Source organism: Devosia sp. (assembly GCF_035944845.1).
Lineage (GTDB): Bacteria > Pseudomonadota > Alphaproteobacteria > Rhizobiales > Devosiaceae > Devosia_A.
In genome coordinates, this window is record NZ_DASZAW010000092.1 from 1 (window position 1) to 56,372 (window position 56,372).

Consider the following 56,372-nt stretch of genomic DNA (forward strand, 5'->3'; position numbering starts at 1 on the left):
TCTTTCGACCGCAGTCACCGGGCTACGCGCCCAATCCTTCGCGCTCGAGAACATCTCGGGCAACATCGCCAACAGCCAGACCACCGGCTTCAAGCGCATCGACACCGACTTCGTCGACATGATCCCCGATGCCGCCCAGAAACGGCAGACGGCCGGTTCGGTGCTCGGCTACTCGCGCTCGACCAACAACATCCAGGGCGACATCAAGGGCACCTCGACCGAAACCAACATGGCCATCAACGGCAACGGTTTCTTCGTCGTCGAGCCGCCGATCGGCATGTCGGACGGCGACACGCTGTTCGCCGGCGCCAACTACTACACCCGCCGCGGCGACTTCGAACTCGACAAGAACGGCTACCTGGTCAACGGCTCGGGCTACTACCTCAAGGGCCTGCCGATCGATCCGGCGACTCAGAACATCTCGAGTTCGGTCCCGCAGGTGCTGCAGGTCTCGAGCGCGTTCCTCCCGGCGCAGCAGACCACCTCGGTCAACTACGAGCTGAACCTGCCGCAACTGCCCAAGACCGCGGCCTACCAGGCCTCGAAGACTCCCGGCAGCGAGCTGCTGCGGGCGCAGGACTTCCTGAGCATCACGCCGGACACGGCTGCAACGACGTCGGGCGCGACCAGCACGGGAACGGCGCTGCCGTCTACCATCGTGTCGGACGGCAATACCTTGAGTATCGCGGTCAATGGCGGTGTTCCCGTAGTCGTCAACTTCAGCAATGGTGGCGGCGGCAACACCGCCGCTGACTTCGACTACACCGCATTTGCCGATGTCGATGCCATGCTGGCCGCGATTGAGGCGCTGGTGCCGGGAACCGATATCGGGCGGAACTCCAGTGGGGCGATCACTGTCTCCGCCACCAACGCAACTGACACCATCACCATAGCCGACAATACCACCGGCAGCTCGTCGCTCGGCCTCGGCCTGGCCGACGGCACTTACGACCCGACCGTTTCGTCGGCGCTCGCCCTGCAGCAGCGGGTTGACAACATCAGCGCCGACGACGCAGACGAGTTCATCTCGCAGTCGATCTCGGGCGGTGCCGTGACGGTCTATGCCGGCAACGGCGCACCGGCAAACGTGCAGATGCGCTGGGCCAAGGTGAACTCGACGGCAAATGGCGGCGCCGAACGCTGGAACCTGTTCATCCTCACCAACTCGCAGGCCACCGGCACCGGTACGGCCTGGACCAGAATGGGTGGCGACTACACCTTCGGGCCGGACGGCTCGCCCAACCCGCCGGTCGAGGCCACCGAGTTGCCCGGCCTCATGGTCAACGGCGTCACCATCGGCGATATCCGCCTCCAGCACGGCGCCTCTGGCCTGACCCAGTTCGCCGATCCGAACGGCAACGCCGAAGTGACGACGCTCAACCAGAATGGTTATGCCGCGGGCGAGTTCGTCTCCGTCGCGGTCAATGACAATGGCCGCGTCGTGGTCTCCTACACCAACGGCCAGCAGCTTGAAGTGGCCCAGGTGGTCACTGCGAACTTCAACGCCGTCAATGCGCTGAAACGCATGGATGGCGGCGTGTTCGCGGCGACCTCGGAATCCGGTGAGCCGCTGCTCGACACCGACGGGGTGATCGGCTCGGCCGTCGAGGCTTCGAATACCGACATCTCGGAAGAGTTCACCAAGCTCATCGTCACGCAGCAGGCCTACGCGGCCGGCACCCGCATCGTTTCGGCGGCCGACCAGATGCTGCAGGAATCGCTGAACATGATCCGCTGACGCGGACCTGAACCCCTCCGGCGCGGGTCCGTCCTGCGCCGGAGCTTTCTCAACTGGAGCAGGGTGGTATGGGGCTCTCGGTTACCCTCAGCAATGCGCTCTCGGGCATGCGTGTCGGCCAGAACGCGCTCGATACGCTGTCCAACAACGTCGCCAATGCCGGCACCCCCGGCTATCACCGGCGTTCGGTCAGCGTCATCGACTCGCTGGGCGTCAACTCGACCTATGCCCGCGAAGGCCAGCTCAGCCGCGCCTTCAACCAATCCCTGCAGGCGCACTACACGCGGTCGACCGCCGAATCCGGCTTCACCAGCGTACAGGCGAGCTTTCTCGATCGCGTGCAGACCCTGTTCGGCAAACCCGGCACCGTCGGCTCGATCGACAGCGCCTATAATGCCTTTGAGAGTTCGCTCGCCGCCGTGGCCACCAGCCCCGACAGCTACGCCAACCGGGCCGATCTGGTGCAGAAGGCGCAGACGGTGGCTTCGACGCTCAACCGGTTGAGCTCCGACATCCAGTCGCTGCGCCAGGAGATCGAAGCCAAGCTCTCCAACAGCGTCGACTCGATCAACAACCAGCTGCAATCGCTGGAAAAAGTGAACCTGAGGCTCGCCGACCAGGGCATTGACACCACCTCGCGGGCTACCCTGATGGACCAGCGCGACCGGCTGGTCGAGGACCTGTCGCAGCAGATGGACCTGCGCGTCAGCTATCGCGGCGACGGCACGGTTTCGCTGATGACCCGCTCGGGCGTCGGCATTCTCGACGTCAAGGCGTCGGTATTCAGCTACGAGAGCGCTGGCGCGCTGTCGGCCGCGTCGCGCTTCAGCCCGAACGATGCGGTGAGCGGCGTCGGTAAGCTCTCGATCATGACTCCGGCCGGGCTGGAGATCGACCTGGTCAAGCAGAACGTGCTGCAATCGGGAGAACTCGCCGGCCTCATCCAGCTGCGCGACCAGCAACTGGTGCAGGCACAGGATCAGCTCGACGAGATCGCCGCCTCGGTGGCACAGGCCATGTCGACCAACGTTACCCAGGGCGCGCAGGTCACCTCGGGCCCATCCAACGGCTACGAGGTCGACCTCGCCGACGTCCGCAACGGCAACGAGTTCACCTTCAAGTACACCCAGGGCGGCGCTGAAAAGACCGTCCGCGTGCTGCGCGTCGACGACACCACCAAGCTCCCGGTCGACTATGTCGACGCCAATGGCGCGCGGGTGATCGGGCTCGATTTCTCCGGCGGAGCGGCAGGGGTCGCCTCGCAGTTGCAGAATAGGCTGGGTGGGGGGCTGACTGTCTCGAAGCCGACGGGCAGCACGCTCAGGATCATGGATGATGGCGTCTCCGGCACCACCGATATGCTGTCGCTTTCGACCCGCACCACCTCGTCGGGGCTGCAGAACGGCACGCTCGGCTTTTCGCTGTTCGTCGATACCAATAATGCCGACTTCACCAACAGCCTCGACGGCGTCGGCCAGAAGCTCGGCTTTGCCAGCCGCATCAGCGTCAATGCCTCGATCGTCGCCGACAACAAGCTGCTGGTGCAGTACACCGGCACCACGCCGTTGGGCGATCAGGACCGGCTCAACCAGGTGATCTCCAACCTCGACGATATGCGCTTTTCGGGCGGGCAGGGGAGCGGATTGAGCGACGCCAGCTCACGCCTCGGTGGCACGGTCGCCGACCTGATCTCGCAGACCCTCAACTACCAGGGCAACGTGGCCGAGGCCGCGATCTCGAACAACGAGACGCAGCAGCAGACGCTGGCTGCCCTGACACAGCGGCTCGACAGCGAATACGGCGTCGACGTCGACGAAGAAATGGCGCGCCTGATGGAACTGCAGAACGCCTTCGCCGCCAATGCGCGGGTGATGAGCGTGGTGCAGGAACTGATGGACTCCCTGATGCAGTTGTAAGGAGCGATCACCATGACCTCTGTCGGCAAGACGATGTTCCCGCTCGCCAACGGCATCAAGAACATCACCGCCATGAAGGCCCGCTACGACCAGCTGCAGACCCAGCTGGCCAGCGGCGAAAAGGCCTCGACCCTCGCCGAAATGGGCTCCGACCGCTATTTCGACCTGGCGCTGCGGCAGCGCATGGCGCGGATGGACGGCTATCAGCAGTCGATCTCGACGGTGAACCTGCGCCTCGAGGTGCTGGATACGGTGATGAGCCGACTCGACACCATCGAGTCCGACGCCCGCGCGGCCGCCATCTCGGGAGGTGGCGGCACCTCCGGAATCAACTTCCAGACCACCCCGACTCTAGCCGGCTCCCGCTTCGATGAGGTGTTGACGCTGCTCAACACCGATGCCGCCGGTCGTTACATGTTCGGCGGCAACCGCACCGACAGCCGGCCGGTGGCAAACTCCTCGGAGGTGATGAACGGCGTCGGCGCACGCGCCGGCTTCAAGCAGGTGGCCGGCGAACGCAAGCTCGCCGATCTCGGGGCCGACCACTTGGGCCGGCTCGACATCACCCGAGCCACCGACACGGTGACTTTGGGCGAAGAAAACACCGTCTTCGGCATGAAGCTCTCCGGCATCACCACCACTTCGGCCAATATCGCCGTCACCGCCCCGGGCGGCGGTCCGCCGCCGGCGTTGACCGTCCAGTTCGGCACGCCGCTGCCCACCGCCGGGGACAAGGTGCAGGTGAGCTTCACGCTGCCCGACGGCACCGAGGAGCAGATCGTTCTCGTCGCCACGTCAGGCACTCCGGGCGATGGTGAGTTCCAGATCGGCGCCGACGCCGATGCAACTGCCGCGAGCTTCGAGACCGCCCTTTCCGGTTCAGTGCAGGAACTTGCCGAAACGACGCTGGTTTCCGCTTCCGCCTATGCCGCGGCCGAGAACTTCTTCAATGGCCAGGGCGCACAGGTGATGCGCGTCGATGGCCCGCCCTTCGACAGCGCCACCGGCTTGATCGCCGGCACCTCGGCCAACACCATGCTCTGGTACACCGGCGAGGACAGCGCAGACCCGCGCAGCACCGTGACGGCACGGGTGGGGGAGGGCACTACGGTTGGCTACGGCGTCCAGGCTAACGAGGCCGGTTTCATCAACCTCATCCAGACGCTCGCCGCCGTCGCTGTACAGGATTTCCCCGACAGCGACCCGACCTCCGAGAAGCGCTATTCCTCGATGATGTCGCGCAACGCCGCCCGCCTTGCCGACACCAAGGACAACCAGCCCGGCTCGCTCGCCGCCATCACTGTGGAACTCGGCCTCGCGCAGAGCACCACCGGGGCGATCGCCGAGCGGCATACCGCGCACTCTGCCCAGCTCGGAAACATGCTAGAGCAGATCGAGGCGGCGCCGACCGAGACGATCGCCATGGAGATCCTGGCGCTGAAGACGCGCCTCGAAGCGAGCTATCAGACCACCGCACTGCTCAGTCAGCTGTCGCTGGTGAACTACATGAGGTAACCGATGTCCCGCGCAATCGTCGTCCACGAAGTTGGTGGCCCGGAAAAGCTGACGCTGGAGCAGGTCGACGTTCCGGCGCCCGGCGCCAGCCAGATCAAGATCCGGAGCCACGCCATCGGGCTCAACTTCATCGACACCTACCAGCGTACCGGACTCTACAAGGTGGCGCTGCCGTTCGTCGCCGGCAATGAAGGCGCCGGCGAGGTGATCGCGGTCGGGCCCGATGTCACCCAGTGGCGGGTTGGCGATCGCGTCGCCTACCAGGGCTCTGTCGGCGCTTACGCCGAGGAGCGCCTGCTGCCGGCCGACCGGGTGGTGCGCATCCCCGATGGCATCAGCTACGAGGTGGCGGCCGCCGCGATCCTCAAGGGCCTGACGGCCTTCTACCTGCTGCACTGGACCCATCCGCTCAAGGCCGGCGAGACCATCCTCATTCACGCTGCCGCCGGCGGCACCGGCCAGATCCTCACGCAATGGGCCAAGGCGATCGGCGCGACGGTCATCGCCACCGCCGGCTCCGACGACAAGTGCGCCATTGCCGAAAAGAACGGCGCGGACCTGACGGTCAACTACCGGACCGAGAACTTTGTCGAAGCGGTGAAGCAGTTCACCGGCGGCAAAGGCGTCGATGTCGTCTATGACGGCGTCGGTGCTGCAACCTTCGAGCCCTCGCTCGATTGCCTCCGGCCACGCGGCCTGATGGTGAGCTTCGGCAATGCCTCGGGTCCGGTATCCATTCCCAAGCTGACGATCCTTGCGGAGAAGGGCTCGCTGTTCCTCACCCGCCCGACCACTGGGGGCTACCTGCGGACGGCGGATGACCTGCGGCTCGGGGCCGAAGCGCTGTTCAACGTGATCTCGCTGGGCAAGGTTAAGATCGCCATCGACCAGACCTTCCCGCTGGCCGAGGCAGCCAAAGCCCACATGGCGCTCGAGGCGCGCGAGACCACCGGCTCGACGCTGCTCTTGCCGTAGGGGAGGGCGGTGTGATTTCGACGGCTGAGTCCTTCGCCCTCATGCTGGAGACCGCATGTCGCGACTTCGAAGTGCTAGTCGCACTCGTTTCGGGGAGAACACAGATTGTCGCCGCAGACGGTCCAGCCTACCAAGCGCAAGCTGCAGTTACGATGGCACTGGCCAAGTCGTTCGTATTTCATGCCGTTCGCGCAGTTCGAATCTGCGAGCACGGCGCGAGCCAGCTCGCCATTGATCGCCAGCAGCGACGCACGTTCCTCTCGTCGATGAGACGATTGGTTGAGGTCCGAGATGTGAACGAGCATGGCTTTGACGCCGTCCGCGTGAAGTCGCGCCCGAAGCAACATTTGCACGAAGATCACAACGGCTCGCTCGATGAGACTTCAATGGTCATCTTAGGCCCTGAGCAGATCCTAATGGGACCGCTGAATCTTTGGGGATTCTATCGGGCGGTTGGCGAAATGCGGGATGTCGCCGGATTTCGGTCGCTGCCGCTTCCCGGGCCAGCCATCTCTCTCACATGACTTGCCCTGCACCCGATGTGCCGCTAAACGCGTCATCGTCGGGTAGGTGGCAGAGCGGTTGATTGCTCCGGTCTTGAAAACCGGCGAACGTGAAAGCGTTCCGGGGGTTCGAATCCCTCCCTACCCGCCACCCTGCGCCCTGCGGGCTTCGGGTGGCAGGCCACCCGGAGACTACAGGGCGCAGGGTGATCTCCCGAAGCTGCGCAGCAGCGTAGGGAGACGACTGCGGACCTCGCCTCTCGACGAGGCCCGAACTCTTGACCCTTCTCAGGTGATCGAACCCACGACTCCCTCGATCAGATAGTCGGTGCCCCACAGGGCGCCATCGTAAAGACCCAGCGTGCCGTCGATGACGAGCTTGCCGGTATTGTTCTTGAGCGGACCGACGAAGATCGGGGCGCCGGACCTGGTCTCTTCGATGGCCTTGGTGGCGGCGGCGATCGCGGCCTCGGTTGCCCCGGCGCCAAACGCCGTCGAAGCCACCATATCCTTATCGTAGCCGCCCTCGTTGACGTTGGGCAGCTTTTCGCCGGCGGCGATCAGTTTGGCATATTCGGTATAGACCGTGCCCCACTTGAGCTCGGCGCCGGTGATAAAGCCCTTGGGGGCCAGCGACGCCTGGTCGGCATTATGGCCGCAGCTCTTGACCCCGCGCCCCTCAGCCGTCTCGACGATCACCTTGGGGCTGTCGACGTGGCAGGCGATGACGTCGCAGCCGGCATCGACCAGCGCATTGGTGGCCTCGGCCTCGCGCACCGGCAGGCTCCACTCGCCAGTGATGATGAGGCGCACCTCGGCGTTGGGGTTGACCTTCTTCACCCCCAGCGTGAAGGCGTTGACGTTGCGCAGCACCAGGGCGATCGGCTTGGCGGCGATGAAGCCGATCTTGTTGGACTTGGTGGAGAGACCGGCGGCCACGCCATTCACATAGTGGCCCTGGTCGAGATAGCAGAAGTAGCCACCCAGATTGACCGGGTCGGTGTCCTTGTTCCACAGCGAGGTCGGGTGGCGGAACTCGACGTCCGCGTGCTTCTTGGCCGCTTCCTTCATGAACGGGTCGAAATAGCCGAACGAGGTCGGAAACAGCAGTTTCGCGCCGTCGAGGTTGATCATCGATTCCATCGACTGGGCGACCGCGTCCGTCTCGGGGACATTCTCCTCCTCGACCACGGTGACATCAGGCAGCGCCTTCAGCGCAGCGGCGCCCACGGCATGGGCCTGGTTCCAGCCGAAATCGGTGACCGGACCGACATAGATCATGCCGATGGTCAGCGGCGTTGCGGCCTTGGCCTGCATGCCGCTTGCCAGCAGCAGCGATCCGGCAGCGGCGCTGCCGAGGAAGTGTCGGCGGTTCATTGAGAAATTGGACAAGGTTGCACCCCCATGAGTCCAGGTTTCATCGTTCGGCGAGCGCTGCATGCGCCCGCCGTCTCTGCCGCGCGGTGGCGCGGCGATGGCTTAGTCGGTTAGTTCCGGAGCGCGGTCAGGCGGCGCCGGTTTCAGTCACCAGGCCGTCGGCCTTGCGCTGTTCGTATTCGCCCACGCTGAGCGTCTTGATGTCGAACTGGTCGCGGGTGCGAGCATAGCCATGGCCGCCGAGGCGGCCGATCGCGTCCATCTTGATCTGGTCAACGTGGAGGCGCGCCGGATCGACGATGTCGGCGCGGATGTGGATACCCAGCACCTGACCCAGGACGATCTCGCGCGCCTTGCCGACTTCGATCGTCATATGGCGCCGGCACTCGAGCGCCGCGGGCGCCGATACGATGCGCGGGCTGCGCACCGCCACGCCCGGCACGGTCTCGAGCCCTGCCTCGGCCAACTCGTCGATAGCGGGCCCGAACTTGATGGCGCAGATCTCCATCTGCGCGGCGAGCGCGTCGTCGACGATGTGGACGGTGAACTCCTCGGTCTCGCGAATATTCCGCGCCGTGTCCTTCAGCCGCATGTCATCGTAGTTTTCGATGCCGATGGCGACGATCGCCGGGTCGTGGGTGAGGACGTTGAAGAAGCTGAATGGCCCGGCATTGCGCTGGCCGGTACGGCTCAGCGTGGTGATGAACGCGATGGGGCGGGGGATCACCGTGCCGATCAGCAGCTTGTAGCGCTCGCGCGCACTCAGTTCGGCAAAGTCGAAATGGACGTGCCCGCTCGTTGGGCCGCTCATTTGGCGCGCTTCTGCTTGAGCGGAATCGCGCTGTCGCGCCCCGCGATGGCGACGGCATAGCGGGCCAGCACATCGCCAAGCGCCGCGCCCGCTGGGTCGGTATCGTGCATGGCCCGACGCTCCACGGTGGACATGTGCGCGTCCATGAGGGCGATGGCCCTGGCGGCGTCGCCGGCACGCAGCGCGGCGATGATCTCGATATGCTCGTTGGGGCCGCTGTGATCGTGGCTGTGCGGCGAGCCGTAAACAGCGAGGATCAGTGAACAGCGGGTCACCAGTTCCGACATGTAGCGCTCGAGCAGGACATTGCCGCTCAGCTTCGCCAGCCGGATGTGAAACTCACCGCCCAGGCGTCCTGCCACGTGTTCTTCATGCCGCTCGCGGGCCGCATCCTCCTCGCGCACCAGTCCTTCGAGCTCGGCCCCGAAACTTGGTTTCCAGCGCTTGATGACGAGGTCGACGGCCTGGGCCTCCAGGCCGCGCCGCACCTCGAAGACGTCGCGGGCCTCCGCCAGGGTCGGCTGGGCGACGATGGCCGTGCGCTTGGGCCGGGCATCGACCAGCCCCTCGGACTGCAGCTTGGCCAGCACCGCCCGTACCAGCGTCCGGCTCATGCCGAAATGCGCGCCGATCTCATCCTCGGGCAGTTTGGTGCCCGGTTGCAGCGCCCGCTCGAGGATCGCCTGCTTCAGCGCCTCGTGAGCGATATCGGTGCGGGGAGATGGCCTGGTCATTCAAACCTCGTGTTGCCCATCCATTCATGCATACGAGATGGCACGTTGCAAGTATGCCAGATTTCGCCGCTGGACGGCAAAAACCCCAGCGATTTGCTGCCACTTGCCTTCAACATGCGCGAACTGCATGGCTGATCTGCGCAGAACAGGATCGTCGATCCGTCAATCATGTATACAGTTTTGGTATTCGTAACGGGAGGGGCGCATGCCGGCCAGGACCATTATCCTCAAGCTCAACCAGCAGCAGCTCGAGCTGATCGACCGCACCATCGCAAAAGGCGTTGCACCCGACCGCGTGGCATTGGTGAAGCTGGCCATTCGGGAACACGCCGAACGGAGCGCCAAATGAGGGCCGTGCTCGAGACCCTGATGCTGCAGCCGGGCACCGGCAAGGCGATCGAGTTGCTCGCCGGGCAGATCCTGCGCATCGAGCAGGTGGAGGGCGGGCAATGCGTCGATTTCAACGCCTTCAACCTGCACGACTACAAGGAGTTCATGCATTGCGGGCGCACGCGTACGGTGCATGGGTTCAATCCGACCGAGGGCGCGTTCCTGTGGAGCCAGCCGCCGCGCGAGCGGGCGTTGCTCTATATCCTCAAGGATACCGTCAAGCGGAACGACGTGCTGTTCCCGCGCTGCTCGGCCTATCTCTATGAAAGCGCCTACGGCTTTCACGATCACACCAACTGCCACGACATCCAGTCCGAGGCACAGCGCGAATACGGCCTGACCCCGGACGACGTGCATGACAGCTTCAACTTCTTCATGAACACCGAAGTCGGCGCCGACGGTCGGGCTACCATCACCCGGCAGTCGAGCCGGGCAGGGGACCATGTCGACCTGCTGGCGCTGACCGATGTGCTCGCCGTGCCCAATGTCTGCGGCGCCGATATCATGCGCACCTCGAACTTCTCGCTGAAGCCGATCCGCCTCACCGTGTTCGAGGCGACTGCGTCGGACCTCGCCAGTGTCCCGCCGACGCCGGTTCTGCGCAGCCAGCGCACGCCGCGGGACTTCCGCCAGCCCGTCATCAAGGCCGATCGCGAGCTCTACCGCGATCCGAGCTACGCTCCGGCCTTCACCAACGTGCCGATCCGCATCGAAGAACTTGCCGTCACGCTGACCGAGGAAGAGGCCCTGCTGTTCGACGCCGCTCGTCAGCCGCTCTACGGCAATGATGACGGCGCAGCGCTGCGCGACATGCTCTTCACCTGGTGGGAAGAGCGGTACCTGGGGGCCAGTGCGGGAGCTCCCGCCATCACCAGGTAAGAAGCGCTGCCCAGAACACGTGCAGTGCCTATCTTGTGTGCAGGTTGCTGTTGCATTCGACAGAACGCTGGCTGAGCGATGACGGCTGCATCATCTAATATGCTGAAATATAACCGTATTCGTGTCTGGCACGGCCCTTGCTCCATTGTATCCAGAGTTAGGAGCTAGGGTTCCGGCGCCGGTATCCGGCGCGTCAGGTCCGAGAGCATCCACCGGAGCGGGAGACATCCCTCCGGGACACGGCGGGACAAAAGCCCGGGAGACCTCGTAGCCAAGGGATTGGCAGCGCGGGTCTTTACGCGCCATCGCCGATCCCCAAGTCGAAACAGGGGATTGCGCATGAAGATCACCAAACTGGTTTCAGCCCTCGCGCTCACGGCGCTCATTGCCACTGGCGCGACCACCGCCGAGGCGCAGCAGAAGAGCGACTTCAAGGTCGCCTGGTCGATCTATGTCGGCTGGATGCCCTGGGGCTATGCGGCCGACAACGGCATCGTCAAGAAATGGGCCGACAAATACGGCATCACCATCGAGGTCACGCAGTTCAACGACTACGTCGAATCGATGAACCAATACACCGCCGGCGCCTATGACGCGGTGACCCTTACCAACATGGATGGCCTCTCCATCCCCGCTGCCGGTGGCGTCGATACCACCGCCGTCATCATCGGCGACTTTTCGGCCGGCAATGATGCGGTGATCCTCAAGGACAAGACTGCCCTCGCCGACATCAAGGGGCTGCCGGTCAACCTCGTCGAGTTCTCGGTGTCGCACTACCTGCTGGCGCGCGCCCTCGAAAGCGTCGGCATGACCGAGCGCGACGTCAACGTCGTCAACACCTCGGACCCCGACATGGTCGGCGCCTTCCAGACTGCCGATGTCAGCGCCATGGTGACCTGGAACCCGATGGTCTCCGAGATCGCTGCTCTGCCCGGCGCCCACAAGGTGTTCGACAGCGCGCAGATCCCCGGCGAGATCATCGACATGATGGTCGCCAACACCCAGGTGCTCGCCGACAACCCCGATTTCGGCAAGGCGTTGGCCGGCATCTGGTACGACACCATGGCGGTGATGACTGCCCAAACCCCCGAAGGGGCGGCGGCCCGCGCCGCGATGGGCGCCGCCTCGGGCACCGACCAGGCCGGCTTCGAGTCCCAGCTCGCGGCAACCAAACTGTTCCCGACCGCGGCGGAAGCCGTGAGCTTCACCACCTCACCCGATCTCAAGGTGACGATGGAAAAGGTCCGCACCTTCCTCTTCGACAAGGGCCTGCTCGGGTCTGGCGCCGCCTCTGCCGACGTCATCGGCATCGAGTTGCCGGGTGGTGAGGTGCTCGGCGACGCCAACAACATCAAGCTGCGGTTCTCGGACGTCTACATGAAGGCCGCGGCGGAAGGCTCGCTGTAGCCACGACACGTCTCACCGCAGCTTCGGTTCGCCTTCTCCCCGCCGGGAGAAGGCACCCGAGCGGCGGCTGAGGGGTCGGTCTCCACCACCACCGAGCACCCCATGCGTCTTATCAACCTCAAGCCATCGCGAACCAACCAGTTGCTCCTGGCGTTGCTGCCGTTCCTGGCGCTGCTGCTGGCCTATGCACTCGGTTCTACCGCTCGCCTGGCCGAGAACCCGTCGGACAAGCTGCTGCCGGCGCTGAGCAGTATCGCCGATGCTGTCAACCGCCTGGCCTTCGTGCCCGACCCGCGCACCGGCGAATACCTGCTCTGGTCGGACACGCTGGCGAGCCTCGGCCGTCTGTTCACCGCGCTCGGCATCTCGACGCTCATCGCGCTCGTCTTCGGCATGATCGTCGGCATGTTCCCCTATGCCCGGGCACTCCTGGCCCCGTTCTTTGCCGCCGTCTCGATGGTGCCGCCGCTCGCCTTGCTGCCCATCCTGTTCATCGTCATGGGGCTGGGTGAAACATCCAAGATCACCCTCATCGTCATCGGCGTTGCCCCGATCATGATCCGCGACCTGGCGCTCAAGGTCATGGAACTGCCACGCGAGCAGACGGTGAAGGCCGAAACGCTGGGCGGCAACTCCTGGCAGATCGCCTTGCGGGTCGTCCTCCCGCAGATCCTGCCGCGCCTTCTGACCTGCCTTCGCCTGCAACTCGGCCCGGCCTGGCTGTTCCTCATTGCGGCCGAGGCGATATCCGCGGATTCCGGGCTCGGCTACCGCATTTTCCTCGTCCGCCGCTACCTGTCGATGGACGTGATCTTTCCCTACGTCATCTGGATCACGCTGCTCGCCGTCCTCACCAACGTCCTGATCGATCTCGTCCGCATCCGGGCCTTTCCGTGGTCTGAACTGGATAAGGCGTCATGATTGTCGTCGACAACGTCTGGAAGGAGTACGGCGACCAGATCGTCCTCGAGCGCGTGTCGCTGACCATCGAGGACCGCGCCTTCGTCGCCCTGGTTGGCCCATCCGGCTGTGGCAAGACCACGTTCCTCAAGCTGCTGCTCGGCGAAGAGCAGGCAACCCAAGGCACCATAGCCCTCGATGGTAAGCCATTGGCACCCGAACCCGGCCCCGACCGAGGTGTCGTGTTCCAGCGCTACTCGGTGTTCCCGCACCTGAGCGTGCTCGGCAACGTGCTGCTCGGCAAGGAGTTTGAAGCCTCCCGCTTCCGCGCCCGGCTCGTCGGCCCGGCCCGTCGCGACGCCATCGAAGAGGCGCGTGGGCTGATTGCCGAAGTCGGCCTCGCCGGCAGCGAAGACAAGTATCCGGCCCAGCTTTCCGGCGGCATGCAGCAACGCCTCGCTCTGGCGCAGGCGCTCATCATGCAGCCGCGGGTGCTGCTGCTCGACGAGCCGTTCGGCGCGCTCGATCCCGGCATCCGCGCCGATATCCACGTTCTGATGAAGCGGCTCTGGAACGAAACCAATCTCACCGTCGTGATGGTTACCCACGACATGCGCGAGGCCTTCACCCTTGGCACCCGCGTCATCGCCTTCGAGCGACCGCGCAACCGGCCCGACGAGCGCGAGCGATACGGCGCCTCGCTCAGCCGCGACATCGACATCTGGCCGCCGCGTCGCGCCGGTGTTCTCGACCCAGACAGCCCCGATCGGGACGGCCCGATCCACGAGGCGGGCGCCAGCCGGGACGACCCGGCGCCATCCCCTCAAGGAGATCCGGCATGAGCCGAACCCCAGAGCAGATCGCTGCCGATCGCGCCCGCTACGAAGAACACCAGAGAAAGGGCCTCACCTTCGCCGCCAGGGCGCTGCCCGAAGCCAGTGCAATGCCGGCCGCGCCGATAGCGGGCGATGTCATCGCCACCGAAACCCTGGCCGGTGGCTGGTATTGGTCGACCCTGCTGCGCCAGGGGGAGGCCCTGCGCATCGCCCAGGCGCACGGTTTCGCCTCGGTCGCGCTCGTCTGCTGGAGCGCCCGCGACACCAGCGAGCGGCTCAACCTGCCGGACACCGTCAAGGTACAGTGGGATACCCGCGCCCAGCGGGGCAGGGTGCTGTTTTCCGATATGGGCCGGGTGATGTTGTCGATCACCGAGGACTCCTCGGGCGGCGCACATGACGTGCTGCTCGGCGGTTCCACCGCCGCTGCCAACGCTGCAAAATATCCTGATGTCGCCACCCGGAACACCCGGGACAATCTGGTCCTCGCTGCCGGCAAGCTCGGCCTGTCGCGACGCGATCTGCCGATGGCGCTCACCCTGTTCGCGCCGGTCCGCGTTACCGATGACGAAGGCCACTTCGCCTGGCAGTCCGACCTGCTCGACGGCAACCACTATGTCGACCTGCGCGCCGAAATGGACCTGCTCGTCGCGCTGTCCAACTGTCCGCACCCGCTCGATCCCGGGCCGGTTTACGCTCCGAACCCCGTCGAAATCACCCGCTACGTCGCCGAGGTGCCGGTCGATGACCTCTGTCGCACCGCCACCGCCGAGGCCGTTCGCGGCTTTGCGAACAACGCGCGGGCGGGGGCCTGAAATGCGTCAGCCAGCCACCGCCATCCAGTCCCATTCCATCCCCGCCGAAGCGCCGTGGTCGGGCATCGTCAGGAAGGGCCAGACCATCCGTATCGTCGACACCGAGGGGCAGCAGGCCGTCGACACGATCTTTTACCGCGCCGACGACTTTGCCGAACGCTACAGCGCGCAGGACACCCTGCGGACCCAGGGTTCAGCCTATGTCGGGGTCGGCACGAAGATCGTCTCCAGCGAGGGCAACACCATGCTCACGGTGGTTGCCGACAGCTGCGGCCGGCATGACACCATGGCCGGCGCCTGCTCATGCGAGAGCAACACCGTCCGCTTCGGCCACGACACCCGCTATCTGCACGCCTGCCGCGACAACTTCCTCCTGGAAGTGAGCAAACACGGCATGAGCAAGCGGGACATCGTCCCCAACATCAATTTCTTCATGAACGTACCGATCTCGCCCTCGGGCGAGATGACCATCGTCGATGGGCTCAGCAAGCCCGGTGACTATGTCGAACTCGTCGCCGAAATGGACGTGCTCTGCGTCATCTCCAACTGCCCGCAGATCAATAACCCCTGTAACGGCTTCAACCCGACCCCGATCCAGGTCCTGGTCTGGGACGCCGAGTGATGTTCACCAAGGTGCTTATCGCCAACCGCGGCGAGATCGCGGTGCGCATCATCCATACGCTCAAGCGCATGGGCATCGGCTCGGTCGCGGTCTACTCCGACGCCGACCGCTTCACCAAGGCCGTCCAACTCGCTGACGAAGCCGTCCGCCTCGGCCCCGCGCCGGCCGCCGAGAGCTATCTCGACGTCGACGCAGTCATCGGTGCCTGCAAGGCGACCGGAGCACAAGCGGTCCACCCCGGCTACGGCTTCCTGTCGGAGAACACGGCCTTCGCCCGGCGGCTCGAAGCCGAAGGCATCACCTTCATCGGGCCGACGCCCGAGAACATCGAGGCCTTTGGCCTCAAGCACACGGCTCGCGAGCTGGCCAGAACCAACGGTGTGCCACTGCTCCCCGGCACCGATCTTCTCGCCACCGCCGAGCAAGCGCTCGAAGCAGCCGAGACGGTCGGCTACCCGGTGATGCTCAAGTCGACCGCTGGCGGCGGCGGCATCGGCATGTCGCTCTGTCATGACGCAGCGGCGCTGAGTGCTGCGTTTGAAGGCGTGCAGCGCACGGCCCGGGCCAGCTTTGGCGATGCGCGGGTCTATCTGGAGCGCTTCGTGTCCGACGCCCGCCACGTTGAGGTGCAGCTCTTCGGCGACGGCAAGGGCAGGGTGATTGCCCTGGGCGAGCGCGACTGCTCGCTACAGCGGCGCAACCAGAAGGTCCTCGAGGAAACCCCGGCGCCCAACCTTTCAGCTGCCACCCGGCTTCGCCTGCACGAGGCTGCCGTCAATCTCGGTCAGGCTGTGCGCTATCGATCCGCCGGTACGGTCGAGTTCATCTACGACCCGGTCCGCGAGGAGTTCTACTTCCTCGAGGTCAATACGCGGTTGCAGGTCGAACACCCGGTCACCGAAGCGGTTTTCGGCATCGATCTGGTCGAATGGATGATCCGCCAGGCCGCCGGCGAGACCATCATCCCGGCCGCGCCGCTGACGCCGAAGGGCGCGGCGATGGAGGTCCGGCTCTACGCCGAGATCCCGCATGCGAACTTCCAGCCCAGCGCCGGGCTGCTCACCGAGGTGAAGTTCGGTGAGGCCCGCGTCGATACCTGGGTCGAGACCGGCACCGAGGTCACCAGCTTCTACGATCCGATGCTGGCCAAGATCATCGTCGCTGCCGATGATCGTCCGGCCGCGATCGCGAAGCTGCGCACCACGCTGGATGAGACCGGCATTTCGGGCGTCGAAACCAACCTCGACTACCTCCGCGCCATCGCGTCGTCCGACCTCCTCGCCTCCGGTTTGGTGGCGACGACGGCATTGCGCAGTTTCGCTTTCACCCCGGACGTGGTGGAAGTCATCACGCCTGGCGCGCAGTCCTCGCTGCAGGAACTGCCGGGTCGGCTTGGACTGTGGCACGTCGGCGTGCCGCCATCGGGACCGATGGACGAGCGCAGCTTTCGCCACGCCAATCGCCTGGTGGGCAATGCCGATGAAACGGCGGCCCTCGAACTCACCGTTTCCGGACCAACGCTGCGGTTTCATGCGCCGGCGACGATTGCGCTGGCGGGTGCATATATGCCCATGAAGCTCGACGGCGCCCCGCTGCCGCACAACCAGCGCATCGAGGTCGGGGCAGGCCAGATCCTGAGCATCGGTGCGATCGAGGGGCCCGGCCAACGGTCATACCTCGCCTTTTCCGGCGGCATTGCGGCGCCCGAAGTGCTTGGGTCCCGGGCCACCTTCGCGCTCGGCAAATTCGGTGGCCATGCCACCGGCACCTTGCGTGCCGGCGAGGTCCTCCATCTCGCTCGCGCCGGCCAGATTGCACGGCCCGCTGACGATCCTGCGCCACTCACCCATGCCTGGCAGGTCGGGGTGCTCTACGGCCCGCATGGTGCGCCGGACTTCTTCCTCGAGCAGGACATCGAGACCCTGTTCTCGACGGCCTACGAGGTGCATTTCAATTCGGCGCGCACCGGCGTCCGGCTGGTCGGGCCGGCGCCGAAATGGGCCCGTGCCGATGGCGGCGAGGCGGGGCTCCACCCGTCCAACCTGCATGATAACGCCTATGCCATCGGCGCCATCGACTTTACCGGCGACATGCCGATCATCCTCGGGCCGGACGGGCCGAGCCTTGGCGGCTTCGTCTGCCCCGCCGTCATGGCGCGCGACGAGCTCTGGAAACTCGGCCAGTTCAAGCCAGGCGACAGCATCCGCTTTGTCCCCGTCGCCCGGCCCGATGACATCGTGGCCGGCCCGGCGATCCACCGGCCGAGCGAAGCCGGCTCGGCCATCGTCGGCCACTCCGATGACGGTCCCGTGCCGGTGGTCTACCGGCGGCAGGGTGATGACAGCCTGCTGGTCGAGTACGGCCCGATGGCCCTCGACCTCGCCTTGCGCCTGCGCGTCCACCTGTTGATGCAATCCGTGCGTCGGGAAGCGAGGCTCGGCGCCAGCAACGGCATCATCGACCTCACCCCCGGCATCCGTTCGCTCCAGATCCATTACGATTCGACCCGCATCAGCCGCGGCCATCTGCTCGGCCTGCTGCGGGAAATGGAGCAATCCCTCCCGGTCCCGGAAGAGGTCACGGTCCCCTCCCGCATCGTCCATCTGCCGCTGAGCTGGAACGACCCGGAGGCGCAACTGGCGATGCGGAAGTACCAGGAACTGGTGCGGCCGAACGCGCCCTGGTGTCCCGACAACATCGAGTTCATTCGCCGCATCAATGGCTTGCCGGATACCGAGGCGGTAAAGCGCACCATCTTTGACGCCAGCTACCTCGTCCTCGGTCTGGGCGATGTGTACCTCGGTGCGCCGGTCGCGACCCCGATGGATCCCCGGCATCGCCTCGTCACCACCAAGTACAACCCGGCCCGCACCTGGACCCCGGAGAACGCGGTGGGCATCGGCGGCGCCTATATGTGCATCTACGGCATGGAAGGTCCGGGCGGCTATCAGCTGTTCGGCCGCACCATCCAGGTCTGGAACACCTGGCGCCGGACGGCCGCCTTCGCCAGGTCGCCATGGCTGCTCGATTTCTTCGACCAGATCCGCTTCTTCCCGGTCAGCCATGAAGAGCTGACCGAAGCGCGCGCTGCTTTCCTCCATGGCGGCTATCCAGTGCGGATCGAGGGGACGCAGCTCTCCTATGCCGATTACGCGACCGAGCTCGCGCGCAATGCCGACAGCATCGGGGCCTTCAAGCGCACCCAGCAGTCGGCTTTTGAAACCGAGCGTCAGCGCTGGAAGGACGAGGGGCTCGACAGCTTCGTTGCCGACGACGGCGCAAGTGCTGCCGACAGCGGCGAGATCCCCACCGGCCACTTCGGCGTGGCCAGTTCGGTGCCCGGCAATATCTGGAAGATCCTGGTCGAGGATGGCGCCCATGTCGAAGCGGGTCAGCCGGTCGCCATCATTGAATCGATGAAAATGGAAATCACCGTCACTGCGCACGCCGCCGGCGCCGTCCGCGACGTCCGGGCCGGGCCGGGGAGAAACGTCAAGACCGGCGACGTCATCATCGTACTGGAGGAGATCTGAACATGGCCGAGAACCAAGCTGACGGCGTGCTTCCCATCGTGGTCGTCGGGGCGCATCTCTCCGGCCTGCCGCTAAACCCGCAGCTGACCTCATCGGGCGGCCAGCTCGTCAGGCGCTGCCGCACGGCCCCCGACTACCGGCTGTTCGCGCTGCCCAACACGTCGCCGCCCAAGCCCGGCATGGTGCGCGAGCCAGGTTTTGCCGGCCCCGGCCTCGAAGTCGAAGTCTGGTCGCTACCGTCCGATGCTTTCGGCCGTTTCGTTGCCGCCATCCCCGCACCGCTCGGCATCGGCAAGATCTCGCTGGAGGATGGGACCGCCGTGTCAGGCTTCCTCTGCGAGTCCCATGCGGTAGCCGAGGCGGAGGAAATTACGCGCTTTGGCGGCTGGCGGGCATTTCTGGCGGAGCGCGCAGGATGAATGCCGTCATGCGCACCGCGCAGTGGCTGCTGCACCGCCTGCGGGACGGCCTCGCCGCCCGCAAGGGCATCGTATGGCCAAGGGAAGGTTCACCACCGAACTAGCTTCCCACGTCCCACGAGTTTTAGGCCGCGCTAGAAGTGCCCGTCCGCTGCCGTTGCGCCACGAGCACTCCGGCGACGATCAGGATGATGCCGCAGAGGGCCGCAAGCGACACCGGCTTGCCGGTCAGCACCCAATCCAGCGCCACCCCGCCGAGCACCTGGCCGGCGATGATCAGCATGGTGGAGCGGGTGGCGCCGATCTGGGCGATGATCCAGCTGCTCAGCGCCACGAACACCACGCCCACCGGCCCGCCGAAATAGATATGCCAGGGCCCCGAGAACGCAGCGTCGCTGAGCAGCCCGCCGATCGCCAGTCCGATGACGGTCAGCAGCCCGAAGCCGACCAGGTGGTTGCAGAACGAGGCGAACAGCGCCGAGGTCGATACCGCGAGGCGGCCGTTCAGCTGGCGGCTGACGCCGACCAGTCCGCCGGCGACAAAGGCAAGAACCACTGCTTCGATCATAGGCTGCCCCAGATCACCAGGGCGCTGCCGGCAACGATCAGTGCCAGCGCGATGGCATCGCCCAATCGCAGGCGCCGTTTTGCGATGCCGAACAGCCCCCAGCGATCGGCGGCGAGGCTGAAGACGATCTGCCCCGCCAGACCCAGCGCCAGCGTACCGCTGAGCGCCAGCGCCGAGTTTACCGCCGTCGAGGTCATGATCACCGTCACAGCGCCGGCAAAGCCGCCGAGATAGGCCCAGAGCGGTATCGACGCGCGCGCGGTATCGCTGCGCTGGATGGCTTTCCACCACAGCGGGATCACCAGCAAGGCCGCCAGTGTTCCGGTGCCGTGCGCCATCCACGAGGAGAACAGCGCACCGCCCTGGCGAGCCAGTTCACCGTTGAGGTGGACCATGAGCGAGAGCAGGGCTCCTGCCGCCAGCGCGGCAAGGTTGGCGGCGAGATCAATCCGGCGAGGTGACATCTGGGACTACGTTGGGGAGGAGGGCCCGAGCAAGTGAGGGATGGCGGGCCGCATCGTCAAGGTGTTCGAGCGATCTGGAGCTATGCGCGGCCTGGCGGGCCACCCGATCGAGGAAGTGGCGTATGATCTCCGAGACTTCGTCGAGATGGGTTTCCAGCCTTCGGCATGCGGGCCCCCAGACGATCAGCGAATCAGGTGGTCATGAAGGTCGGCTTCCGGATCGAGGATCCGAGCTGATCAGGGCCGAACCCACTGGGTCTGGACCACGCCACGATCGATCAGGTCCATGTCTCGGGCCTCGAGCCCGGCGCCCGGCAGCACCAGGCGTGGGTGGCCCTTGCTGAAGCAGGGGATGCCGTCGGGCAATGCGAGGTCACGAACCTCCGAGAGCACGAAGCGGTCGAGCAGCGGCAGGAACACGTCGAACGTTCCGGTGCCGCCGGTGATGGCGATGGTGCCCGAGGCGATCTCGAGCTGCTTCAGCACATCGCAGATCTCCATGCCGCCTGGGTTCCAGAACTGCGTCAGGGAATCGGCCGGGTCGGGTTCGAGCGTTGCGACTGAGCGGGTCAGCACCAGCCGCCTGCGTCCCGGGTTCGGATGCCGCTCGTGACCCAGCCGGCCAAGCACGACCAGCGCCGCGGCATCGAGCGCCGCCTGGAAGATGCGCCAGTCGGCTTCGTTCCGGAGTGCCGGCGGCATGCTGCCATCGGCAGCGGCAATCATGCCGTCGACCGAGATGATGGCATGGCCTTCGACGATGACGCTGGAGTCTGGAATGGACATGATCCGGCTCTAGCGCGCGGCACCGGACGCGGCAATTGGAGATTGGGGCTTTCGGCGGGCTGTTGGCGTTGCTAGGTCAGGGCATGCCCGACGCGCGTCACTCACCGCTGATCCTGCCGCTGGGCGACCAGGGACTGCTGATGCGGTTCGGCGAGACGCTGTCCGACGACGCCAACCGGGCCGCCATTGCCCTGGCGCAACGGATCGAGGCAGCAGCGATCCCCGATGTGGTCGAAGTGGTGCCCAACCTCATCTCGGTGTTGGTGCGGTACGACCCGGCGAAGCTGACGTTCGATCGGCTGGCGGGCGAGATCCGGTTGTTGGCCCCGCTGGCGGACGACCCGGGCACCGAGGGCGTTCGGCATACGGTGACCGTCAGCTTCGACGGCGAGGACCTCGATGAGGTGGCCGAACTGGTGGGCATGGCGGTGGCCGACCTCGTCGCTGCCCACAACGCCGCGCCACTGCGCGTGCTGGCGACCGGCTTTGCACCGGGCTTCGTCTATTGCGGCATGCACGGCGACGCGCTCCTCGTGCCGCGACGGAATGTCGTGCGGCGGCAGGTGCCGGCCGGCACGGTGCTGTTCGCTGCCGGGCAGACGGCGATCACCTCGACCCCCATTCCGACCGGCTGGCATGTGATCGGCCATACCAGGTTTCGCAATTTCGACCCCGCAGCAGATCCGCCGACCACGGTGCGCGCCGGCGACAGCATCGAGTTCATGGCAGCGTGAGTACGATCCGCATCACCCGCGCCGGCCCGCTGGCGACGTTGCAGGATGCCGGGCGACCGGGGCTGCTGCGGCACGGCATCAGCGCTTCCGGCCCGATGGATCGCACGGCGTTCGAACGGGCAGGCGGCTGGCTCGGCGCCGCGGGGGCGACCGGGATCGAGTTCACTACGGCAGGCCTCGGCTTTGTTGCCGAAGGCTCGGTTTCCATCGCTGTCGATGGCGGGGCGTTCGAACTCAGCATCGATGGCGAAGCGAAGTCATGGCCAGCGAGGGCACTGCTGAGCGCTGGTTCCGTTATAGACATCCGACCGGGTCCGGCCGGGAACTATGGCTATCTGCGGTTCGACCGCGAAATCGATATGCCCCTCGTGATGGGCAGCCGAGGAACCAGTTCGATCGCTGGGATCGGCGGTCTGGATGGGCGAGCCTTGCGGGCTGGCGATGTGCTGCCGCTCGGCGCGACGCTGCCACGCGGCCGGGGCCAGCATCCGACGCCGGCGATGGTGGCGAGCGGCCCGATCCGCGTGATCTGGGGCATTCATGCCGACCGCTTCAGCAATGCGATCCGTCAGCGCTTCGTTACCGATGCTTTCGCGGTATCGCCGCAGCTCGACCGCATGGGCGTCCGGCTTGCCGATCCCGGACAGGTGTTCGCCGAGGCAAAAATCCTTTCGCTGGTGTCGGATGCCGTGGTGCCGGGAGATGTCCAGATCCTCGGCGATGGCACGCCCATCGTGCTGATGCGCGATCATCAGCCGACCGGCGGCTATCCGCGGATTGCCACCGTGGTGACGGCCGACCTCGATCGGTTTGCCCAGTTGCGGCCGGGCACCCAGCTACGGTTCGCACCGGTGACCGTGGCCCATGCAGAAGGACTGAAGCCGTGAACGCGCTCGATCTCAATGCCGATCTCGGCGAGGGCATGCCGGGTGATGCCGCGCTGTTCGACATCATCTCGTCGGCCTCGATCGCCTGTGGCGGCCACGCCGGCGACGAGACGACGATGCGGCTCAGCCTGCGGGCGGCCAAGGCACGCGGTGTTGCTGTGGGCGCGCATCCGGGCTTTGCCGATCCCGAGCATTTTGGCCGTCGTCGGCTGCTGCTGCCGCCGGAGGAACTGGACGAGCAAGTGCGAGGGCAGGTCCGCGCACTGGTCGAGTTCGCGGAGGAAGAGGGCGTGCCGGTCCGCTACCTGAAGCTCCATGGCGCGCTGGCCAACATGGCGGCTGAAGAGCCGGCAGTGGCGGCCCTCTGCTTTGCCGCGGTGACCGGGCTGGTGCCGGGTCTCTCGGTGCTGGCGATCGATGACAGCGCCCAGGTCGAGGTGGCCGAGGCGTTGGGCTATCCGGTAGTGCGCGAGGCCTATGCCGATCGCGGCTACCAGTCCAATGGGCTGCTGGTGCCACGGTCGGAGCCCGGCGCGGTGCTGCACGATATCAAGGCCATCGCCGAGCGGGCCGTCCGGTTGGCGCGGACCGGAGAACTGGTGGCGATCGATGGATCAGTGATCTCTACCCAGGCCACCTCGCTCTGCATCCACGGCGATACCGAGGAGGCGGTGGCGATCGCCCGTGCGGTACGGCAGGCGCTCGAGGCCGAGGGGATCGCCATCCGCGCCCCTTACTGAGGTTGCGCGGCGGGGCGAGTTGCTCCATATCGGCGCTTCCAGCCCAAGGAGCTCCCATGACCGCCAAGATCATCGACGGAAAGACCTATGCCGAGGGGCTGCGCGCGCGGATCGCCGGCCATGTCGAGCGGTTGAAGCGCGACCACGGGGTGACTCCCGGCCTCGCCGTGGTGATCGTCGGGTATGATCCGGGCAGCCAGATCTATGTGAGCCAGAAAGCCAAGCAGACCGTCGAGGTCGGCATGCATTCGGAGAAGTACGAGCTGCCCGAGGAAACCTCGGAGGCAGAGGTGCTGGCTTTGGTGCAGAAGCTCAACGCCGATCCGGCCATTCACGGCATCCTGGTGCAGCTGCCGCTACCCAGGCAGATCGATCCCAACAAGGTGATAGCCACCATTTCCCCGGACAAGGATGTCGACTGCTTCACCCCGGCGAGTGTCGGCAAGCTGCAGATCGGCCTGCCCGGGCCGGTCTCCTGCACGCCGCTTGGCTGCCTGATGCTGCTGCGCGATACCCTCGGCTCGCTCGAAGGGCTCGACGCGGTGATCGTCGGCCGCTCCAATCTCGTCGGCAAGCCGATGGCGCAGCTGCTGCTGCGCGAAAACTGCACCGTGACCGTGGCGCATTCCAAGACCAAGGATCTCGCCGACATGGTTCGCCGCGCCGACATCGTGGTTGCCGCGGTCGGCCGCCCGCAGATGATCAAGGGCGACTGGATCAAGCCGGGCGCCACCGTCATCGATGTGGGCATCAACCGGATCCCGGCGCCCGAGCGCGGCGAAGGCAGAACCCGCCTGCTCGGCGATGTCGACTACGCGGCGGCATCGCAGGTGGCGGGCGCCATCACCCCGGTGCCAGGCGGGGTAGGGCCGATGACCATCGTCTGTCTCCTCGCCAACACGGTGACGACGGCCTCACTGATCAACGGCATCACGCCGCCAAAGGACCTGACGCCGTAAGGTTGAGACAACCACCGGGTCATTCCCGCGAAAGCGGGAACCACTGCTTTGGTGCCGCCCGAGAGATCGCAAACGGAGGTTCCCCCGCTTCTTCGCGCCTATGCACTAAGTTAGGGATATCCATTGCTCGGATGCGGCGCGGCGATAGGGGGAACATGCCACTTGGCAGAGCCCTCCCTGCGAAAGCAGGGACCCGACTGACAGCCGGCGCAAGCGGATGAATGGGTCCCTGCTTTCGCAGGGATGACAGCCAGTGGGTGGCACGACCGCAGCGTGGCGCGTCCGCGGTCGCGGGGATGACCCGGTGGATGCCGCGATATCGGGGCAGAGCGCGCTTACCCCTTCGCCGCCGCGTAGGCGTCGGCCAGCCGCTTCGGCGCCCGGAACTCCAGGCGTCCTCGAGCCGCAGCGACAGTTCCTCATCGCCGATCACTTCGAGCCGGACCAGCAGGCCCGGCCAACCCTTGAAATGATCGGTCTGCCAGTAGATTTCGGGCGCCATTTCCATCAGCAGTTCCTTCTGCTCGAGCGGACAATGCAGCACCATCTCCTGCTTGCCGCGCACCGAGGCAAAGTTCCTGCCCTTCACCTTTAGCGATGGCGCGCCGTAGCTGGTGGACTGGCTGACTTCGGGGAGTTGCAGCGCGGCGCAGAGGCGCAGCATTCGGTCCATCTCGCGGCCCATCGCCATCTCCTTCTCAGCGAAGCAAAAAACAGCGCTCGACGAGCTTCGCAAGTCTGGCGCATCCACGGCCGATTGGCTACACCACGTTTGAACCCGAAGCGCCTGCCTCCCGGGGTCTCCATGACCAATGAATCCGACATCGCGGAAATCGGGGAAACCCGGCCCGATCCGAACGCGCTTCGCGGTCCGGACGATCACCTGAATCAGGAGTGGATCGAGCGGCTGCGCGCCCACCTCTCGGCGGGCGAGGAGCACGACGTCGCCGAAATGATGGAGCCGCTACACGCGTCGGACGTCGGCGACGTGCTGGAGGCCCTGGAGCAGGACGAGCGCGTCGCGCTGGTCCAGATGCTGGGCGACAAGTTCGACTACCTGGCGTTGACCGAGGTCGACGACAACGTCCGCTCCGATCTGATCGAGGAACTGCCGACCGAGGATGTGGCGCGCGGTGTCGCGACCCTCGACAACGACGACGCCGTCTACATTCTCGAGGATATGGATGCCGACGACCGCGAGGAAATCCTCGCGCAGTTGCCGGCCTTCGAGCGGCTGAGCCTCAAGCGCAGCCTCGATTTCCCCGAAGACTCCGCCGGCCGGCGGATGCAGACCGACTTCATCGCCATCCCGCCGTTCTGGACTGTCGGCCAGACCATCGACTACTTGAGGGTGGAAAAGGACCTGCCGGACGAGTTCTTCCAGCTCTATGTGGTGGACCCCGGCTACCGGGTGCTCGGAACCATCCCGCTCGACAAGTTCCTGCGATCCAAGCGCCAGGTGCGCATCGAAAACCTGATGAACCACGACGTCCTGACCGTGGACGCTACCGAGGACCAGGAAGAGGCGGCGCGCGATTTCGAACGCTACGATCTCGTGGAAGTCGGCGTGGTCGACGAGAACAAGCGGCTGGTCGGCGTGCTGACCGTCGACGACATCGTCGATGTCATCCATGAGGAGGCGACCGAGGACATCAAGCTGCTCGGTGGCGTGGCCGGGGATGAAGAGCTGTCCGACAATGTGCTGTCGACGGTACGCAGCCGCGCGCCCTGGCTGGTGGTCAACCTGATCACCGCCATGCTTGCGTCGTTCGTCATCAGCCTGTTCAACGCCACCATCGAGCAGATGGTGGCGCTGGCGGCGCTGATGCCGATCGTTGCCTCGATGGGCGGCAATGCCGGCACCCAGACCATGACCGTAACGGTGCGCGCGCTGGCGACGCGCGATCTCGATCGGGGCAGGGTGCGCCGGCTGATCCTCCGCGAGGTCACGGGCGGCTTCCTCAATGGCTGCATTTTCGCGGTGCTGATCGGCGCGATCACCTGGCTCCGCTATGCCAATCCCAGCCTCGGAATGGTCATCGGCCTCGCCATGATCATCAACATGATTGCGGCTGGCAGCGCTGGAATTTTGATCCCGCTGACCCTCAACCGGCTCAAGGTCGACCCGGCGATCGCCTCCTCGGTCTTCGTCACCACCGTCACCGATGTCATTGGATTCTTCGCGTTTTTGGGCTTGGCCGGGCTCTGGTTCGGGTTGTTCTGAACTGCTTTCCACAGGGATACTCGACCTATCCACTGTGGCTTTCCCGCCACTTCCCAACCACGCCCTTGCCGAGTTAACGAATCATTACTGTCGCAATTCCGTCACCAAGTGTGGTTGCGGCAGCCCGTGAACGGCAAGAAGGAGCTTTGATGCGAGGCCAATCAAAGACCGTATGGTGGCGTTCCGCCTTACCGACCGTGTCCTGGACACTCGTCTGTTTGCTGGCCATGTCACTTGTGTTCACTATCGTTGCCGGCGCCTAGGACGGAGCGCAACTGGACCTGAAGGTCCTTCGATAGTACAGAATTTTGGAAGGGCGCCGGGCCACTCGGCGCCCTTCCGCTTTTTTGAGGCCGATCCATGAAGCTGATTTTCGCCAACCGCAACTACTCGAGCTGGTCGCTGCGCGCCTGGCTGGTGCTCCGCCACTTCAACATCCCGTTCGATGAGGAACTGGTGCTGCTCAATGGCGAGGGGTGGCAGAAGAACCTGCGCAGGAAGTCGCCGAGCGGCAAAGTGCCGGTGCTGGTTGACGGCGACGTGGTGCTGCCGGAAACCACGGCGATCATCGAGTACCTGAACGACAAATACCCGGCCAAAGGCATCTGGCCATCCAACCGCGTCGAGCGGGCCTATGCGCGCTCGGCAGCGGCCGAAATGCATGGAGGCTTCAATGCCCTGCGCAGCGCGGCGCCGATGAACCTGCGCGCCTCGCATCCGGGCAAGGTGGATTTCGATGAGGTGGCGGACGACTTGAAGCGCATCGAGCGGATCTGGGGGGACCTGCTGTCGCGTTCCGGCGGGCCGTATTTGTTCGGCTCTTTCAACGCCGCCGATGCCATGTTCGCGCCGGTGGCCACCCGTATCCGCACCTATGAGTTGCCGGTGAGCGACCTGGCGCAGGAATATGTCGAGGCGATCTACGCGCTGCCGGCCTTCCAGGAGTGGTTCGCCGAGGCAGTGAAAGAGCCTTGGGTGGTCGAGTTTGACGAGATCGACATCATCAGAGCCAGGCGGGACGCGGCCGGCAACGCATGATGCACATGATCAAGCTCTGCGTCGGCGTTGCGACGCTGGAGGAGCTCGAATCCTATCGCAGCGAACGCGCCCATTGGTGGGGTGCCGACTATGGCGAGGACGTGCACGTCCATCGCACCCGCACCATGCCCAGGCGCAAGGACGAGATGGAGGGGCAGGGCTCGATCTACTGGGTGATTTCCGGAGTGGTGCGCTGCCGCCAGCCGATCCTGAGACTCGCCGAAGCCGTTGATGAGCAGGGGCTCAAATGCTGCGACATCATCATGGCGCCCGACATGGTGCGCACCATCCCGCGGCCGAAGTCGCCGTTCCAGGGCTGGCGCTATCTTGACCCCAAGGATGCTCCCGCCGATATCGGCGAAGGCGGTTTCGAGGAGGAAGGCTCACTCGAACTCGCCGAAGAACTGGCCAGACTGGGATTGATCTGATGCAGAGCACGGAGATCAAGGGCGTCAATGTCGGCTTCTACGAGGGGCCGGTGATCACTGTTGAGGCGGACGTCAACGACGTGATCGGCGCCACCTACGGGCTGGGCATCGACCTGGTGGCTATCCCGGCGGAACGGCTGGTGGACGATTTCTTCTGGCTGAGCAGCAGGCTGGCCGGCGCCGTGCTGCAGAAGTTCCAGCAATACGGCTTCCGGGTTGCCATTCTCGGCGACATCTCGCGCTTCACCCTCGAAAGCCCATCGCTGCGTGACTTCATCTACGAGAGCAATCAGCGCGGGCAGGTGATGTTCCTCGCCGACCGAGCAGCATTGGAAGCGCGGCTTTAGGGTGACGCTGCCTGGTCCTCGTCGCATGGTGGTGAAACACCCCCTTGAACGGGGTGGGTGTCTCATCAATAGTTCGCTCGGGCGAACAAACAACGAATCCCGAAATCGCGTCGCTTCGGGTCACTGGAGCGGCAGGGGAGACTGATGGGCAGGACAGGCACGCACGTCATTGTCGTCGGCAATGAGAAGGGCGGCTCAGGCAAGTCGACCACGGCGTTCCATCTTGCCGTTTTCCTGATGTACCAGGGCTTTCGCGTCGCCTCGATCGATGTCGACAGTCGCCAGCAGACGCTGACCCACTATGTGCGCAACCGGCGCAACTGGGCGCAGGCGCACGATCTGAAACTGCCGCACGCCACGCATTTCCACCTGCCGCTGTCGAAGTCGGATTCGGTCAAGGAGAACCAGCGTGTCGAGTTCGACCTGTTCCGCCAGGCGATCATCGAGGTCGAAGGCGAGGCGGATTTCCTGATTGTCGATACGCCCGGCTTCGATACGCACCTGACCCGGCTGGCGCATTCATTGGCCGACACACTGATCACTCCGCTCAACGACTCGATCATCGATCTCGACGTCATGGCGCACGTGGACCCAGTGACCGGCGATCCGCGCGAGATGAGCCACTACGCGCGGCTGGTGCAGCGGGCGCGAACCGAGCGGCTGTCGATCGACGGCCGCACCATCGACTGGGTGATCGTGCGCAACCGCATCTCGATGCTGCCGTCACGCTCGACCAAGATCGTGCAGGGCGCCATCGAGAAGATCGCGGTGCGGCTCGGCTGCCGGGTTGCCGAAGGCATTGCCGAGCGGGTGATCTTCCGTTCGCTGTTTCCCACCGGGATGACGGTGTTCGATCCGCTCGATGCCGAAATGCTCGGAGGGCTGCCGTCGATGTCGCACCTCAGTGCCCGGCAGGAATACCGGGCGCTGGTCGAGGCGTTGAAGCTGCCGGTGAGCGAGCGGGCCAAGGCCCGCATCGAGGGCGAAAAGGCTCTGGCCGCCAGTGCCGGCGAGCCGGCCAAGTTCGAGCACATGGCCGGCGAGTGAGATCAGAGCGCCTCCAGGGGAAGCATGTCCCTATGCAGCGGTAACGATCGTGCCCACCCACCAGCTGTCATCCCTGCGAAAGCAAGGGACCCATTGATCAGCTGGCGCGGGCGGTGAGTTGGGTCCATGCTTTCGCAGGGATGAACGCCGAGTGTTTGGCGCCGCCCAGTGCAAGGGCACTGATGGGCGCCGGTTGAAGTGCTCTAGCCCCGACGGGGCAGGGTGACCGTCACCGCACGGCCACCGGCCGGCGCGAACACATCGAGTTCAATCTCGACATGCGGCATCAGCATGCGGCGGGTGCGGGCACTGAGGGCCATCACCACGCCGAGCAGGTCGCCGACGCCTCGGCGCTTCAGGCCGGGGTTGAACCGCGTCACCATGGCATTGACCGCCTGCCTGCGGACAACGGCATCTTCGGACGCGAGGGCCGACTGCCCTACAAATCGGGCGAGTTCGGTAAGGCTAGACGTATCGCTCATTTGGGCTACTCCAACACAGGCCACAAATTCGCTTCCCTGGGGCGGCTGCTTTTCACGACTGGAACGCTTCACGAAACCAAAGCGCTACAGGGTCAGTCCATCAGGACTGCATCGCGAGGCAGCTCATCTTGGCTTTCTTCAGTTCATTGCACACACCAGCCGCATCCTCACGACCGCTGAAACCGCCGAAGCGAGCCCGGAAGAACACTTGCCCGTTCTTCTCGAACCGCTCGACGTAGGAGCGGGCTGCGCCGAGGTTGCCGACCTTGGACGAGGCATCGCTGATCAGGGAGTTGGCGCCCCCCTCGGTCGGCGCAGCCCCGATCTGGACGATCCAGCCGCCGCTGACTTCCTGCGGCACCTCAGCCACTTCGACGGCGGCGAGCGGGGCGGGAGCGGGCTGGTCTTCAACGATATCTGGCGCAGTGTCGCCGATACCACCCGAGGTCATCAGGTCGATCGGCTGGCCTTCTTCGCCGATGCCGACCGGCGGCAGCAGCGGAGCGGACGGCGCGGTCTGGCCGAGCGGGGCGGGAGCCGCGCCGAGCGAGAAGGTGTCGCTGAGCCAGGCGCCGATCACGTCGAGCGGGCGCTCTTCACGCGGGGCGATGCTGGCGATGGTCGGACGGCTGGCGAGCTTGTTGGCTGCCTGCACGGCTTCGTCGAAGCCAAGATCGGCAGGGCGGGCTTCCGGCAGTGGCGCCGCTTCGCCGATCGAGGCGACGACGATATCGTCGGCCTGCTGTGTCGCTTCGGTCGGCTGCAGCTTGGCGGTGACCGAGATGGTGCCGCCGCCGACGCGGAAGGACGGATACGGGGCGGGCATGACCGGCACCGGATCGGTGGAAGCAACCATGACGGTCGCGCCCTTGCGGCCCGGCTGCGGGATCATGGCGACGTCGAGATAGCCGCCGCTGCGGCTCTTGGGCAGATACTTCTTGACCAGCTCGCGCACCTTGGCGTCACGAGCTCCGCTCGAGTCGAAGCCGAACCCGGCGACGACGATGTGGTGGCCATCGGCGCGTGCTGCGGTCAACAGGTTGAAGCCCGAGGCATTGGTATAGCCGGTCTTGATGCCGTCGACGCCGTTGTTGCCGAGAAGCCGGTTGTGGTTGCCGTAGGTGCGCTTGCCGTACGAGAAGCTCCGGGTCTGGAAGTACTCGTAATAGTTCGGGAAGTGCTGGTAGACGGCGATGCCGAGAATGGCCTGGTCGGCCACCGTCGTGACCTGGCCTTTGTCGGGGAGGCCCGAGGCGTTGCGGTACGTGGTGTTCGACATGCCCAGCGCTTTGGCGGTCGCGGTCATGCGCTTGGCGAACGCGCTTTCGGAGCCGGAAATGTTTTCGGCAATGACGCGGGCGATGTCGTTGGCGGAGATGGTGACGATCGCCTTGATGGCGTTCTCGACGGTGATGGTCGATCCGGCCTTGATGCCAAGCTTGGTCGGCACCGCCTGCGCGGCGTATTTCGACACCGTGAACTTGGTCTTCAAGGTAATGTTACCAGCCTCCAGTTCCTGGAACAGGACATAGAGGGTCATCACCTTGGTCACGGACGCCGGGTAACGCGCGGCGTTGGCCGAACTTTCGTAGAGGATCTTGCCTGATTTGGCGTCGACCACGATGCCCGCGAATTTACGCGGAACGCCGGCTGCTTCGGCTGCCGAGATCATCGGCGCAAGCAGCGCCAGGGTCAGCGCGATCGCCGCGACAACGCGCGAAAACAGCGCGTGCGAATGGGAAAAATGCTTCTCGGAAAGCACCCGGTACTCCAACTACTCTCGGGCGGAAACGCCACCCGTACTCAACGCCTCGAGAAGCTGTTGCTGATCCTCCCCAAAACGAGACCAGCCACTTCCCTGTTACCGATCACCTTAGTCAGCCCGTCTTACCATTCCGTAAAATGCGATGGATTTCGGGCACTTGGTTAAGAGCTCCCTGCACGAGGCACCTGCTCCAAAGTTTAGGTACTTGGCCACTTAACAGGCATCGAGTTTTGCCTACATAATGGCTTCACCATGCTGCTTCGAACCGATATCCCCCAGACCCGAGCCATGCGTGCAGCCATCGAACTGACGCTCCCGACATCAGGTGCATCAAGGATGCCACCCCGTGGAGCCGACGATGACCGCAAGCGCGGCAACAGCGATGGGGGAAGCAAGAACGATACGGCGACCATCACCAAGCCGAAGACCAAGAGCAAACGCCCCAGCCTCTATCGGGTGCTGCTGCTGAACGACGATTATACTCCGATGGAGTTCGTCGTCCTGGTGCTGCAGGATGTGTTCAACAAGACCCGCGAAGAGGCCATGCGCATTATGCTTCACGTCCATAACCAGGGCGTCGGCGAATGTGGTGTGTACCCCTTCGAGGTGGCCGAAACCAAGGTCACCAGGGTGATGGACGCGGCCCGCAAGAACCAGCACCCACTTCAGTGCGTGATGGAAAAGCAATAGGAACCGACATATGCCCTCTTTCTCCCGCGGACTTGAGAAGGCCCTCCATCAGGCGATGAACCTGGCGCGCGAGCGGGCGCATGAGTTCGCCACGCTCGAGCACCTGCTGCTGGCGCTGACCGACGATCGCGACACCATCGCGGTACTGACCGGCTGCGATGTCGACATCGAAGCGCTGAAGTCGGACCTCGAGGACTTCATCAACGAGGAACTCGACAGTCTCGTCGTGCCCAACGGGCAGGACGCGCGGCCGACCGCGGCCTTCCAGCGTGTCATCCAGCGCGCCGTCATCCACGTCCAGTCATCCGGTAAGGAAGAGGTTACGGGTGCCAACGTGCTCGTCGCTATCTTCGCCGAACGCGAAAGCCATGCCGCCTACTTCCTCGAGCAGCAGGACATGACGCGGCTCGACGCGGTCAACTTCATCTCGCACGGCATCACCAAGTCGGGGCCGAGCGAGGAGCGCCGGGTGCGCGGCGCCGAGACTCCGGCCGGCAACGGGCAGGGGGAAGAGGGCGAACGCTCGGGCAATGGCCAGAGCTCGGCGCTGGCCGATTTCTGCGTCAACCTCAACGAGAAAGCGCGGGCCGGAAAGATCGATCCGCTGATCGGCCGCGACAGCGAGTTGCGCCGGACCATCCAGATCCTCTGCCGGCGCTCCAAGAACAACCCGCTTTATGTCGGTGACGCCGGCGTCGGCAAGACCGCCATTGCCGAGGGCCTCGCCCGCAAGATCATCGAAGGCGACGTGCCCGAGGTGTTGCGCGAGGCGGTCATCTACGCCCTCGACATGGGCTCGCTGCTGGCCGGGACGCGCTATCGCGGCGACTTCGAAGAGCGGCTCAAGGCCGTGATGAAGGAGCTCGAAAAGCACCCCGACGCGATCTTGTTCATCGACGAGATCCACACCGTGATCGGCGCTGGCGCTACCTCCGGCGGCGCGCTCGATGCCTCGAACCTGCTGAAGCCGGCTCTGGCTTCGGGCAACATCCGCTGCATCGGCTCGACCACTTACAAGGAATATCGTCAGTTCTTCGAAAAGGATCGGGCGCTCGTCCGTCGCTTCCAGAAGATCGACGTTGCCGAGCCGACCATCCCGGATGCGATCGAGATCGTGAAGGGCCTGCGTCCGTACTTCGAGGACTACCACAAGCTGAAGTACACCGACGACGCGCTGAAGGCCGCCGTCGAGTTGAGTGCGCGCTACATCAACGATCGCAAGCTTCCCGACAAGGCGATCGACGTGATCGACGAGACTGGCGCCAGCCAGATGTTGCTGACCCCGGAGAACCGCAAGCAGACCATCGACGTCGCCGATATCGAGCAGACCATCGCTACGATGGCCCGCATCCCGCCGAAGTCGGTGTCGAAGTCGGATTCCGAACTCCTCGCCAATCTCGAGAACAATCTCAAGACTGTGGTGTTCGGCCAGGATCAGGCGATCACGGCGCTGTCGTCGGCGATCAAGCTGGCTCGTGCCGGGCTGCGCGAGCCGGAAAAGCCGATCGGCTCCTACCTGTTCACCGGTCCGACCGGCGTCGGCAAGACCGAGGTGGCCAAGCAATTGGCCGATACGCTCGGCGTCGAACTGCTGCGCTTCGATATGTCGGAATACATGGAGCGGCATACTGTGTCGCGGCTGATCGGCGCCCCTCCGGGCTATGTCGGCTTTGACCAGGGCGGGCTGCTCACCGATGGCGTGGACCAGCATCCTCACTGCGTGGTGCTGCTCGACGAAATCGAGAAGGCCCATCCCGACCTGTTCAACATCCTGTTGCAGGTGATGGACCACGGCAAACTGACCGATCACAACGGCAAGTCGGTCGATTTCCGCAACGTCATCCTGATCATGACGTCGAATGTCGGCGCCATGGAACTGCAGAAGTCGCCGATCGGCTTTGGTCGCAAGCGCGAGCAGGGGGACGACGAGGAAGCGGTGAACCGGATGTTCACGCCGGAGTTCCGCAACCGTCTCGACGCCATCATCTCGTTCGGTCCGCTGCCGCCGGCAGTCGTCCGTCGGGTGGTCGAGAAGTTCGTGCTGCAGCTCGAAGGCCAGTTGGCCGAGCGCGGTGTGACCATCGAGCTGACCCCGGAAGCCGCCGAATGGCTGGCTGTCCGCGGTTATGACGAGCGCATGGGCGCGCGCCCGCTGGGCCGTGTGATCCAGGAACACGTCAAGAAGCCGCTGGCCGATCAGGTGCTGTTCGGCGAGTTGCAGAATGGCGGTTCGGTCACCGTCGCCGTGGTCGGTGTCGGTACCGACGCCAAGCTCGAGCTGATAGCAGTACCGCCGCGACCGGCCCGGCCCAAGGCGATCGCCGCGCCCAAGCCCAAAAAGAGCAAGGCCGCGGCCGACAAGCCGGCGGAAGAGAAAAGCTGAGATCCCATGCAGGGGTTATGCAAGGCCGGGAGCGATCCCGGCCTTTTTCTTGGGGGGGGAGGACTGAATGGGACTTGAGGGCAAGACTATTGCGATAACCGGCGCGGCGCGCGGCCTCGGGGCAGCGCTGGCGATCGTCGCGGCAGACCGCGGGATGATCCCCCTGCTGCTGGGTCGCAACGTTGCGGGCATCGGCGCCGTGGCCGAGGCGATCGAGCAACGAACCGGCAAGCGACCGGACGCCTTTGTCTGCGACCTCGCCGACCCGCTGTCGCTGACCGGCGCGGCGAGCAAGATCGCCACTGTGCATCCCGAACTCGACATTCTCGTCAATTCCGGCTCGCAATGGGTAGGTGGCGCCTACACTGCGATGACCGATGCGCAGATTGCCGCCGTGGTCGATTCCGCCGTAACCGGCACCATGGCGCTGACCCGTCGTCTGCTGCCGCTGCTGCTGAAGCGGCCGGAGGCCGATATCCATACGGTGGTCTCGATGAGCGGGCTGCCTTATGCGCGGATGCGCGGTTCATCGGTGCCGTTCGTTGCCGCCAAGCACGCCCAGAACGGCTTCGTCCAGGCGCTGACCGAGGAGATGGCCGGCACCAGCGTGCGCGTCACCTCGGTCTATCCCGGCCATATCGAGGACACCTCGCCGCTCGAGGAGAACTGGGATCATCCGCGCGGCATCGAGGATGCGCTTAGCGACAAGGATGTCGTCGAGTCGATCCTGTTCGTCCTCGCCCAGCCGCGGAATGTGGCGATCCGCTCGCTGGTGATCGAACGGGCGCGGACGGAGTTCTTGAGCTAGGGCTCAGTGCCCTGGGCTGGCGCGGCGACGCCTGGGGCGCCGCGCCGGGTGATTTCCGCATGGGCGGCGCCCATGGCAGCCTCGATGTTGCGCTCGAACAGCACCGCCGGTGCGCCGACGCCATGTGCAGCGAGGGATTTCCGCACCGCCGGGGAAGCGCCCGAAATCAGCAGCACGACGTGATGGCGCGCCGCCTTGCGGGCGATGCCCTCCATGGTGTTGGCGGCGGTCGAGTCGATGAACGGCACGGCCGAGAAGTCGATGACGAAGGCACGGTGTTGGTCGGCAATGCGTTCGAGTACGGCGCCGACGGTTGCCGCCGCACCGAAGAAGAATGCCCCGGTGATGCGGTACACGGCAACGTCGGGGTCGGTGGCGATGGCCGGGTCGTAGGGTGGGCGGGCCGGGCTCGCGGCGTCCGCCTGATCCTCGAGCACCGACGGCACGTGCACCTCGACGCCGGCCTGCTGGGCCATGCGGTGGATGAACAACAGGGCGCCCAACGCGAAGCCGACGATGATTCCTTCGGTGAGGCCGCGGAACACGGTGAGCCCGAAGGTCGCCAGCAGCACCACTGCGTCGCCCGGCGAGGTTCGGATCAGGGTGGCGAAGGCGTTCTTCTCGGCCATGTTCCAGGCAACCACCACCAGCACTCCGGCGAGTGCGGCAAGCGGGATGAAGCTCGCGAGCGGCGCAGCCACCAGCATGAACAGCACGATGAACACCGAGTGGAACATGCCGGCCAGCGGACTGCGGGCGCCTGAGCGGACATTGGTGGCGGTGCGGGCCACCGTGCCGGTGGCGCAGATACCGCCGAATAGCGCCGATCCGACATTGGCGATCCCCTGCGCGACCAGCTCCATATTGGAGCGGTGCCGCCGGCCTGTCATGCCATCCGCCACCATGGCGGAGAGCAGCGACTCGATGGCGCCGAGCAGAGCGAAGGCAATCGCATCGGGCAGCACCGCCTGGATCTTGTCGAGCGAGAAGGGCGGTAGCGCCGGGCTCGGGAGCGTGCTCGGGATGCCGCCGAAGCGCGTGCCGATGGTTTCTACCGGCAGGTGCAGCAATGCACCGGCGAGCGATGTGGCGATCACTGCGATGAGGATCCCGGGCCAGTGCGGGCGCCAGCGCCGCAGCCCCACTATAATGCCGACCGAGAGCGCGGCGATGCCCAGGGCAGCCGGGTTGATGGTGCCGATCGCGCCAGCCAGCGCCATGAGCTTGGGGACGATGTCCGCCGGATCGGGGTCCGGCAGCGTCAGACCGAGCAGATCGTGGAGCTGGCCGACGAACAGGATCACCGCGATACCGGAGATGAAACCGACGGTCACCGGGTAGGGGATGAACTTGATGTAGCTCCCAAGGCGAAACACCCCCATCAGCAGCAGGAATACCCCAGCCATGATGGTGGCGAGCAGCAACCCGTCGAGCCCGTGGCGGCTGATGGTGGAGGCGACCAGCACGGTGAACGCCGCCGCCGGTCCGCCGATCTGGAAGCGGCTGCCGCCCAGTGCCGAGATCAGGAAGCCGCCGACGGCGGCGGTGAACAGTCCACGCTCGGGCGTCGTCCCCGAGGCAATGGCGATAGCCATCGACAGCGGCAGCGCGACGATGGCTACGGTGAGCCCAGCGAGGACGTCGGCCCTCAGGTCGGCAAGCCGGTAGCCCTCGCGCAGTACGGTGACCAGCTTGGGGGTAAACAGCTCGGTAAGGGCAGGCGCGGACGAGGTGGGAGCGGAACCGGCCATCGGATCATTCGCCTTTCGCGAACAAGCGCGGCGATCAGCGGGGCTAGGGCCGTGATCGCCCAAGTGACATCTGAACTCAGTCGGTCTTTGGCGCCGGTTGTCGGAGGCGCACGCCGCGACCGCCTGCGTCGCTTCGGGCGTTGTCGCCGATCAATTCGACCCCGGCCTCGTTGAGGGCTTCGATAACTCTGGTGAGGGTTTCGACGATGCCGCGCACGGTGCCGTCGCTCGCTTCCATGCGCTGGATCGTCGGCAACGACACCCCGGCCATCTCGGCCAGGGTCTTCTGGTCGATGCCGAGCAGGGCGCGGGCGGCCCGCAATTGAGCGGCGGTCATCATCGGTGCTAACGCCTGGACGAGGAAGTCTAGCGTAGAATGTCGACGAACTGATGTGCTGCACATCACTGCTGCAAGTTCTAGCAGTTTCGTCCGATACCGAAAAGTGGTTGCTTAGCGCGCCGCCTGGATCACGGCTGCGCTGAGGAACGCCAGGTAGATCGCACCCGGCACGATCAGGGCGCCGACCTGCCATTGTCCGTAGCTGAAGGCGCCGATCGCTGCGCCCAGCAACAGCGCCAACCAGACCAGCAGGTGCTGCAGCCAGCGGAGCGGCGGCGCCTCGCGGCGGACTGCCCGGGCCAGGTCCTGGCCGACCGCGAACAGCGTACCCGTGACGAACGTGGCGCCCAGCCTGACGGCACCGGTTTGCGGCAGCGCGGCGTTCTGCGCACCGGCAGCGGTGGCCAGCGCCAGCATGGCCTGGGCGGCGGAGAACCCGTTGGCGTGCAGCACCAGGGTCACCAGCAGGCCGGCGATGACGATCGCCAGCACGCCGATGCGGCCGTGTCGCTGGCCGATCCCCGAGATCAGGCTGCCGAGGAAACTGCCGACGACGAACATCACGATCAGGCCGGCAGGCAAAGCCAGGGCCGGGCCCATATGGGCGAGCCCTGCACCGAGCTGGGTGGTGTTGCCACTCATGAACGAGGTGTAGAAGCCGCCCAGCTCGATGAAGCCGACGACGTCGATCATCCCCGCGGCGGCCGTGAGCAGCAGGCCGAGGCTGAGCTGCGGAGCGGGCGTCACGTCAGGCGAGGGCCGCTGCGATGGCCTTGGCCTGCGCGGCGAGCTCGGCGTCATCCGCCTTGCCCTGGCCATGCCGGCCGAGCTCCTCGCCCTCGTAAACCGGGATGACGTGGAAGTGCAGGTGGAACACCGACTGGCCGGCCGGCGCCTCGTTGAACTGCACGACGCGGATGCCGTCGGGGTTCAGAGCCTTCTGTGCGGCCCTGGCGATCCGCTGCACCTGCGGGAAGGTGCGGGCAAGGACAGCCGGATCGGCATCGAGAAGGTTACGCGAGGCCGCCTTGGGGATGATCAGCACATGCCCCTTGGACTGGGGAAATATGTCCATCATCACGAGGACATCCGCATCTTCGTAGACCTTGTGGGAGGGGATCTCGCCCTTGATGATCTTGTTGAAGATGTTGCTCGGGTCGTAGGCAGTCACGAGGCAGCCCCCATCGCTTCGTCGGTTTCGTAGAGATTGCCCGGATAGGTCTCGATCGTCTCTTCGACGATGTCGGCGGCGAACCCGGTGCCATCCTCGAGTACCAGCCGATCGCGCAGCTCGGTCGCCGCGATCTGGAACGAGGTATCGGTGGCGAGTTCTTCCAGAGCCGAGGCGAGGATGCCCGGAGTGAGCTTGCGCAGGCGGACCGGGGCGGGGCCGCAGCCCAGCTCATAGATCCGGCGCCCCCAGTAGGGCTGGTCGAAGAAATGCGGCACGACGAAGGTCGGGCGCCCGGCGTAAAGGCCGGCATAGGTGGTGCCGGCGCCGCCATGGTGCACCAGCGCCTTCATCAGCGGGAACAGCTTGGTGTGGGGCGCCTTGTCGATGGTGTAGACGGTGTCGGGCAGGTCCTCCGCCTTGATGCCGCCCCAGCCCTTGCCGACGACGGCCCTCCCGCCCCATTCCTTCAGCGCCTTGGTGATGATCTCGGTGTTCCGCGCCGCACCCCAGGGCATCGAGCCGAAGCCGAGATAGATCGGCGCTTCGCCGCCATCGAGGAATTTGCGGAACGCGGCGTCCGGTTCCCAGCCGGTGATGTCGTCGAGCCGCCAGAAGCCAGTGACGGTGGTGGTCTCAGGCCAGTCCCCGGGCCTCGGCGAGATCACCGGGGAATAGGCATGCAGCGCCGGGATCGGCTCGCCGCGGGCGTTCTTGGAAAAGCCCGAGCGCTTGCGGCTGCGCAGGCCCAGCAGCTTGGCGCGCATCCGGTCGCGCGGGAAATCGTAATAGCTCTGGTGCGCCGCCTGCACCACGTAGCTCAGGCGGTTGAACAGCGGATCGAGGCTGATGCGGTTGAACAGCGGCTCCGGCGGCGGGCCGTCATAGCCGAAATATGGGAACTCGCCGGTCGGGTTGATCGGCTGGAAGGCAGTCATGATCGCCGGGATATCAAGCGCTTCGGCAACGTCGACGGCGAAATTGGTAGTCTGGTGGAAGATGATGGCGTCGACGTCCTGGGCGGTGGCCCAGAGGTGCCGGCAGGCCGTCTTCATGATCTTCTGCCCGTCGCGCAACAGCTTCGGCGCATAGAGCAGCGAGTTCTTCGACATCACGTTGTCGAACTGGCTCTGCCGCATGAACGCCTGGATGTCGCTACCCAGCGTTGCAAACTCGACGCCATGGCTGGTGACGAAGCCCTCGAAGTCGTTGGTGGCGCACAGCACCACCGAGTGACCACGCTTCTTCAGCGACAGTGCAAGCGCGACGAAGGGCTGGACATCCCCCATCGTCCCAATCGCGGCTATGGCGATGCGCTTGCTCATTCGGTCTCCAGGGCCTCGGAACGAGGCGGCCGTCATATCTATCGAGAGTATGGTCTGGCTGAGGCAGCAAAATACCGCGCCGGACCCAAACCCGTCCAGTGTGGTGCCTTCGAACCACAGTGCCGGCGGGCGTGCAACTCCCGGCTAATGCTGGTCCCCATGTCTGAAGGGGGTATAGCGCTCGAGTTGCTCCTGCTCACGCGCGACTGAGGCGCGTTCCTGGGCCACGAAACGCGCCACTGCATCGCGAAGCCCGGGATGGCCGATCCAGTGCACCGAGCGGGTGGTGGCCGGCGCGTAGCCGCGCGCCAGCTTGTGTTCGCCCTGGGCCCCGGCTTCGACCACCGGCAGCTTGTGGGCGATGGCGTAGTCGATGGCCTGATAGTAGCAGAGTTCGAAATGCAGGAACGGCACGTTGCGGGTGGCGCCCCAGTAGCGGCCGTAGAGCCGGTCGTGTCCGATCATCGAGAAGGTGCCGGCGACCGGCTCGTCGCCGTCATAGGCGAACATCAGCAACACCCGGTCGGCCATTGCCTCGCCCAGCAGCGAGAAGAAGCGGCGGTTGAGGTAGGGGCGGCCCCACTTGCGGCTGCCGGTATCCTGGTAGAAATCGAAGAACTGGTCCCACACCGTTTCGGTGAGATCGGCGCCGGTGAGCCATGTGACGGTGAGACCATCGGCCTCGAGCGCCTCGCGGCGCTCGCGACGGGTAACCTTGCGGTGACGCGACGAGAGCGTGCCGAGGAAATCCTCGAAACTCGAAAAGCCCTCATTATGCCAGTGATACTGGGTGTCGTGGCGGACCAGCCAGCCGGAGCCGCGGGCGAGCTCGGCTTCCGCCTCGCTGACGAAGGTGGCGTGCACCGACGAGATGTTGTTGCGCGTGGCGAGCGTTTCGGCCGTTCGGATCACCGCCGCGCGGGTCGCGTCGTCGCGGGCGAGGAAGCGCGGGCCGGTTACCGGGGTGAACGGCACGGCGCATTGCAGTTTGGGGTAATACTCGCCGCCGGCACGCTGGAAGGCGTCGGCCCAGCCATGGTCGAAGACGTACTCGCCCTGCGAATGCGACTTGAGATAGAGCGGCATCGCCCCGACCGGCGCACCGGCGCTGTCGCTCAACAGCAGGTGCTGCGGCTGCCAGCCGGTGCGGTTGGCAACGGAGCCCGACTGCTCGAGGGCGAGCAGGAACCGGTGATCGAGAAATGGGTTGTCGACCACCCCGTCATGCGCCGGCGCCAGCCCGTTCCACACCGCCGCGGGAATCTCGGCGATGGAACTGAGCACGTCGGCGCTGAACGTTCCGTCAAGCACTTGGTGGATCGAACCCCTCGAAAACGATCTGATCGGCCTTGCCGAGCACGGCGAGAGCCGCCGCCGGTGACTTGATGGTCCAGGCGGTGACCGGCACGCCGAACGAGCGGAACAGTCTCACTGCCGGCAGGTCGAGCGACTTGTCACGGCAGGAGATGAAATCGAAGCGGCTGAGCGGCCAGTGCAGCAGGTGGCGCAGCATGAACTTGGTTGCATCGCTCAGGTGCTGGTCCCATTCGGGCTCGTCATAGCCATAGGTGACGATGCCGATCGGCATCGTGGCGCCGCGCTTTCGCACCTCGATGAGCAGCTTGGGATCGAACGATTCGAGCGTCACCGGACCGCGATAGCTCTTGAGCGCATCCATCACTGTCTGCGCCAGCACCTCGGTCGCGGCCTGGTTGGGCTGCTGCTTCAGTTCGATCTGCAGCAGCACGCGGCCGTCTATCTGGGCGAGAAATTCGTCGAACCGTTGCGGTGTATCGCCGGCAGCGCTGTCGAGCAGGGCGTAGCTCGAGAGCTCCGCCATGGTGCGCGCTCCGACCGGGCCGGCAACGCCGGTCAACCGATCGAGATCGTCATCGTGGAAAATCATCGGAATGCCGTCACGGCTGAGCTGCACGTCGCATTCGATGGCATAGCCGCCCTCGATCGCTGCAGCGAAGGCGCTGGCGGTGTTCTCGATGATGCCGCGGCCGCGGTCATGCAGACCGCGGTGGGCTATTGGACGATCAAAGTTTGGTTTGGCACACATGCTCTAGCCGTCATATGGGGTGGAAGCAGCGCCGCCGCTAGCAGCCCCGCATGACACTTTCGCGTCGCCCTGGCGCTCAGTCCTCGACTTCGATGATGCCTTCGACCTCGACGGCAGCGCCGAGGGGCAGGGCGGCCATGCCGATGGCGGAGCGCGCGTGCTTTCCCTTGTCGCCGAGCACGCCGACAATCAGGTTAGATGCGCCGTTGGCGACGAGGTGATGCTCGGCAAACTCGGGCGTCGAGGCGACGAACACGGTCAGCTTCAGCACCCGCTTGACCTTGGTGAGGTCGACGCCCGCGCTGTGGACGATCTGGCTAAGGAAGTTGACCGCGGCGAGCTCGGCGGCGTTGCCGCCCTGCACGACGTTCATGGTATCGCCGAGCAGCCCCGTGACCACGCCATCGGCGCCCGAGGAAATCTGGCCCGAGACATAAACGACGTTGCCCGTCCGGGTGATCGGCACATAGGTGGCGACCGGCGCTTTCGGCTGCGGCAGCTCGTAGCCATATTCGCGGAGCTTATCGAGGGGGCTGGTCATCCTGGTTCTCTTCGTCTTTGTCTGCGTTGCGGGCGGCACGAGCCTTCACCCGATCATATAGCTTGCCGCGGATCACCGCGTCCCGGCCGAAGCGATCGCGTACGCGATCGATGGCCCTTTCGGCAGCGGCGCGCCGGGCGATTCCCGGCTCGATCAGATCGACCGGATCGATCCCGTCTGCCTCCGAAATGCCGCTCACGCCAATGCCGATCAGCCGAAATGCCGTCCCGTCGATCTCGCGAGCGAGAAGCTGCACGCCGGTTTCGTAGAGCACGTTGGCAAGCTGTGTCGGGATCATCAATTGCCGGGCGCGGGTGCGCAAGCGAAAACCTGCCGACTTGAGCTTCAACGTTACGGTGTCGCCGAGGATCGCTTTGGCCTTGAGCCGGTCGGACAGCCGCTCGCACAGCGCCAACAACTCCGTGGACAGCTCATCGAAGCTCCTGAGATCGGTATTGAAGGTGGTCTCGGCCGAGACGGTCTTCATCTGATCGTCGGTGGAAATGGCGCGGGCGTCCTCGCCGCGCGCCAGCCGCGCGAGGCGTGCACCGGAATCGCCGTAGCGGCGCATCAGCTGTTCCGGCGGCGTCGCCTGCAACTGGGCGATGGTCTCGAAGCCGTCCTTACGCAGCGTTTCGGCGAACACCCGGCCGACGCCGTAAATCAGCGTCACCGGATGCGGCGCGAGGAAGGCGATGGTCTCGGCCCGGCCGATCACCGCAAAGCCACGTGGCTTGTCGAGGTCGGAGGCGACCTTGGCGAGGAATTTGTTGTGGCTCAGGCCCACCGAGATGGTGACGCCAACCTCTTGTTCGACGCGCTTGGCAAAGCGGGCGAGCACTACCGCGGGCTTCGCCTTGTGCAGCGCCTCGGTGCCGGTGAGATCGAGAAAGGCCTCGTCGATCGATAGCGGCTCGACCAGCGGGGTCAACTGATCCATCAGCGCTCGGATCTCGCGGCTCACCGCGACGTACTTGGCCATGTTGGGCGGGATGATCACCGCGTGCGGGCAGAGTTCCTTCGCCTTGAACATCGGCATGGCGGAGCGCACGCCGTATTGCCGGGCGATGTAACAGCAGGTGGAGACGACGCCGCGAACCCCGCCGCCGATGATCAATGGCTTGTCGACGAGACTGGGATCGTCGCGCTTCTCGATCGAGGCATAGAACGCGTCGCAGTCGACATGCGCGATGCTGAGCGCGCCCAGCTCGTCATGGGCCTTGATTCTGGGCGATCCGCAGGCGCGGCAGCGGGTAGGGGGCTCGAACGCCTCCACCGTTGCCGAACAGTCGCGGCAGATCGCCAGCATCCGTCATCCCGCCGGATTGAGCCGGGCCCAGACGCGCATGAAGTCGTCTGGCTTGAAGCCGTTATTGGCGCTGAGCGCCAGCAGCAGCGCCTCGTTCGCGGCGAAGTAATCGATCAGCCCGCGATCCAGCCCGCCGCCGCCCACCGCCTTGCGCAGCGCTTCCGGGGAATAGCCGGTAAGGCTCATGAACTCGGCAAGCTGCGCCGGGTTCTCAGCGAGGTGGTGCAGGCAGAGTTCGCCCAGCGTTCGGGAGGTGAGTTCGAGGGTTTTGGGCAAGGGGCAGGGTCTCGCTGGTAATCGGATTGATGTTACCCCGAACTTCGGGCAGAACACGAGGGCTTGCCGGCCCCGTTCAGGGTGGATTTGAGTCCCCGTATGCCCAAGACCGTGATGATCGTCGAAGACAATGAGCTCAACATGAAGCTCTTCAACGATCTGCTTGAATCGCGTGGCTATTCGATCATCCAGACCCGTAACGGTCTGGAGGCGCTGGATCTTGCCCGGGCGCATCGCCCCGACCTGATTCTGATGGATATCCAGCTGCCGGAAGTCTCGGGCCTCGTGGTCACCAAGTGGCTCAAGGAAGACGACGAGCTGATGGCGATTCCGGTCATTGCCGTGACTGCCTTCGCCATGAAGGGCGACGAGGAGCGAATCCTCCAGGGCGGCTGCGAGGGGTACATCTCTAAACCCATCTCCGTGCCTCACTTTTTGGAAACCATTGCCCGCTACATTGGACCTGCCAACTAGGCTTTGCCCTTATTGGCATTCGGGCGGATTTCCTCAAATCGCGGGGCCTGAGGTCTTTGACGGCGCGGGTGCTGATCGTCGACGATATTCCAACGAACGTCCGCCTGCTCGAGGCGCGGCTTTCGGCTGAGTATTTCGACGTCGTCACGGCGGCGTCGGGCAGGGAGGCGCTCGCCATCTGTGCCGCAGGCGAGATCGACATCATCCTGCTCGATGTGATGATGCCCGAGATGGATGGCTTCGAGGTCTGCACCCGACTCAAGGCCGACCGGCGCACCAGCCACATTCCGGTACTGATGGTCACGGCGCTCGATCAGCCCTCCGATCGCGTACGGGGGCTCGAAGCCGGCGCCGACGACTTTCTCACCAAGCCGGTGGACGACGTGCAATTGATGGCGCGGGTGAAGAGCCTCGTGCGCCTCAAGGCTCTGACCGACGAGTTGCGTGCCCGGGCACGCACCGGCCAGGAGATTGCCATCGAAGACGCCATGCGGGCGATGGACTCGATCGACCACAACGACGGACGCATCCTGCTCGTCGATCCGGACTTGCGCCACGCCGAGCGCATCCGCGGCTATCTCGAGGCACACAACCGCGTCGATATCCTTGCCAATCCCGCCGACGCCGTGCTGGCGGTGAGCGGTGGAGACTATGAGCTGGCGCTGGTGTCGATGGCGTTGGGCGATTTCGACCCGCTGCGGGTGTGCTCGCAGATGCGCACCGCCGAACAGACGCGCACCTTGCCGATCATCTTGATCGCCGAAGAGGACGACCGGCCCCGCGTGGTGCGCGGGCTCGATCTCGGTGTGAACGACTTCATCATGCGCCCGGTCGAGCGTAACGAACTGATGGCGCGGGTGCGGACCCAGATTCGCCGCCAGCGTTATGCCGTGGAACTGCGTCAGAGCGTCAACAATACTCTGGCGCTGGCAGTGACCGATGAACTGACCGGGCTCTACAACCGGCGCTACTTCGAGCGGCATTTGTCGATCCTGTTGCAGAAGGCGCAACAGCAGGGCCGCGACATGGCGCTGATGTTGATCGACATGGACTATTTCAAGGAAGTCAACGACACGCACGGCCACGACACGGGCGATGCAGTGTTGCGCGAGTTTGCGGACCGCCTGCGCCGCAATATTCGCGGTGTCGACCTCGCCTGCCGTTTTGGCGGCGAGGAGTTCGTGGTGCTGATGCCCGATACCGACTCGAGACAGGCGCACAGCGTCGCCGAACGGGTACGCGGCGCCGTGGCGGAGAAGGGGTTCGAGGCCGGCAACGGGCGGCCTTTGCCGGTCACGGTGTCGGTTGGCATGGCGCTCAACGAGCACGAAACCGACACTCCGGAGCTGCTGCTGAAGCGCGCCGATGTGGCGCTCTATCGCGCCAAGCGCGAGGGGCGAAATCGCGTCGTCGTCGACGCCGCCTAGTTTCGACCAGCGCCGACGCGGAATATTAAGGTTAAGGATTAGTAACGTTGTGGAGCGGCTACTTGCCCTTACGCCGGAAAGGGTTAAGCTACTCCCATAGAAACAACGCCGACACTTTCGGTGTCAGCAGTCACCCCTACGGTTCTCCTCAGGTCCGCCGCAACTCCTGGGTCCGTAGGGAGGCTGGTCCGCAGCGGGCAAGAGTGGCCTCTTCGACATGCCGCTTCGGACCAGCCGCTTCTTCAGACGCCCGTCCCGTATATCGGGGCGGGCGTTTTGCGTTCGTGACGTCCCGCGAAGACTTCTCGTGCTCTTGATCGTGCCCTTTTATCGTGGGCCCATAACGAAAAACCCGCGCTGGGGAGCGCGGGCTTTCGAAAGGGCAGGACGAGCCAGATTATTTGATCTTGGCTTCCTTGAACTCGACGTGCTTGCGCACGACCGGGTCGTACTTCTTGAACGAGAGCTTCTCGGTCTGCGTACGCGAGTTCTTTTTGGTGACGTAGTAGAAGCCGGTGTCGGCAGTCGACACGAGCTTGATCTTGAGGGATACGGCTTTGGCCATGGTCACATTCCTTGCAACGGCTTGCCGCGCGCAATCCGCGGGGCTGTGAATTCAACCGGCCAACCGGCCCGTGGAAATTTGGCCGGAAACTACGGATTTTCGGGCCGATGTCAAGCGGCCCTGAAGCCGCCCAGTCTGGGCTCAGACGTCGCTCTTCGAAGTATCGCCGCGCGTCGGGTCGAAGCCGTACATGTAGTTGGCCCATTGCAGGCCGACCACCGCGCCCTTGATGGAGGGCAGCATGATCAGCGGCAGCAGGATCGCCGCCGGGATCATCGTCCAGACGTAGAACATCGGGTCGACCGGCCCGCTCATCTCGGCATGCAGCATCCAGCCGACCAGCACGTGGCCGACGATGAAGATGGCGATATAGGGCGGGAAGTCATCGGCGCGGGCCGAGCTCAGCTTCTCGCCGCACTCGCTGCAGCTATCGTTGATCTTCAGGTAGGAACGGAACAGCTTGCCCTTGCCGCAGTTCGGGCAGCGGCACATCACGCCATTGCCGATTGCCCTCCACAGCGAGCGCTGCTCGCGCACAAAACCGATCTCGACCGCCATCGCTATCTCTTCCGTTTGGCGTGCTTGCGATAGGCGCCCGCCTTGCCTCGCTTGCTAGATGGTCCCTTGCGTTGACGCCCGCCAGATGACGGAACGCCGCGGCTGCCTTCGCTCAGCAGCTCGAAGCGCAAGGCTCCGGCCACCGGGGCGACTTCGAGGAGGCGCACGCTCACGTCGTCGCCGATCCTGAAGGTCTCGCCGGTATGGTCGCCGACCATCGCCTGCATCTCCTCGACGAAGCGATAGTAATCCTGTCCAAGCGTCGAGGCCGGGATGAAGCCATCGGCGCCGGTGTCCCTCAACCGCACGAACAGCCCCGAACGGGTGACGCCGGAGATGCGGCCCTCGAACTTGGCGTTGACATGCGCTGCGAGGAACTGCGCCAGCAGCCGGTCGATGGTCTCGCGCTCGGCCAGCATGGCGCGGCGCTCGGTGGCCGAGATGTGCTGGGCAATGCCCGGGAGCTTGGCGATTTCGCCGTCGGTGAGCCCATCCTTGCCGAGTTCGAGCGCGCTGATCAGCGCGCGGTGCACGATCAGGTCGGCATAGCGGCGGATCGGCGAGGTGAAGTGGGCATAGCGGTCGAGGTTGAGGCCGAAATGGCCGTAGTTCTCGGCGGCGTACTCGGCCTGCGCCTGGGTACGCAGGATGATCTCCGACACCTGCTGGATCTTGCCGTCGGTCCGGGCCTTGTCGAGGATCCGGTTGAAATCCGATGGGCGCACCGCGTCCGACTTCGGCGCCGGCAACTGCAGCGAACTCAGGAAGTCGCGCAGCGCTACCAGCTTCTCCTGGCTCGGCGTGTCGTGCACCCGGTAGAGCAGGGCGCTCTTGTGCTTTTCCAGCGTCTCGGCGGCCGCTACGTTGGCGGCGATCATCATCTCTTCGATCAGCCGGTGCGCATCGAGCCGCTCGGGTACCTTCACGTCGACGACCATCCCCGTCTTGTCGAGGATGATCTTGCGCTCGGGCAGGTCGAGGTCGAGCGGACCGCGATTGTCGCGCGCCTTCTCCATCACCCCATAGGCGGCCCAGAGCGGGCGGAGGATGGTGTCGAGGATCGGGCCGGTCTTGTCGTCCGGCCGCCCGTCGATCGCCGCCTGCGCCTGCTGGTAGCTCAGCTTGGCGGCTGAGCGGAACAGCACGCGGTGGAAGCTGTGGCTGCGCTTCTTGCCGTGCTGGTCGAACACCATCCGCACCGCCAGCGACGGGCGGTTCTCGCCTTCGCGCAAGGAGCAGAGGTCGTTCGAGATCCGCTCGGGCAGCATCGGCACGACCCGGTCGGGGAAGTAGACCGAGTTGCCGCGAATGTAGGCCTCGCGATCGAGTGCCGTGCCCGGGCGGACATAGGCCGCCACGTCGGCGATGGCGACATAGACGATGTGGCCGCCGGGATTGTTCGCATCGCTGTCCGGCTCGGCATAGACCGCGTCATCATGGTCCTTGGCGTCGACCGGGTCGATGGTGACGAGCGGAATGTGCCGCCAGTCCTCGCGGCCCTTGATCGTGGTTTCCTTCGCCTCTTCGGCCTCCTTGGTCACCGAGGCGGGAAAGCGATAGGGAATCTCGAGGTTGTGGATGGCGATCATCGAGACCGCACCCTCGGATTTCGGATTGCCGATGACGTTCGTCACCTTGGCCTTGGGGATCATCAACCGGCCGGTGAGCTTGACTTCGACCTCGACCAGGTCGCCGTCGCGGGCACTGCCGAGATCGCCGCCGTCGATGCGCATTTCCTTTTGCTTGCGGTCGACCGGGATCAGCCGGGCGCCGTCGTCGTCCATGCGCACGATGCCGATCTGGCCGCGGCGCGGCTTGTCGAGGATCTTCATTGCCCGGGCGGTGTAGTTCGGCAGCTCGCCATCACCTGAGCTGATGCGCGCGAGGATCCGGTCGCCGGGGGCTGGCGCGACGCGGGCGTCCTTCGGCTGTTTGATCATGACGCGCGGACGCGCGCCTTCCTCGTCGTTCCATTGCGCCGGAAAGGCATGGAGATTGTCGGGGTCGGCGTCGCCGGGGATGTCGAGGACAGTCACCGCGGGCAGGGTGGCGGTTGGGCGGATCTGCTTGCGGGTCCGGGCAATGAAGCCCTCGCCCTCCATCTGCTTGAGCAGCACCTTGAAGGGGGTGCGCATATCGCCGTGGATGCCGAAATGGCGCGCCAGGTCGCGCTTGCCATCGAGGGTCGGCTGCTGGGCCATCGCTTCGAGGATGGCTTCGCGAGAGGGGAGTGTACCGACGGCGAACTGCCGCGGGCCCTTGGGGGTAGTTTTCGGTTTTGGCGCTTTCGCCATTGTCTCTTTCTTTAGGCGGAAGTCTCCGCCTTCGTCTTCGCTGCGGCCTTTGGCTTGCTCGCCGCCTCTGCGGTCGACTTGGCCTTGGCCGCCGGTTTCTTGGTCGCCGCTTTCTTCGCGGGCGCCTTCTTGGCGCCGGCGGACCGCGACGAGGATTTCTTGGCGCCGGAGGCGCCGCCCTTGGCTACGATCAGTTCGAGCGCCTGCTCGATCGTCACATCCTCGGGCTTCAACTCTTTGGGCAGCGTTGCGTTCACCTTGCCCTGATTCACGTAAGGGCCATAGCGACCGGCGCGGACCGAGATGGGGCCACCATCATGCTCGAAGGTCTTGATCGCCGCCGGAGTGCCGCCGCCGCCACGACCGAACCGTCCGCCACCTGCCGCCTTTTGGGCGAGGAGGTCGACGGCGCGGTTGAGCCCGACCGTGAACACCTCTTCGACCTCGGGGAGGTTGGCATAGGTGCCATCGTGGAGGATGAACGGCCCGTAGCGACCGATGCCGGCGCTGATCGGCTTACCCGTCTCCGGGTGGTTGCCGACCGGGCGCGGCAGCGACAACAGCTGCAGCGCCTTTTCGAGCGTCAGGCTGTCGGGCGTCCAGCCCTTGGGAAGCGACGAGCGCTTGGGTTCCGCGCCGTCACCAAGCTGCACATATGGACCGAAACGGCCCGACTTCAAGGCCACCTCCAGTCCGCTCTCGGGATCGGTGCCGAGAATGCCGTCGCCGGTGCCCGCTTCGCTGGCGCCGCCAGTCGCAGCGTCGGAGAGCTGCATGGTGTAGCGACATTCGGGATAGTTCGAGCACCCGATGAAGGCGCCGAACTTCCCGAGCTTCAGCGACAGCTGGCCGGTACCGCAATTGGGGCAGCGACGCGGATCGGAACCATCGGCCTTGGCCGGGAAGATATGGTCGGCCAGCAGGTCGTTGAGGGCGTCCAGCACCTCGGAGACGCGAAGATCCTTGATCTCCTCGACATGGTGCTGGAAGTCGTTCCAGAAGTCGCGCAGCACGTCTTTCCAGGCAAGCTTGCCGTCAGAAATCAGGTCGAGCTTTTCCTCGAGAGAGGCAGTGAAGCCGTACTCGACATAACGCGTGAAGAAGCTCTCGAGGAAGGCGGTGACGATGCGGCCGCGATCTTCGGGGATCAGCACGCGTTTTTCGAGCCGCACATAGTTGCGGTCCTGCAGCACCGAGATCGTCGCGGCATAGGTTGATGGACGACCGATGCCGATCTCTTCCATCTTCTTGATCAGGCTGGCTTCCGAGTAGCGCGGCGGCGGCTGCGTGAAGTGCTGCTCGATCAGCGCCTGTTCGAGCTTCGGCCGGTCGCCGACATTGAGCGGCGGCAGCTCGCGGCTATCCTCGTCTTCCTCGGCGTTGGGGTCGCGGTCCTCCTTGGCTTCGACGCCGTAGAGCGCGAGGAAGCCGGGGAAAGTGACCACCGAACCGACGGCGCGCAGGGTGATGTCACGACTGGTGGCAAATACCGAGATGTCGGCCGTAGTGCGCTCGATTTCGGCCGAACGCATCTGGCTGGCGAGGGTGCGCTTCCAGATCAGCTCGTATAGGCGATGCTTGTCCGGATCGCCTCGCAGCGTATCGGGGTGACGAAACATGTCGGTGGGGCGGATAGCCTCGTGCGCTTCCTGCGCATTCTTGGCCTTGGTCGAATAGATGCGGGCCTTCTCCGGCAGGTAGTCGGCGCCAAAGTTCTTCACGATGGCGCGGCGTGCCTGGTCGATGCCTTCCGGCGCCATCTGCACGGCATCGGTTCGCATATAGGTGATGATGCCGTCCTCATAGAGGCGCTGTGCGATCTGCATGGTGCGCGCCGGAGCGAGGCCGAGACGCGAGGACGCGTCCTGTTGCAGGCTGGAGGTGCTGAACGGTGCGTACGGGTTACGCTTGGTGGGTTTCTTGTCGACGGCACTGACCGAGAAGGTGCCGGCCTCGATTGCCGCCTTGAGCGCCTCCGCGTCCTGGCCGGTGCCCACGTCGAGCTTGTCGGTCTTCTTGCCGTCCACCGAATAAAGCCGTGCCTCGAAGCTGCGACCTTTTTCATTGAGGCGCGCGCCGACCGACCAATACTCCTGCGGGCGGAACTTCTCGATCTCGGACTCGCGATCGCACACCACACGCAGGGCCACCGACTGCACGCGGCCGGCCGAGCGCGAGCCCGGGAGCTTCCGCCACAGCACGGGGGAGAGGGTGAAGCCGACGAGATAGTCGAGGGCGCGGCGGGCCAGATAGGCGTCCACCAGCGGCTCGTCGATGTCGCGCGGGTTGCGCATCGCCTCGGTAATCGCGTCCTTGGTGATGGCGTTGAAGACGACGCGCCGGACCGGTTTGTCTTTGACCAGCTTCTTCTGCCGGAGCACGTCGAGCACGTGCCAGGAGATCGCTTCGCCCTCGCGATCGGGGTCGGTGGCGAGGATCAGTTCGTCGGCATTCTTCAGCGCGTTACCGATATCGGTGAGCCGCTTCTTCGATGCCGCATCGACTTCCCAGCTCATTGCGAAGTCTTCGTCAGGAAGCACCGAGCCGTCTTTGGCCGGCAGATCGCGGACGTGACCGAAGCTCGCAAGAACCTCATAGTCCTTGCCCAGATAGCCGCTGATCGTCTTGATCTTGTTGGGACTTTCAACGATGACGAGCTTCATGGATCGGCTTTCGGGAGTGGCATTCGAACGCGGCGCAACATGGTGAAGCGTCCTTGGGCTGTCAACCAGCCCGCCGGCGCCATGTAGCGTTCCCCCTATGGGGGGAAGAAACTTGGGGCCGGCGGGAAGCGTTCAGGGGCGAAGCGCCACCAACTGGCCGCTTGACCATTCCACCCGCCCCTCGAGGTCGAGTTCGAGCAGCAGCATTTGCACCCGGTTGATCGCAATGCCGGTGGATCTGATGACGTCGTCGACCGGAATCGGGGTGACGCTGAGCGCCTCGATCAGCCGGGATCGCTCATCGTGCGAGGGCGGGATGGCGTCCATCGCTTCAGCCTCCGGCAACCAGTCGGGCTCGAACAGTCCGGTGCGTGACGGGTCGGCTTCACGCAGTGTCTCGATAATGTCGGCGGCGCCGGTGATCAGTTTGGCGCCCTGCTGGATCAGCGCATTGCCGCCCTCGGCGCGCGGATCGAGGGGAGAGCCGGGCACGGCGAACACCTCGCGGTTCTGTTCCAACGCCAGTCGGGCGGTGATCAGCGAGCCGGAGCGCTTGGCCGCCTCGACGACGACCGTCCCGAGGCTGAGCCCCGAGACCAGTCGGTTGCGCCGTGGAAAGTCCCGCGCCCGCGGCTCCCAGCCAAGCGGCATCTCGGTGAGCAGCGCGCCGCCATGCTCGACGATCTGGTGGGCCAGCGGCAGGTTCTCTCCGGGATAGATGCGGTCGAGGCCGCCGGCGAGCACGGCTACGGTGCCGCCGCGAAGCGCCGCCTTGTGGGCCGCGGTGTCGATGCCGCGTGCGAGACCGGAAACCACGGTGTAGCGCGCGTCGCCCAGATCGGCGGCCAGCATCTGCGCGAACTTCTGGCCAGCAGTGGAGGCGTTCCGCGCCCCGACAATGGCGACGGTGTGCTGCCAGTCGAGCTCGGCCCCGCCGGCGATGGCAACCAGCGGCGGCGCGCCGGCGATGTAGCGGAGCAGGGGCGGATAGCCCGGTTCGCTCGAGCCGACGAAACGGGCGCCGAGTCGCTCGGTGCGGTCGACCTCGTCCTCGGCTTCGGCAATCGAGGGGATACGCGCCGGGTTGCCGAGACGCTTGAGCATATCCGGCAGCACGGCCAGCGCCGCTTCTGCCGAGCCCTCGCGGTTCAATAGCTGGCGGAACGTCTGCGGGCCGACATTGTCGGTTCGGATGAGCCGCAGCCACGCAATGCGTTGCGACGGCGTCAGTTCGGTGCCGTCGCGCGCCATGGTTCAGGCCTGGGGCTTTTCCGAGCCGATCTTCGGCTCCGTGCCGTTCCACAGCCGCCGGATGTTCTGCCAGTGCTTGAAATAGAGCACAAAGCTGAGCAGGCCGCAGGCGGCAGCGAACGTAAAGCCCTGCGTGTCGGTACCGGCCAGGGTGTAGGCGAAGATCGGTGCGGTTGCAGCGGCCGTCAGCGCGGCGAGTGAGGAGAAGCGGCGCGCGACGGCGATCAACAGCCAGACGGCGCAGAAGATCAGCCCCACCACCCAGTTCCAGGCCAGCAGTACGCCAATATAGGTGGCGACGCCCTTGCCGCCCTTGAAGCCGAGCCAGATCGGCAAGACGTGACCGAAGAACGCGCCGATGCCGGCGCCATAGACGATGTACTCGGCCGCGAGCGGCGACTCGGCGCCGGGGGCGAGGAAGTAGCGCGCAATGAGGACGGCGGCAGCGCCCTTGCCCGCATCGAGCAGCAGCGTCGCTGCGGCGAGCCAGCGGTTGCCGGTGCGGAGCACGTTGGTAGCGCCGATATTGCCCGAACCGATAGAGCGGATATCGATGCCGACGGCGCGCGTGAGGATGAGGCCGAATGGGATCGAGCCGAGGAGATACCCCAGTACAGTCGCGATCAGGAAGTTCATGCGTCGGCCCCCTCGGTGGCGGCAGCATGGCTGAAGACCGGACGGCCTGCAACGAACGTGTGCATCACGGCGCCCTGCATGCGGGCGCCTTCGAACGCCGTGTTGCGCGAGCGCGAGCGCAGCGCCGTCTCCTTGACCACCCAGGGAAACTCCGGATCGACGATGATCAGGTCGGCCGGAGCACCCACGGCAATACGGCCGGACGTGAGGCCCAGCAGTTCGGCCGGGCGACTGGTCATGGCGCGGAGCAGGGTGAGCAACGGCACGTCGCCCGAGTGCATGAGCCGTAGCGCAGCGGCCAACAGGGTCTCGAGCCCGACGGCGCCGTCCGACGCCTCGGCGAACGGCTGGCGCTTCACTTCGGTGTCCTGCGGGTCGTGGGCGGAGTGGATGGTGTCGATGGCGCCCGAGTTCAGCCCGTCGATGACGGCGCGACGATCCTCCTCGGAGCGCAGCGGCGGCGACAGCTTGAAGAACGAGCGATAGGGCGCCACGTCGTTCTCGTTGAGGGCCAGGTTGTTGATCGAAATCCCGGCCGAGACGGTGCCGAGCCGGCGCTTTGCCGTCGCCAGCAGCTCGACTGCCGAACCGGTCGAAATCTGCGCCGCGTGGTAACGGACGCCGGTAAGGGCGGCGAGTTGCAGGTCGCGGGCCAGCGGGATGGTCTCGGCTTCGACCGGGATGCCCTTGAGCCCGGAGATCGTCGCCAGTGCGCCTTCGTTCATCACGCCCTCGCCGATCAGCGTCTGTTCGGCAACGTGGTGGATCACCGGCAGGTCGAAGTTGCGGGCATAGGTGAAAGCGGCGCGCAGCAGTCCGGCCGACTGGATCGACTGGCGACCATCGGTCAGCGCAACGGCACCCGCCTCCTTCAGCAGGCCGAATTCGGTGATCTCTTCGCCTTTGAGGCCGCGGGTGATCGCGGCGGCGGGGAGGATATTGACCGAGGCCTTGGCGCCGGCGCGACGCAGCACGAAATCGACCAGTGCCCCATCGTCGATAACCGGCGTGGTGTCGGGCATCAGCACGAAGCTGGTAACGCCGCCGGCTGCGGCTGCTTCGGCGGCGCTGGCGAGCGTCTCACGATACTCATGTCCCGGTTCGCCGGTGAACACCCGCATATCGATGAGACCCGGCGCGACGACCAGGCCTTTCGCGTCGTAGGTTTCGGCGCCGTCCGGAATGCCCTGTGGGCCCCCATTGGTGATGCCGGCAATCTTGCCCTTCTCCAACAGCAGAGCGCCGGGCGCATCGCGGTTGCTGGCGGGGTCGACGATGCGGGCGTTGGCGATGACGACGGGCTTGCTCATTGCGTCGTCTCCCGATCGGCCAGGAGGGCATCGAGCACGGCCATGCGCACGGCGACGCCCATCTCTACCTGTTCTGTAATCACAGAGCGCGGCCCGTCGGCGATCGCCGGGTCGATCTCGACGCCACGGTTCATCGGGCCGGGGTGCATGACGATGGCATCGGGCTTGGCGTAGCCGAGCTTTTCCTCGTCGAGGCCGTAGAAGTGATAGTACTCGCGCACCGAGGGGATCATCCGGCCATTGGCGCGTTCGTGCTGCAGGCGCAGCATCATCACCACGTCGGCGCCTGCCAGGCCTTGCCGCATGTCGGTGAACACTTCCGTCGCCAGGGTCTCGATACCCTTTGGCAGCAAGGTGCGCGGAGCGACTACCCTGGTGCGGGCCTGCATGGCGCCGAGCAGCAACAGGTTGGAGCGGGCGACGCGCGAGTTGGCGATGTCGCCGCAGATGGCGACGGTCAGCCCGGCGAGCTCGCCTTTGTGCTGCCGGATGGTCAGTGCGTCGAGCAGCGCCTGGGTTGGATGCTCATGCGCGCCATCGCCGGCATTGATCACCGAGCAGCCGACCTTCTGGCTCAACAGTTCCACTGCGCCGGAGGCACTGTGGCGCACGATGATCACGTCGGGCCGCATGGCGTTGAGCGTGGCGGCGGTGTCGATCAGCGTCTCGCCTTTGGCGACCGACGAGGTCTTCACC

Annotated in this window: 54 protein-coding genes, 1 tRNA gene, 1 pseudogene and 1 riboswitch (1 of these 57 running past the window's edge); of the genes and pseudogenes, 29 read left to right on the plus strand and 27 right to left on the minus strand. The window is 65.2% G+C overall.

Going from position 1 to position 56,372, the window contains the following annotated elements:
- The 6 genes from VGV07_RS18345 to VGV07_RS18370 all read left to right on the plus strand — a co-directional run.
- On the plus strand, positions 1-1,738 hold a 1,738-nt coding region (locus tag VGV07_RS18345), incomplete at its 5' end, for a flagellar hook-basal body complex protein (protein WP_326870174.1).
- 68 nt (positions 1,739-1,806) lie between these two features.
- Entirely contained in the window at positions 1,807-3,654 is a 1,848-nt protein-coding gene (flgK, locus tag VGV07_RS18350) for a flagellar hook-associated protein FlgK (RefSeq protein WP_326870175.1), read from the plus strand.
- A gap of 12 nt (positions 3,655-3,666) precedes the next feature.
- Positions 3,667-5,169: a hypothetical protein gene (locus tag VGV07_RS18355; protein ID WP_326870176.1), complete on the plus strand. Its 1,503-nt coding sequence runs from the start codon at positions 3,667-3,669 to the stop codon at positions 5,167-5,169.
- Positions 5,170-5,172: 3 nt separating this feature from the next.
- Positions 5,173-6,144: a quinone oxidoreductase gene (locus tag VGV07_RS18360; RefSeq protein WP_326870177.1), complete on the plus strand. Its 972-nt coding sequence runs from the start codon at positions 5,173-5,175 to the stop codon at positions 6,142-6,144.
- A 152-nt stretch (positions 6,145-6,296) separates the two neighbouring features.
- On the plus strand, positions 6,297-6,668 hold the full coding sequence (locus VGV07_RS18365) for a hypothetical protein (RefSeq protein ID WP_326870178.1): 372 nt from the start codon (positions 6,297-6,299) through the stop codon (positions 6,666-6,668).
- 40 nt (positions 6,669-6,708) lie between these two features.
- Positions 6,709-6,798 (plus strand) — tRNA-Ser (locus VGV07_RS18370).
- Between the two features lie 137 nt (positions 6,799-6,935).
- Here VGV07_RS18370 and VGV07_RS18375 read toward each other — a convergent pair.
- The 3 genes from VGV07_RS18375 to VGV07_RS18385 all read right to left on the minus strand — a co-directional run bounded on the left by VGV07_RS18375 (position 6,936) and on the right by VGV07_RS18385 (position 9,569).
- A complete protein-coding gene (locus VGV07_RS18375; RefSeq protein WP_414649976.1) occupies positions 6,936-8,087 on the minus strand; it encodes a BMP family ABC transporter substrate-binding protein in 1,152 nt (383 codons plus the stop codon).
- Positions 8,088-8,151: 64 nt separating this feature from the next.
- The gene (locus VGV07_RS18380; RefSeq protein WP_326870180.1) at positions 8,152-8,835 is read right to left on the minus strand and encodes a flavin reductase family protein; all 684 of its coding nucleotides are present in this window, start codon (positions 8,833-8,835) and stop codon (positions 8,152-8,154) included.
- Positions 8,832-9,569, minus strand: a complete 738-nt coding sequence (locus VGV07_RS18385; protein ID WP_326870181.1) for a GntR family transcriptional regulator — start codon at positions 9,567-9,569, stop codon at positions 8,832-8,834. The genes VGV07_RS18380 and VGV07_RS18385 overlap by 4 nt, the downstream gene beginning before the upstream one ends.
- A gap of 205 nt (positions 9,570-9,774) precedes the next feature.
- On the opposite strand from VGV07_RS18385, the gene VGV07_RS18390 reads away from it, so the two are divergent.
- The 9 genes and pseudogenes from VGV07_RS18390 to VGV07_RS18430 all read left to right on the plus strand — a co-directional run.
- Entirely contained in the window at positions 9,775-9,918 is a 144-nt protein-coding gene (locus VGV07_RS18390) for a hypothetical protein (protein ID WP_326870182.1), read from the plus strand.
- The gene (locus tag VGV07_RS18395; protein WP_326870183.1) at positions 9,915-10,838 is read left to right on the plus strand and encodes an urea carboxylase-associated family protein; all 924 of its coding nucleotides are present in this window, start codon (positions 9,915-9,917) and stop codon (positions 10,836-10,838) included. The genes VGV07_RS18390 and VGV07_RS18395 overlap by 4 nt, the downstream gene beginning before the upstream one ends.
- Positions 10,839-10,991: 153 nt before the next feature.
- Positions 10,992-11,102: riboswitch (guanidine-I (ykkC/yxkD leader) on the plus strand.
- Between the two features lie 75 nt (positions 11,103-11,177).
- Positions 11,178-12,245, plus strand: coding sequence for a putative urea ABC transporter substrate-binding protein (locus tag VGV07_RS18400; RefSeq protein ID WP_326870184.1), 1,068 nt, complete (start codon positions 11,178-11,180; stop codon positions 12,243-12,245).
- A gap of 102 nt (positions 12,246-12,347) precedes the next feature.
- Positions 12,348-13,166 carry an ABC transporter permease gene (locus tag VGV07_RS18405; RefSeq protein WP_326870185.1) on the plus strand — a complete coding sequence of 273 codons (819 nt, stop codon included), beginning with the start codon at positions 12,348-12,350 and terminating at the stop codon, positions 13,164-13,166.
- A complete protein-coding gene (locus VGV07_RS18410) occupies positions 13,163-13,987 on the plus strand; it encodes an ABC transporter ATP-binding protein (RefSeq protein WP_326870186.1) in 825 nt (274 codons plus the stop codon). Before VGV07_RS18405 ends, VGV07_RS18410 begins: the two co-directional genes overlap by 4 nt.
- The gene (locus VGV07_RS18415) at positions 13,984-14,796 is read left to right on the plus strand and encodes an urea amidolyase associated protein UAAP1 (RefSeq protein ID WP_326870187.1); all 813 of its coding nucleotides are present in this window, start codon (positions 13,984-13,986) and stop codon (positions 14,794-14,796) included. The genes VGV07_RS18410 and VGV07_RS18415 overlap by 4 nt, the downstream gene beginning before the upstream one ends.
- 1 nt (position 14,797) lies before the next feature.
- Positions 14,798-15,418, plus strand: coding sequence for an urea amidolyase associated protein UAAP2 (locus VGV07_RS18420; protein WP_326870188.1), 621 nt, complete (start codon positions 14,798-14,800; stop codon positions 15,416-15,418).
- A complete protein-coding gene (uca, locus tag VGV07_RS18425) occupies positions 15,418-18,951 on the plus strand; it encodes an urea carboxylase (protein ID WP_326870189.1) in 3,534 nt (1,177 codons plus the stop codon). Before VGV07_RS18420 ends, uca begins: the two co-directional genes overlap by 1 nt.
- 20 nt (positions 18,952-18,971) lie before the next feature.
- Positions 18,972-19,370: pseudogene (locus tag VGV07_RS18430) on the plus strand (allophanate hydrolase-related protein); the annotation flags it as partial.
- A 124-nt stretch (positions 19,371-19,494) separates the two neighbouring features.
- On the opposite strand, the gene VGV07_RS18435 reads toward VGV07_RS18430, so the two are convergent.
- From VGV07_RS18435 to VGV07_RS18445, 3 genes are all read right to left on the minus strand, one after another.
- Positions 19,495-19,938, minus strand: coding sequence for a DMT family transporter (locus VGV07_RS18435; RefSeq protein WP_326870190.1), 444 nt, complete (start codon positions 19,936-19,938; stop codon positions 19,495-19,497).
- A complete protein-coding gene (locus tag VGV07_RS18440; protein WP_326870191.1) occupies positions 19,935-20,402 on the minus strand; it encodes a DMT family transporter in 468 nt (155 codons plus the stop codon). Before VGV07_RS18440 ends, VGV07_RS18435 begins: the two co-directional genes overlap by 4 nt.
- A 237-nt stretch (positions 20,403-20,639) precedes the next feature.
- Positions 20,640-21,188 carry a dihydrofolate reductase gene (locus VGV07_RS18445; RefSeq protein ID WP_326870192.1) on the minus strand — a complete coding sequence of 183 codons (549 nt, stop codon included), beginning with the start codon at positions 21,186-21,188 and terminating at the stop codon, positions 20,640-20,642.
- 83 nt (positions 21,189-21,271) lie between these two features.
- On the opposite strand from VGV07_RS18445, the gene VGV07_RS18450 reads away from it, so the two are divergent.
- The 4 genes from VGV07_RS18450 to VGV07_RS18465 are packed head-to-tail and all read left to right on the plus strand — an operon-like array spanning position 21,272 to position 24,508.
- Positions 21,272-21,922 carry an allophanate hydrolase subunit 1 gene (locus VGV07_RS18450; protein ID WP_326870193.1) on the plus strand — a complete coding sequence of 217 codons (651 nt, stop codon included), beginning with the start codon at positions 21,272-21,274 and terminating at the stop codon, positions 21,920-21,922.
- Positions 21,919-22,809 (plus strand): biotin-dependent carboxyltransferase family protein, encoded by an 891-nt coding sequence (locus tag VGV07_RS18455; protein ID WP_326870194.1) that lies wholly within the window; start codon positions 21,919-21,921, stop codon positions 22,807-22,809. The genes VGV07_RS18450 and VGV07_RS18455 overlap by 4 nt, the downstream gene beginning before the upstream one ends.
- Positions 22,806-23,549 (plus strand): 5-oxoprolinase subunit PxpA, encoded by a 744-nt coding sequence (locus VGV07_RS18460; protein ID WP_326870195.1) that lies wholly within the window; start codon positions 22,806-22,808, stop codon positions 23,547-23,549. Before VGV07_RS18455 ends, VGV07_RS18460 begins: the two co-directional genes overlap by 4 nt.
- 56 nt (positions 23,550-23,605) lie before the next feature.
- The gene (locus tag VGV07_RS18465; RefSeq protein WP_326870196.1) at positions 23,606-24,508 is read left to right on the plus strand and encodes a bifunctional methylenetetrahydrofolate dehydrogenase/methenyltetrahydrofolate cyclohydrolase; all 903 of its coding nucleotides are present in this window, start codon (positions 23,606-23,608) and stop codon (positions 24,506-24,508) included.
- Between the two features lie 19 nt (positions 24,509-24,527).
- Here the strand turns inward: VGV07_RS18465 and VGV07_RS27435 are convergent, their stop codons facing one another.
- Positions 24,528-25,193: an MmcQ/YjbR family DNA-binding protein gene (locus VGV07_RS27435; protein WP_414649977.1), complete on the minus strand. Its 666-nt coding sequence runs from the start codon at positions 25,191-25,193 to the stop codon at positions 24,528-24,530.
- A 120-nt stretch (positions 25,194-25,313) separates the two neighbouring features.
- Between VGV07_RS27435 and mgtE the strand changes: the two genes are divergently transcribed.
- The 5 genes from mgtE (at position 25,314) to VGV07_RS18495 (ending at position 29,592) form a co-directional block, all read left to right on the plus strand.
- Entirely contained in the window at positions 25,314-26,732 is a 1,419-nt protein-coding gene (mgtE, locus tag VGV07_RS18475) for a magnesium transporter (protein WP_326870197.1), read from the plus strand.
- Between the two features lie 360 nt (positions 26,733-27,092).
- Positions 27,093-27,770, plus strand: a complete 678-nt coding sequence (locus VGV07_RS18480; protein ID WP_326870198.1) for a glutathione S-transferase family protein — start codon at positions 27,093-27,095, stop codon at positions 27,768-27,770.
- Positions 27,767-28,198: a DUF1489 domain-containing protein gene (locus VGV07_RS18485; RefSeq protein WP_326870199.1), complete on the plus strand. Its 432-nt coding sequence runs from the start codon at positions 27,767-27,769 to the stop codon at positions 28,196-28,198. Before VGV07_RS18480 ends, VGV07_RS18485 begins: the two co-directional genes overlap by 4 nt.
- Positions 28,198-28,545 (plus strand): DUF4180 domain-containing protein, encoded by a 348-nt coding sequence (locus VGV07_RS18490; protein WP_326870200.1) that lies wholly within the window; start codon positions 28,198-28,200, stop codon positions 28,543-28,545. Before VGV07_RS18485 ends, VGV07_RS18490 begins: the two co-directional genes overlap by 1 nt.
- Before the next feature lie 144 nt (positions 28,546-28,689).
- On the plus strand, positions 28,690-29,592 hold the full coding sequence (locus VGV07_RS18495; RefSeq protein ID WP_326870201.1) for a division plane positioning ATPase MipZ: 903 nt from the start codon (positions 28,690-28,692) through the stop codon (positions 29,590-29,592).
- A 203-nt stretch (positions 29,593-29,795) separates the two neighbouring features.
- Here the strand turns inward: VGV07_RS18495 and VGV07_RS18500 are convergent, their stop codons facing one another.
- Together VGV07_RS18500 and VGV07_RS18505 are read right to left on the minus strand one after the other, a co-directional pair.
- Positions 29,796-30,074 (minus strand): hypothetical protein, encoded by a 279-nt coding sequence (locus VGV07_RS18500; protein WP_055048906.1) that lies wholly within the window; start codon positions 30,072-30,074, stop codon positions 29,796-29,798.
- Between the two features lie 100 nt (positions 30,075-30,174).
- Positions 30,175-31,836, minus strand: coding sequence for an SPOR domain-containing protein (locus VGV07_RS18505; protein WP_326870202.1), 1,662 nt, complete (start codon positions 31,834-31,836; stop codon positions 30,175-30,177).
- A 291-nt stretch (positions 31,837-32,127) separates the two neighbouring features.
- Between VGV07_RS18505 and clpS the strand changes: the two genes are divergently transcribed.
- The 3 genes from clpS (at position 32,128) to VGV07_RS18520 (ending at position 35,720) form a co-directional block, all read left to right on the plus strand.
- Positions 32,128-32,529, plus strand: coding sequence for an ATP-dependent Clp protease adapter ClpS (gene clpS / locus VGV07_RS18510; RefSeq protein ID WP_414649978.1), 402 nt, complete (start codon positions 32,128-32,130; stop codon positions 32,527-32,529).
- Between the two features lie 10 nt (positions 32,530-32,539).
- Positions 32,540-34,912, plus strand: a complete 2,373-nt coding sequence (clpA, locus tag VGV07_RS18515; protein ID WP_326870203.1) for an ATP-dependent Clp protease ATP-binding subunit ClpA — start codon at positions 32,540-32,542, stop codon at positions 34,910-34,912.
- Between the two features lie 67 nt (positions 34,913-34,979).
- Complete coding sequence (locus VGV07_RS18520) at positions 34,980-35,720, plus strand: SDR family oxidoreductase (RefSeq protein ID WP_326870204.1); 741 nt, start codon at positions 34,980-34,982, stop codon at positions 35,718-35,720.
- On the opposite strand, the gene VGV07_RS18525 is transcribed toward VGV07_RS18520, so the two are convergent.
- From VGV07_RS18525 to VGV07_RS18570, 10 genes are all read right to left on the minus strand, one after another.
- Positions 35,717-37,471 (minus strand): SulP family inorganic anion transporter, encoded by a 1,755-nt coding sequence (locus VGV07_RS18525; protein WP_326870205.1) that lies wholly within the window; start codon positions 37,469-37,471, stop codon positions 35,717-35,719. The two genes, VGV07_RS18520 and VGV07_RS18525, sit on opposite strands and share 4 nt — an antisense overlap.
- Positions 37,472-37,547: 76 nt before the next feature.
- On the minus strand, positions 37,548-37,811 hold the full coding sequence (locus tag VGV07_RS18530) for a helix-turn-helix domain-containing protein (RefSeq protein ID WP_326870206.1): 264 nt from the start codon (positions 37,809-37,811) through the stop codon (positions 37,548-37,550).
- A 111-nt stretch (positions 37,812-37,922) separates the two neighbouring features.
- Positions 37,923-38,558 carry a YoaK family protein gene (locus VGV07_RS18535; protein WP_414649979.1) on the minus strand — a complete coding sequence of 212 codons (636 nt, stop codon included), beginning with the start codon at positions 38,556-38,558 and terminating at the stop codon, positions 37,923-37,925.
- Between the two features lies 1 nt (position 38,559).
- The gene (locus VGV07_RS18540; protein ID WP_326870208.1) at positions 38,560-38,982 is read right to left on the minus strand and encodes an HIT family protein; all 423 of its coding nucleotides are present in this window, start codon (positions 38,980-38,982) and stop codon (positions 38,560-38,562) included.
- Positions 38,979-40,307: a glycosyltransferase gene (locus tag VGV07_RS18545; protein ID WP_326870209.1), complete on the minus strand. Its 1,329-nt coding sequence runs from the start codon at positions 40,305-40,307 to the stop codon at positions 38,979-38,981. The genes VGV07_RS18540 and VGV07_RS18545 overlap by 4 nt, the downstream gene beginning before the upstream one ends.
- Before the next feature lie 144 nt (positions 40,308-40,451).
- Complete coding sequence (locus VGV07_RS18550; protein ID WP_326870210.1) at positions 40,452-41,618, minus strand: GNAT family N-acetyltransferase; 1,167 nt, start codon at positions 41,616-41,618, stop codon at positions 40,452-40,454.
- Positions 41,611-42,372 carry a glycerophosphodiester phosphodiesterase family protein gene (locus tag VGV07_RS18555; RefSeq protein WP_326870211.1) on the minus strand — a complete coding sequence of 254 codons (762 nt, stop codon included), beginning with the start codon at positions 42,370-42,372 and terminating at the stop codon, positions 41,611-41,613. Before VGV07_RS18555 ends, VGV07_RS18550 begins: the two co-directional genes overlap by 8 nt.
- Positions 42,373-42,448: 76 nt before the next feature.
- Positions 42,449-42,913, minus strand: a complete 465-nt coding sequence (locus tag VGV07_RS18560) for a RidA family protein (RefSeq protein WP_326870212.1) — start codon at positions 42,911-42,913, stop codon at positions 42,449-42,451.
- On the minus strand, positions 42,894-44,222 hold the full coding sequence (locus VGV07_RS18565; protein WP_326870213.1) for a DNA polymerase IV: 1,329 nt from the start codon (positions 44,220-44,222) through the stop codon (positions 42,894-42,896). Before VGV07_RS18565 ends, VGV07_RS18560 begins: the two co-directional genes overlap by 20 nt.
- A 3-nt stretch (positions 44,223-44,225) precedes the next feature.
- The gene (locus tag VGV07_RS18570; RefSeq protein WP_326870214.1) at positions 44,226-44,498 is read right to left on the minus strand and encodes a DUF3572 family protein; all 273 of its coding nucleotides are present in this window, start codon (positions 44,496-44,498) and stop codon (positions 44,226-44,228) included.
- 99 nt (positions 44,499-44,597) lie between these two features.
- Between VGV07_RS18570 and VGV07_RS18575 the strand changes: the two genes are divergently transcribed.
- Positions 44,598-44,972 (plus strand): response regulator, encoded by a 375-nt coding sequence (locus tag VGV07_RS18575; RefSeq protein ID WP_326870215.1) that lies wholly within the window; start codon positions 44,598-44,600, stop codon positions 44,970-44,972.
- A gap of 56 nt (positions 44,973-45,028) precedes the next feature.
- The gene (locus tag VGV07_RS18580; protein ID WP_326870216.1) at positions 45,029-46,399 is read left to right on the plus strand and encodes a PleD family two-component system response regulator; all 1,371 of its coding nucleotides are present in this window, start codon (positions 45,029-45,031) and stop codon (positions 46,397-46,399) included.
- A 397-nt stretch (positions 46,400-46,796) separates the two neighbouring features.
- Here the strand turns inward: VGV07_RS18580 and rpmG are convergent, their stop codons facing one another.
- The 8 genes from rpmG to VGV07_RS18620 form a co-directional block, all read right to left on the minus strand.
- Entirely contained in the window at positions 46,797-46,964 is a 168-nt protein-coding gene (gene rpmG, locus VGV07_RS18585) for a 50S ribosomal protein L33 (RefSeq protein ID WP_055048921.1), read from the minus strand.
- 141 nt (positions 46,965-47,105) lie between these two features.
- The gene (locus VGV07_RS18590; RefSeq protein WP_326870217.1) at positions 47,106-47,522 is read right to left on the minus strand and encodes a DUF983 domain-containing protein; all 417 of its coding nucleotides are present in this window, start codon (positions 47,520-47,522) and stop codon (positions 47,106-47,108) included.
- Positions 47,523-47,524: 2 nt separating this feature from the next.
- Positions 47,525-49,816, minus strand: coding sequence for a ribonuclease R (gene rnr, locus VGV07_RS18595; RefSeq protein ID WP_326870218.1), 2,292 nt, complete (start codon positions 49,814-49,816; stop codon positions 47,525-47,527).
- A gap of 11 nt (positions 49,817-49,827) precedes the next feature.
- Entirely contained in the window at positions 49,828-52,479 is a 2,652-nt protein-coding gene (gene topA / locus VGV07_RS18600) for a type I DNA topoisomerase (RefSeq protein WP_326870219.1), read from the minus strand.
- 132 nt (positions 52,480-52,611) lie between these two features.
- Positions 52,612-53,730 carry a DNA-processing protein DprA gene (gene dprA / locus VGV07_RS18605; protein ID WP_326870220.1) on the minus strand — a complete coding sequence of 373 codons (1,119 nt, stop codon included), beginning with the start codon at positions 53,728-53,730 and terminating at the stop codon, positions 52,612-52,614.
- 3 nt (positions 53,731-53,733) lie between these two features.
- Positions 53,734-54,366 (minus strand): glycerol-3-phosphate 1-O-acyltransferase PlsY, encoded by a 633-nt coding sequence (gene plsY, locus VGV07_RS18610; protein WP_326870221.1) that lies wholly within the window; start codon positions 54,364-54,366, stop codon positions 53,734-53,736.
- Complete coding sequence (gene pyrC / locus VGV07_RS18615; RefSeq protein ID WP_326870222.1) at positions 54,363-55,676, minus strand: dihydroorotase; 1,314 nt, start codon at positions 55,674-55,676, stop codon at positions 54,363-54,365. The genes plsY and pyrC overlap by 4 nt, the downstream gene beginning before the upstream one ends.
- On the minus strand, positions 55,673-56,372 hold the 3' portion of the coding sequence (locus VGV07_RS18620) for an aspartate carbamoyltransferase catalytic subunit (RefSeq protein WP_326870223.1). The gene runs 284 nt beyond the window's last position; the window shows 700 of its 984 coding nt (coding positions 285-984); its start codon lies beyond the right edge, outside the window; the stop codon is at positions 55,673-55,675. Before VGV07_RS18620 ends, pyrC begins: the two co-directional genes overlap by 4 nt.

Excerpts from the sequence above, each read along its gene's own strand:
- VGV07_RS18465 (WP_326870196.1), top strand. The coding sequence starts at position 23,606 with ATGACCGCCAAGATCATCGACGGAAAGACCTATGCCGAGGGGCTGCGC.
- VGV07_RS18435 (WP_326870190.1), bottom strand. The coding sequence starts at position 19,938 with ATGATCGAAGCAGTGGTTCTTGCCTTTGTCGCCGGCGGACTGGTCGGC.
- dprA (WP_326870220.1), bottom strand. The coding sequence starts at position 53,730 with ATGGCGCGCGACGGCACCGAACTGACGCCGTCGCAACGCATTGCGTGG.
- VGV07_RS18450 (WP_326870193.1), top strand. The coding sequence starts at position 21,272 with ATGCCCGACGCGCGTCACTCACCGCTGATCCTGCCGCTGGGCGACCAG.
- VGV07_RS18490 (WP_326870200.1), top strand. The coding sequence starts at position 28,198 with ATGCAGAGCACGGAGATCAAGGGCGTCAATGTCGGCTTCTACGAGGGG.
- VGV07_RS18445 (WP_326870192.1), bottom strand. The coding sequence starts at position 21,188 with ATGTCCATTCCAGACTCCAGCGTCATCGTCGAAGGCCATGCCATCATC.
- VGV07_RS18520 (WP_326870204.1), top strand. The coding sequence starts at position 34,980 with ATGGGACTTGAGGGCAAGACTATTGCGATAACCGGCGCGGCGCGCGGC.
- rpmG (WP_055048921.1), bottom strand. The coding sequence starts at position 46,964 with ATGGCCAAAGCCGTATCCCTCAAGATCAAGCTCGTGTCGACTGCCGAC.
- VGV07_RS18375 (WP_414649976.1), bottom strand. The coding sequence starts at position 8,087 with ATGCAGCGCTCGCCGAACGATGAAACCTGGACTCATGGGGGTGCAACC.
- VGV07_RS18405 (WP_326870185.1), top strand. The coding sequence starts at position 12,348 with ATGCGTCTTATCAACCTCAAGCCATCGCGAACCAACCAGTTGCTCCTG.
- VGV07_RS18555 (WP_326870211.1), bottom strand. The coding sequence starts at position 42,372 with ATGTGTGCCAAACCAAACTTTGATCGTCCAATAGCCCACCGCGGTCTG.
- VGV07_RS18360 (WP_326870177.1), top strand. The coding sequence starts at position 5,173 with ATGTCCCGCGCAATCGTCGTCCACGAAGTTGGTGGCCCGGAAAAGCTG.
- VGV07_RS18590 (WP_326870217.1), bottom strand. The coding sequence starts at position 47,522 with ATGGCGGTCGAGATCGGTTTTGTGCGCGAGCAGCGCTCGCTGTGGAGG.
- VGV07_RS18410 (WP_326870186.1), top strand. The coding sequence starts at position 13,163 with ATGATTGTCGTCGACAACGTCTGGAAGGAGTACGGCGACCAGATCGTC.
- VGV07_RS27435 (WP_414649977.1), bottom strand. The coding sequence starts at position 25,193 with ATGGGCCGCGAGATGGACCGAATGCTGCGCCTCTGCGCCGCGCTGCAA.
- VGV07_RS18565 (WP_326870213.1), bottom strand. The coding sequence starts at position 44,222 with ATGCTGGCGATCTGCCGCGACTGTTCGGCAACGGTGGAGGCGTTCGAG.
- uca (WP_326870189.1), top strand. The coding sequence starts at position 15,418 with ATGTTCACCAAGGTGCTTATCGCCAACCGCGGCGAGATCGCGGTGCGC.
- clpA (WP_326870203.1), top strand. The coding sequence starts at position 32,540 with ATGCCCTCTTTCTCCCGCGGACTTGAGAAGGCCCTCCATCAGGCGATG.
- clpS (WP_414649978.1), top strand. The coding sequence starts at position 32,128 with ATGCGTGCAGCCATCGAACTGACGCTCCCGACATCAGGTGCATCAAGG.
- flgK (WP_326870175.1), top strand. The coding sequence starts at position 1,807 with ATGGGGCTCTCGGTTACCCTCAGCAATGCGCTCTCGGGCATGCGTGTC.
- mgtE (WP_326870197.1), top strand. The coding sequence starts at position 25,314 with ATGACCAATGAATCCGACATCGCGGAAATCGGGGAAACCCGGCCCGAT.
- VGV07_RS18560 (WP_326870212.1), bottom strand. The coding sequence starts at position 42,913 with ATGACCAGCCCCCTCGATAAGCTCCGCGAATATGGCTACGAGCTGCCG.
- VGV07_RS18485 (WP_326870199.1), top strand. The coding sequence starts at position 27,767 with ATGATGCACATGATCAAGCTCTGCGTCGGCGTTGCGACGCTGGAGGAG.
- VGV07_RS18495 (WP_326870201.1), top strand. The coding sequence starts at position 28,690 with ATGGGCAGGACAGGCACGCACGTCATTGTCGTCGGCAATGAGAAGGGC.
- VGV07_RS18545 (WP_326870209.1), bottom strand. The coding sequence starts at position 40,307 with ATGAGCAAGCGCATCGCCATAGCCGCGATTGGGACGATGGGGGATGTC.
- pyrC (WP_326870222.1), bottom strand. The coding sequence starts at position 55,676 with ATGAGCAAGCCCGTCGTCATCGCCAACGCCCGCATCGTCGACCCCGCC.
- VGV07_RS18420 (WP_326870188.1), top strand. The coding sequence starts at position 14,798 with ATGCGTCAGCCAGCCACCGCCATCCAGTCCCATTCCATCCCCGCCGAA.
- VGV07_RS18440 (WP_326870191.1), bottom strand. The coding sequence starts at position 20,402 with ATGTCACCTCGCCGGATTGATCTCGCCGCCAACCTTGCCGCGCTGGCG.
- VGV07_RS18355 (WP_326870176.1), top strand. The coding sequence starts at position 3,667 with ATGACCTCTGTCGGCAAGACGATGTTCCCGCTCGCCAACGGCATCAAG.
- plsY (WP_326870221.1), bottom strand. The coding sequence starts at position 54,366 with ATGAACTTCCTGATCGCGACTGTACTGGGGTATCTCCTCGGCTCGATC.
- VGV07_RS18380 (WP_326870180.1), bottom strand. The coding sequence starts at position 8,835 with ATGAGCGGCCCAACGAGCGGGCACGTCCATTTCGACTTTGCCGAACTG.
- topA (WP_326870219.1), bottom strand. The coding sequence starts at position 52,479 with ATGAAGCTCGTCATCGTTGAAAGTCCCAACAAGATCAAGACGATCAGC.
- VGV07_RS18500 (WP_055048906.1), bottom strand. The coding sequence starts at position 30,074 with ATGAGCGATACGTCTAGCCTTACCGAACTCGCCCGATTTGTAGGGCAG.
- VGV07_RS18415 (WP_326870187.1), top strand. The coding sequence starts at position 13,984 with ATGAGCCGAACCCCAGAGCAGATCGCTGCCGATCGCGCCCGCTACGAA.
- rnr (WP_326870218.1), bottom strand. The coding sequence starts at position 49,816 with ATGGCGAAAGCGCCAAAACCGAAAACTACCCCCAAGGGCCCGCGGCAG.
- VGV07_RS18400 (WP_326870184.1), top strand. The coding sequence starts at position 11,178 with ATGAAGATCACCAAACTGGTTTCAGCCCTCGCGCTCACGGCGCTCATT.
- VGV07_RS18575 (WP_326870215.1), top strand. The coding sequence starts at position 44,598 with ATGCCCAAGACCGTGATGATCGTCGAAGACAATGAGCTCAACATGAAG.
- VGV07_RS18530 (WP_326870206.1), bottom strand. The coding sequence starts at position 37,811 with ATGATGACCGCCGCTCAATTGCGGGCCGCCCGCGCCCTGCTCGGCATC.
- VGV07_RS18390 (WP_326870182.1), top strand. The coding sequence starts at position 9,775 with ATGCCGGCCAGGACCATTATCCTCAAGCTCAACCAGCAGCAGCTCGAG.
- VGV07_RS18395 (WP_326870183.1), top strand. The coding sequence starts at position 9,915 with ATGAGGGCCGTGCTCGAGACCCTGATGCTGCAGCCGGGCACCGGCAAG.
- VGV07_RS18365 (WP_326870178.1), top strand. The coding sequence starts at position 6,297 with ATGGCACTGGCCAAGTCGTTCGTATTTCATGCCGTTCGCGCAGTTCGA.
- VGV07_RS18525 (WP_326870205.1), bottom strand. The coding sequence starts at position 37,471 with ATGGCCGGTTCCGCTCCCACCTCGTCCGCGCCTGCCCTTACCGAGCTG.
- VGV07_RS18385 (WP_326870181.1), bottom strand. The coding sequence starts at position 9,569 with ATGACCAGGCCATCTCCCCGCACCGATATCGCTCACGAGGCGCTGAAG.
- VGV07_RS18480 (WP_326870198.1), top strand. The coding sequence starts at position 27,093 with ATGAAGCTGATTTTCGCCAACCGCAACTACTCGAGCTGGTCGCTGCGC.